Origin of the sequence: Methylomonas koyamae, assembly GCF_001644025.1 — a bacterium.
GTDB classification, from domain to species: Bacteria; Pseudomonadota; Gammaproteobacteria; order Methylococcales; family Methylomonadaceae; genus Methylomonas; species Methylomonas koyamae_A.
The window spans coordinates 111,559-165,171 of the sequence record NZ_LUUK01000177.1; the positions used below are offsets into that span (position 1 = coordinate 111,559).

The 53,613-nt window shown below is 53.1% G+C and carries 54 protein-coding genes (1 of these 54 only partly in view); 14 read left to right on the forward strand and 40 right to left on the reverse strand.

Annotation, left to right across the window (positions count from 1 at the left end; all coding sequences use genetic code 11):
* From A1355_RS14780 to A1355_RS14825, 10 genes are all read right to left on the reverse strand, one after another.
* Positions 1-391: the 5' portion of a TraV family lipoprotein gene (locus A1355_RS14780; protein ID WP_157197902.1), read on the reverse strand. 116 nt of this gene lie to the left of the window's left edge; 391 of the gene's 507 nt are visible here — the first part of the coding sequence; the start codon lies at positions 389-391; its stop codon lies off the left edge, out of view.
* 5 nt (positions 392-396) lie between these two features.
* Entirely contained in the window at positions 397-1,221 is an 825-nt protein-coding gene (locus tag A1355_RS14785) for a DsbC family protein (protein ID WP_064029464.1), read from the reverse strand.
* A 27-nt stretch (positions 1,222-1,248) separates the two neighbouring features.
* Positions 1,249-2,628 (reverse strand): TraB/VirB10 family protein, encoded by a 1,380-nt coding sequence (locus A1355_RS14790; protein ID WP_064029467.1) that lies wholly within the window; start codon positions 2,626-2,628, stop codon positions 1,249-1,251.
* Entirely contained in the window at positions 2,628-3,605 is a 978-nt protein-coding gene (locus A1355_RS14795) for a TraK domain-containing protein (protein ID WP_064029469.1), read from the reverse strand. The genes A1355_RS14790 and A1355_RS14795 overlap by 1 nt, the downstream gene beginning before the upstream one ends.
* The gene (locus A1355_RS14800) at positions 3,602-4,213 is read right to left on the reverse strand and encodes a TraE/TraK family type IV conjugative transfer system protein (protein ID WP_064029471.1); all 612 of its coding nucleotides are present in this window, start codon (positions 4,211-4,213) and stop codon (positions 3,602-3,604) included. The genes A1355_RS14795 and A1355_RS14800 overlap by 4 nt, the downstream gene beginning before the upstream one ends.
* Positions 4,210-4,491 (reverse strand): type IV conjugative transfer system protein TraL, encoded by a 282-nt coding sequence (traL, locus tag A1355_RS14805; protein ID WP_064028648.1) that lies wholly within the window; start codon positions 4,489-4,491, stop codon positions 4,210-4,212. The genes A1355_RS14800 and traL overlap by 4 nt, the downstream gene beginning before the upstream one ends.
* Positions 4,492-4,687: 196 nt before the next feature.
* The gene (locus A1355_RS14810) at positions 4,688-5,161 is read right to left on the reverse strand and encodes a DUF1348 family protein (RefSeq protein WP_064029473.1); all 474 of its coding nucleotides are present in this window, start codon (positions 5,159-5,161) and stop codon (positions 4,688-4,690) included.
* Positions 5,162-5,192: 31 nt separating this feature from the next.
* Positions 5,193-5,798, reverse strand: coding sequence for a glutathione S-transferase family protein (locus tag A1355_RS14815; protein WP_064029475.1), 606 nt, complete (start codon positions 5,796-5,798; stop codon positions 5,193-5,195).
* Between the two features lie 15 nt (positions 5,799-5,813).
* A complete protein-coding gene (locus A1355_RS14820) occupies positions 5,814-7,103 on the reverse strand; it encodes a pyridoxamine 5'-phosphate oxidase family protein (RefSeq protein ID WP_064029477.1) in 1,290 nt (429 codons plus the stop codon).
* A gap of 147 nt (positions 7,104-7,250) precedes the next feature.
* The gene (locus A1355_RS14825) at positions 7,251-7,796 is read right to left on the reverse strand and encodes a carboxymuconolactone decarboxylase family protein (RefSeq protein ID WP_064029480.1); all 546 of its coding nucleotides are present in this window, start codon (positions 7,794-7,796) and stop codon (positions 7,251-7,253) included.
* A 136-nt stretch (positions 7,797-7,932) separates the two neighbouring features.
* On the opposite strand from A1355_RS14825, the gene A1355_RS14830 reads away from it, so the two are divergent.
* The gene (locus A1355_RS14830) at positions 7,933-8,832 is read left to right on the forward strand and encodes a LysR family transcriptional regulator (protein ID WP_064029586.1); all 900 of its coding nucleotides are present in this window, start codon (positions 7,933-7,935) and stop codon (positions 8,830-8,832) included.
* A 10-nt stretch (positions 8,833-8,842) separates the two neighbouring features.
* Here the strand turns inward: A1355_RS14830 and A1355_RS14835 are convergent, their stop codons facing one another.
* The gene (locus tag A1355_RS14835) at positions 8,843-9,718 is read right to left on the reverse strand and encodes a helix-turn-helix transcriptional regulator (RefSeq protein ID WP_064029482.1); all 876 of its coding nucleotides are present in this window, start codon (positions 9,716-9,718) and stop codon (positions 8,843-8,845) included.
* Between the two features lie 138 nt (positions 9,719-9,856).
* On the opposite strand from A1355_RS14835, the gene A1355_RS14840 reads away from it, so the two are divergent.
* A complete protein-coding gene (locus A1355_RS14840) occupies positions 9,857-10,438 on the forward strand; it encodes a carboxymuconolactone decarboxylase family protein (RefSeq protein ID WP_064029484.1) in 582 nt (193 codons plus the stop codon).
* 112 nt (positions 10,439-10,550) lie between these two features.
* Here the strand turns inward: A1355_RS14840 and A1355_RS14845 are convergent, their stop codons facing one another.
* The 10 genes from A1355_RS14845 to A1355_RS14890 are packed head-to-tail and all read right to left on the reverse strand — an operon-like array spanning position 10,551 to position 19,001.
* Positions 10,551-11,177 (reverse strand): TIGR04282 family arsenosugar biosynthesis glycosyltransferase, encoded by a 627-nt coding sequence (locus A1355_RS14845; RefSeq protein WP_064029486.1) that lies wholly within the window; start codon positions 11,175-11,177, stop codon positions 10,551-10,553.
* Positions 11,178-11,180: 3 nt separating this feature from the next.
* On the reverse strand, positions 11,181-11,975 hold the full coding sequence (locus A1355_RS14850; protein WP_419866217.1) for a sterol desaturase family protein: 795 nt from the start codon (positions 11,973-11,975) through the stop codon (positions 11,181-11,183).
* Positions 11,972-12,655 (reverse strand): TIGR04283 family arsenosugar biosynthesis glycosyltransferase, encoded by a 684-nt coding sequence (locus tag A1355_RS14855; protein WP_064029491.1) that lies wholly within the window; start codon positions 12,653-12,655, stop codon positions 11,972-11,974. Before A1355_RS14855 ends, A1355_RS14850 begins: the two co-directional genes overlap by 4 nt.
* 17 nt (positions 12,656-12,672) lie before the next feature.
* Positions 12,673-14,823, reverse strand: a complete 2,151-nt coding sequence (locus A1355_RS14860; RefSeq protein WP_064029493.1) for an FAD-dependent oxidoreductase — start codon at positions 14,821-14,823, stop codon at positions 12,673-12,675.
* Complete coding sequence (arsS, locus tag A1355_RS14865) at positions 14,820-15,794, reverse strand: arsenosugar biosynthesis radical SAM (seleno)protein ArsS (RefSeq protein WP_064029495.1); 975 nt, start codon at positions 15,792-15,794, stop codon at positions 14,820-14,822. The genes A1355_RS14860 and arsS overlap by 4 nt, the downstream gene beginning before the upstream one ends.
* A 1-nt stretch (position 15,795) precedes the next feature.
* Positions 15,796-16,440, reverse strand: a complete 645-nt coding sequence (locus tag A1355_RS14870) for a DUF3047 domain-containing protein (protein ID WP_064029497.1) — start codon at positions 16,438-16,440, stop codon at positions 15,796-15,798.
* Entirely contained in the window at positions 16,437-17,003 is a 567-nt protein-coding gene (locus A1355_RS14875; RefSeq protein WP_082885558.1) for a DoxX family protein, read from the reverse strand. Before A1355_RS14875 ends, A1355_RS14870 begins: the two co-directional genes overlap by 4 nt.
* Before the next feature lie 10 nt (positions 17,004-17,013).
* Positions 17,014-17,781 (reverse strand): DNA-binding domain-containing protein, encoded by a 768-nt coding sequence (locus tag A1355_RS14880; protein ID WP_064029499.1) that lies wholly within the window; start codon positions 17,779-17,781, stop codon positions 17,014-17,016.
* Positions 17,778-18,650 carry a DUF692 domain-containing protein gene (locus A1355_RS14885; RefSeq protein ID WP_064029501.1) on the reverse strand — a complete coding sequence of 291 codons (873 nt, stop codon included), beginning with the start codon at positions 18,648-18,650 and terminating at the stop codon, positions 17,778-17,780. Before A1355_RS14885 ends, A1355_RS14880 begins: the two co-directional genes overlap by 4 nt.
* 18 nt (positions 18,651-18,668) lie before the next feature.
* Positions 18,669-19,001 (reverse strand): hypothetical protein, encoded by a 333-nt coding sequence (locus A1355_RS14890; RefSeq protein ID WP_064029503.1) that lies wholly within the window; start codon positions 18,999-19,001, stop codon positions 18,669-18,671.
* A 221-nt stretch (positions 19,002-19,222) separates the two neighbouring features.
* Here A1355_RS14890 and A1355_RS14895 point away from each other — a divergent pair, with 221 nt between their 5' ends.
* Complete coding sequence (locus A1355_RS14895) at positions 19,223-20,119, forward strand: HD-GYP domain-containing protein (RefSeq protein WP_064029505.1); 897 nt, start codon at positions 19,223-19,225, stop codon at positions 20,117-20,119.
* Position 20,120: 1 nt separating this feature from the next.
* Here A1355_RS14895 and A1355_RS26190 read toward each other — a convergent pair whose 3' ends face one another.
* The 11 genes from A1355_RS26190 to A1355_RS14940 all read right to left on the reverse strand — a co-directional run bounded on the left by A1355_RS26190 (position 20,121) and on the right by A1355_RS14940 (position 29,159).
* Positions 20,121-20,354, reverse strand: coding sequence for a GDCCVxC domain-containing (seleno)protein (locus A1355_RS26190; RefSeq protein WP_082885559.1), 234 nt, complete (start codon positions 20,352-20,354; stop codon positions 20,121-20,123).
* A gap of 8 nt (positions 20,355-20,362) precedes the next feature.
* Positions 20,363-20,563: a zf-HC2 domain-containing protein gene (locus A1355_RS14900; protein WP_064029506.1), complete on the reverse strand. Its 201-nt coding sequence runs from the start codon at positions 20,561-20,563 to the stop codon at positions 20,363-20,365.
* Entirely contained in the window at positions 20,556-21,179 is a 624-nt protein-coding gene (locus A1355_RS14905; RefSeq protein WP_064029508.1) for a sigma-70 family RNA polymerase sigma factor, read from the reverse strand. Before A1355_RS14905 ends, A1355_RS14900 begins: the two co-directional genes overlap by 8 nt.
* Positions 21,170-22,213: a methyltransferase domain-containing protein gene (locus tag A1355_RS14910; protein WP_064029510.1), complete on the reverse strand. Its 1,044-nt coding sequence runs from the start codon at positions 22,211-22,213 to the stop codon at positions 21,170-21,172. Before A1355_RS14910 ends, A1355_RS14905 begins: the two co-directional genes overlap by 10 nt.
* Before the next feature lie 19 nt (positions 22,214-22,232).
* Complete coding sequence (locus A1355_RS14915; protein WP_064029512.1) at positions 22,233-23,354, reverse strand: inorganic phosphate transporter; 1,122 nt, start codon at positions 23,352-23,354, stop codon at positions 22,233-22,235.
* A gap of 190 nt (positions 23,355-23,544) precedes the next feature.
* On the reverse strand, positions 23,545-23,754 hold the full coding sequence (locus tag A1355_RS25285; protein ID WP_157197899.1) for a hypothetical protein: 210 nt from the start codon (positions 23,752-23,754) through the stop codon (positions 23,545-23,547).
* A gap of 18 nt (positions 23,755-23,772) precedes the next feature.
* The gene (locus A1355_RS14920; RefSeq protein WP_064029514.1) at positions 23,773-24,315 is read right to left on the reverse strand and encodes a hypothetical protein; all 543 of its coding nucleotides are present in this window, start codon (positions 24,313-24,315) and stop codon (positions 23,773-23,775) included.
* 30 nt (positions 24,316-24,345) lie between these two features.
* Positions 24,346-24,951 carry a DUF502 domain-containing protein gene (locus A1355_RS14925; RefSeq protein ID WP_064029516.1) on the reverse strand — a complete coding sequence of 202 codons (606 nt, stop codon included), beginning with the start codon at positions 24,949-24,951 and terminating at the stop codon, positions 24,346-24,348.
* 45 nt (positions 24,952-24,996) lie between these two features.
* Entirely contained in the window at positions 24,997-26,439 is a 1,443-nt protein-coding gene (nhaD, locus tag A1355_RS14930; protein WP_064029518.1) for a sodium:proton antiporter NhaD, read from the reverse strand.
* Positions 26,440-26,536: 97 nt separating this feature from the next.
* Positions 26,537-27,745: a cation:proton antiporter gene (locus A1355_RS14935; RefSeq protein WP_064029520.1), complete on the reverse strand. Its 1,209-nt coding sequence runs from the start codon at positions 27,743-27,745 to the stop codon at positions 26,537-26,539.
* 25 nt (positions 27,746-27,770) lie between these two features.
* The gene (locus tag A1355_RS14940; RefSeq protein ID WP_064029522.1) at positions 27,771-29,159 is read right to left on the reverse strand and encodes an OpgC family protein; all 1,389 of its coding nucleotides are present in this window, start codon (positions 29,157-29,159) and stop codon (positions 27,771-27,773) included.
* A gap of 414 nt (positions 29,160-29,573) precedes the next feature.
* Between A1355_RS14940 and A1355_RS14950 the strand changes: the two genes are divergently transcribed.
* The 3 genes from A1355_RS14950 to A1355_RS14960 all read left to right on the forward strand — a co-directional run bounded on the left by A1355_RS14950 (position 29,574) and on the right by A1355_RS14960 (position 33,376).
* Positions 29,574-32,258, forward strand: coding sequence for a cation-transporting P-type ATPase (locus A1355_RS14950; RefSeq protein WP_064029527.1), 2,685 nt, complete (start codon positions 29,574-29,576; stop codon positions 32,256-32,258).
* A 119-nt stretch (positions 32,259-32,377) separates the two neighbouring features.
* Positions 32,378-32,725, forward strand: a complete 348-nt coding sequence (locus A1355_RS14955; protein WP_064029529.1) for a hypothetical protein — start codon at positions 32,378-32,380, stop codon at positions 32,723-32,725.
* 57 nt (positions 32,726-32,782) lie between these two features.
* Positions 32,783-33,376, forward strand: a complete 594-nt coding sequence (locus A1355_RS14960; protein ID WP_064029590.1) for a DedA family protein — start codon at positions 32,783-32,785, stop codon at positions 33,374-33,376.
* Positions 33,377-33,508: 132 nt separating this feature from the next.
* Here A1355_RS14960 and A1355_RS14965 read toward each other — a convergent pair whose 3' ends face one another.
* A complete protein-coding gene (locus tag A1355_RS14965; RefSeq protein ID WP_197471816.1) occupies positions 33,509-34,810 on the reverse strand; it encodes a glycoside hydrolase family 5 protein in 1,302 nt (433 codons plus the stop codon).
* Positions 34,794-34,958, reverse strand: coding sequence for an OpgC domain-containing protein (gene opgC / locus A1355_RS26625; protein WP_157197903.1), 165 nt, complete (start codon positions 34,956-34,958; stop codon positions 34,794-34,796). Before opgC ends, A1355_RS14965 begins: the two co-directional genes overlap by 17 nt.
* Positions 34,959-35,264: 306 nt before the next feature.
* Between opgC and A1355_RS14970 the strand changes: the two genes are divergently transcribed.
* From A1355_RS14970 to A1355_RS14980, 3 genes are all read left to right on the forward strand, one after another.
* A complete protein-coding gene (locus A1355_RS14970; RefSeq protein WP_064029533.1) occupies positions 35,265-35,939 on the forward strand; it encodes a response regulator transcription factor in 675 nt (224 codons plus the stop codon).
* Positions 35,932-37,320: a sensor histidine kinase gene (locus tag A1355_RS14975; RefSeq protein ID WP_064029534.1), complete on the forward strand. Its 1,389-nt coding sequence runs from the start codon at positions 35,932-35,934 to the stop codon at positions 37,318-37,320. The genes A1355_RS14970 and A1355_RS14975 overlap by 8 nt, the downstream gene beginning before the upstream one ends.
* A gap of 283 nt (positions 37,321-37,603) precedes the next feature.
* Complete coding sequence (locus A1355_RS14980) at positions 37,604-38,128, forward strand: DUF2380 domain-containing protein (protein WP_064029592.1); 525 nt, start codon at positions 37,604-37,606, stop codon at positions 38,126-38,128.
* Positions 38,129-38,298: 170 nt separating this feature from the next.
* On the opposite strand, the gene A1355_RS14985 is transcribed toward A1355_RS14980, so the two are convergent.
* From A1355_RS14985 to A1355_RS14995, 3 genes are all read right to left on the reverse strand, one after another.
* On the reverse strand, positions 38,299-39,165 hold the full coding sequence (locus A1355_RS14985; RefSeq protein WP_064029536.1) for a universal stress protein: 867 nt from the start codon (positions 39,163-39,165) through the stop codon (positions 38,299-38,301).
* On the reverse strand, positions 39,165-40,658 hold the full coding sequence (locus A1355_RS14990) for a SulP family inorganic anion transporter (protein ID WP_064029539.1): 1,494 nt from the start codon (positions 40,656-40,658) through the stop codon (positions 39,165-39,167). Before A1355_RS14990 ends, A1355_RS14985 begins: the two co-directional genes overlap by 1 nt.
* A gap of 77 nt (positions 40,659-40,735) precedes the next feature.
* Positions 40,736-41,167 carry a MarR family winged helix-turn-helix transcriptional regulator gene (locus A1355_RS14995; protein WP_064029542.1) on the reverse strand — a complete coding sequence of 144 codons (432 nt, stop codon included), beginning with the start codon at positions 41,165-41,167 and terminating at the stop codon, positions 40,736-40,738.
* A gap of 229 nt (positions 41,168-41,396) precedes the next feature.
* Here A1355_RS14995 and A1355_RS15000 point away from each other — a divergent pair, with 229 nt between their 5' ends.
* From A1355_RS15000 to A1355_RS15020, 5 genes are all read left to right on the forward strand, one after another.
* Complete coding sequence (locus A1355_RS15000; RefSeq protein ID WP_064029545.1) at positions 41,397-42,512, forward strand: efflux RND transporter periplasmic adaptor subunit; 1,116 nt, start codon at positions 41,397-41,399, stop codon at positions 42,510-42,512.
* A 10-nt stretch (positions 42,513-42,522) separates the two neighbouring features.
* Complete coding sequence (locus tag A1355_RS15005; protein WP_064029548.1) at positions 42,523-45,630, forward strand: efflux RND transporter permease subunit; 3,108 nt, start codon at positions 42,523-42,525, stop codon at positions 45,628-45,630.
* Positions 45,627-46,934, forward strand: coding sequence for a TolC family protein (locus A1355_RS15010; protein ID WP_064029550.1), 1,308 nt, complete (start codon positions 45,627-45,629; stop codon positions 46,932-46,934). The genes A1355_RS15005 and A1355_RS15010 overlap by 4 nt, the downstream gene beginning before the upstream one ends.
* 150 nt (positions 46,935-47,084) lie before the next feature.
* Positions 47,085-48,749 (forward strand): flagellar hook-associated protein FlgK, encoded by a 1,665-nt coding sequence (gene flgK, locus A1355_RS15015; RefSeq protein WP_064029553.1) that lies wholly within the window; start codon positions 47,085-47,087, stop codon positions 48,747-48,749.
* A 98-nt stretch (positions 48,750-48,847) separates the two neighbouring features.
* Positions 48,848-49,354, forward strand: coding sequence for a hypothetical protein (locus A1355_RS15020; protein WP_064029555.1), 507 nt, complete (start codon positions 48,848-48,850; stop codon positions 49,352-49,354).
* Between the two features lie 296 nt (positions 49,355-49,650).
* Here the strand turns inward: A1355_RS15020 and A1355_RS15025 are convergent, their stop codons facing one another.
* The 3 genes from A1355_RS15025 to A1355_RS15035 form a co-directional block, all read right to left on the reverse strand.
* Positions 49,651-50,283, reverse strand: coding sequence for a DUF4400 domain-containing protein (locus A1355_RS15025; RefSeq protein WP_064029557.1), 633 nt, complete (start codon positions 50,281-50,283; stop codon positions 49,651-49,653).
* Complete coding sequence (gene traD / locus A1355_RS15030) at positions 50,280-52,112, reverse strand: conjugative transfer system coupling protein TraD (RefSeq protein ID WP_064029559.1); 1,833 nt, start codon at positions 52,110-52,112, stop codon at positions 50,280-50,282. The genes A1355_RS15025 and traD overlap by 4 nt, the downstream gene beginning before the upstream one ends.
* The coding region (locus tag A1355_RS15035; RefSeq protein WP_197471817.1) for a TraI domain-containing protein at positions 52,109-53,613 on the reverse strand (1,505 nt) is incomplete at its 5' end. The genes A1355_RS15035 and traD, both read right to left, overlap by 4 nt.

Sequence of the window (53,613 nt, forward strand, 5' to 3'; positions counted from 1 at the left end):
TTGTCGGTGCCGCCTTGCCGATCATCCAACGCCGGGGTTCCAGTTCGGTGTAGACGTAGTTGGACACCATCAAATCGCCCTCAGCATCTTCCCAAGGCGCGATCCAGATGCGCATCACCTGGGATGGCGTCCGAATCGGCGTGGGATCTTCGATCTTGGGCACGAGTTGTTGTAACGGTGTTGCGAGTGCCGGTTTTGAGATTGGCTCTGATTTCTGGCTATTTTCCGGAGGGGCTTCCGGCAACGCCGTATTGGTCACCTGGTAGGCCTGCGTCGTCGACAGACAGCTGGGTTCGTCCGGCATGCCTTTACAGCCGTAGTCGGTGGTGGCGCAACCGGTGGTTAACACCATCAGCAACAGGCCGATGAAAATCAGGGAATTTGGGTGCATGGGTTTCAAGGCTGTTTCTCCGGTGCATTGGCGTTTTGGGTGTTTGTAGAGGGTGTCGTTGCCAGACTGGGCGACGGTTTCGGTTTATCGGCCAACCAATCGGCTAACACCTCGGGTGCGCCACTGTGCGTGCGGCCGTCAGGAGCAATCAGAAATGGCACACCCTTCAAATCGAACAACTTGGCGGTGACCACGGCCTTTTGCAGTGGCTCTTTGTTGCACTGAACCGGTGGTTCGGTCGGCAAGCCCGCGTAATCCTGTTTCAATAGTCGGTCGCGCACGGTGTCTTTGGCCTTGGTATCGCTGGATCCCAACTGACACGCCAGTTGCACGACGATGTTTTGCGATTCGGGACCGAGGATGGGGACCATCACCAGTTTGAAGGTGTATTGGTCTTCCAAGGCTTGCAGGTCTTTCATGACCTTGCCGCAGTATGGGCAACGCGGATCGATGAATACCAGCACCTGGCCTTTGCCGTGACCAACCGTCACGGCGCCGAGATCGTCAGCCTTGAGTTTCATCCGAGATAGATCGATGCGGTTGGCGATTTTGTCGATATCCGCCAGTTCCTTGATCTCCTGCTGAGTCCAGATGTCCATCAATTTGCCGCCGTAGAAGGCAAAGCGGCCATTGCTGGAAATGAACACCGTCTGTTCGCCGGTTTTGACCATCTTCAGGCCCGAGATCGGCAAGTCCTGCATGCCGTCGATTTTGATCGACAGCAAGCCGGCGGCAATGTCCGAGACCGGCTGCTTTTGCGGATTGGCAGCCATGGCCATGGAGGCACTGAATAGCGTGGCTATCAATAAAGAAATTTGGCGTAGCGTCATAACGACCTTTGGAGTTGGGTTAAAGAATCAGCTCGGCGACTTCAGCTTCAGTGCCGTGCCTTTTTGCACGATGAAGTTGACCTGGCGGGTGGCGTCGACTTCGATGACCGGGTAAATCTCTTCGGCCATGTCCATGTAAAAATGTGACAGGCGTTCCATGGCGTAACCGGCGCCTTTTAACGCACCGCCTTCCATCGACTGCGAGGAAAACGCGCTTTGAAACGGTGTAGTACCGGAAAGCGCCCCCAGACCGCCGGTCATCAATATTGGAATCTGATTGCGGCCGAAGGCATCGGAAAAGCCGCGCAGGAAGCCCGCCATCATGGATTGGGCGAGTAGCGCGCCTTGTTTGGAAACGACGCGGCCACGTACACCGTTTTTACCGTCTTCGCCGGTGGCGTAGGCATTCATCGGGACTTCGATTACGCCACCGTCCTGGCGTACGCAGGAAAAGGTCTCGCCGCGAAAATAGGCGCGCTCGGCACTCAAATCTCCAAAGCCGGCGGCCAGCAGAAAGCACTCGCGCACATCGGCATGGAAACGGTTGGGCAAGATGGCTTCCTTCTTGATCCGGAACAGCACCGGCATGGGTTCTTTCTTGGCTTTGCGGCCGGTCGGGGCATCGAGACCATTCAACAACACACCGGTTAAAATGCTGCCGGCAGGGATGAAGACGTCGCTGTTGGCGTGGCCTTGCTGCGGCCGGGCGTGAGCGTTGGTCGGGGCTGCGTCTTTGTCTTTACCATTGGCGAGGTCGGTACCTTCCTGGATAACCCGAATCTGCATCGCCGCCGGCGCCTGGCTATTGGCTCGTGCTCCTGAGACGCCGGTATTGCTAGCAGTCGGTGCGGGAATAGCGGCTTGCTCGAACACGCGATTGAGATCGTCTTGCCCGTTGTCGAACGGCAACTTGCTCGGGCGGCGGTATGACGGTCTTCCCGGTGCCGTTGGCTCCACGGCAGGTTGATTGGCGTCGCCAGGGTTGCCAGCCACTGCCGTTGTAGACGCTTTGTTCTTCAACGTCTCAACTTCACCGGTGACCGCTTGAAGCTTGGCTTCATAGGCTTCCCGCTCAGCGGTGGTCCATTGTTTGAAACGCGTTTCGTCGGATTGCTGTTCGCGCTTTTGTTGTTCCTCGATAGCCGCCAGACGGCGGGCTTGTTCCTCGTTCTTCTGCAGCAGGTCGCGCAATTGCGCAGAAATGCCGTCGATACCGAGCGAGCGAGGATCGCTATCAGTCAGAATATGTTGGATGGTCGCTTGTTTACTCAGCGGCTTGCTGACTTCCGGAGTGACGGTGGCCAGCGCGATGATGACGGCCAACAGCACGGTACCTATGCCGCCGACAGCTAAATTACGTTTGGCGCTCGGGCTCAAGCGTGTCCACCAGGACTCGACGTTGGCCATTACCGTTGTCCTCCATTTAATAATGAAGGACGCAAACTGACTGACGCCTCAGGTAATTGGCGGACCACGACATACAGTTCAGTGGCTTCCTGCGGTTTCAGCACCACGTTGGGCCAGACCGAGACGGCGAGTACGTCCTGTTGGGTGGTCGCGCAACTGCGTTCGTCGAACTCGAGCATGTCGCCGCCGGTATTTTTGGCTAGTCCCACCAGAATCAGCCTGTCCTGGCTTTCCAGAACTTGTCCGGTTTTAATCTGCACGCGGTCTTGCAGGCAGCGAATTTGCTCCTGGGACTTCGGTTCGCGTAGTGAATAACCGGCCGGGGTCTTTTGCAAACCCAAATCCCGAAACAGCGCTTTCAGTTGGTTGATGTAAGCTTGTTCCTGCTGGTTGGAGGAGCGACTCGCACTATCGGTGCGTTGCCATTGATTCAGCAACTGATAGCTGTCCTTATCCAAATCAAGATGGATTTCCCGTGCGGGGATCCGTTTGGGGATCAGGGTGAGCGACAAGGCAATGTCCTGGTTATCACCTGGCGTGATGTATAACGTGACCGGCGTTTCGTCGGCCGTGGCGACATAGACTATTTTGCCTTTGGTACTGGTGGTGGCTTGGCTGGTGGTCGTGACCACCGGATGTTCGAAGGGCGTGACCAGGCGATTCAAATGGCCGACTGCAATGGGCATCAGTTCGTTGATGCCGGGTTTGACCGCGATGTGCTGGGGACCGATTGAAGTGGCTGATGCTGAGTTTGACGCCGCCGCTTGTTGTTTGGCGGCTTTCAAAACACTGGCATCAACCGGTGGTAACTCGATGCCAAAATCGGGCTGCGACGAGACAGCCGGCTGTGATGGGGATGAGGACGACTCTTCGGCTACGGTGGTGACCGGTGGTAATACGGTTACCGGCAAATCATCGCCGGCCCAAGCGCCGTTGGCGAGCGAAAGTAATAACCAAGGGTGCAACAATCGTTTCATGGTTGAGCCTCATGCGGTTGGCCTTGGCGGGCTTTCAAGCGGGCCAGGGTTCTGGGAGAGTCCGGATACACGTCGATGTATTCCAGCCGTGGCCGATAGTTTTTGATGGCGAAAATGAATTCGTAGGTACGGGGTTTGATGTCGGGTTTGGAACTGGGGCCTTGGCTTTTCAATTCGCCGCTGACGAAGACTTTGTTAGTCTCGGCTTCGTAATCGACATGACGCGGGGTGAAACTGATCGCGACCCGGTCCATTTTGATGGCCTTGATTTGATCGCTCATGGCATCCAAGACACTGCGGTAAATATCCGGCGCCAACAACGGTTCAACCGCGGTTTTCAGAAAGTCGGCATTGGCCGGCGTGGTGTTGCCGAGGAGTTCAGCCAGGAATAAGCCCCAAGACTCTTTGAACTCGCTGGAAGCTTGGCTGCGCGTGACTTCGACTTCCTGCGTCAAGCTCGGTGGCACCAGAATGATGCTGCGTTCGGTGCGCCAGGCAGCCAGCGAGGTGATTACGCAAACGACCAGCAATCCAATAATGATGACGCGGCTAAACCGGTTCTCGGTCTCGTGCCCATCCCAGGTTTGCAGAAAATCCGACCATCTCATGGCAGAAACCGGCGGATGTAGGGATTGGGAATGGTCTGTGCGCGACTGGGCAACAGGCCCAGCCAGTACAGCGCATGCAAGGTGTAGCCATCAGGCCGGTTGTCGCGAAAACGTCGGTAAAACTTGACCGCGATGAAGCCAAGCGCCAAACCGGGAATGAACTGATCGATCAACATACCGGTGAGCATGCTGACCATGAAAGGCACGATCTCGTCCGCGCTCCACAGCAAAATGTGGATCGGATCGTCGATCGATTGGGGAATGGCAACGGGTTCCATAATGACCTCCAGTTGGGATGGTCATTATTGTGAAGGGGAATTTGAGAAGGGCTTTTGCAGCTGACGACGAATTTGCGCTCAGCTTTAAAAATTGACGGCCGGTTGAGAGTTCTAAACTTTATCGCCCCTCAGTTTGATCGCGGATGCAGAACTCTAGGAGGCTAAACTTGCTTCAACCGCACCGTCAATCGGCCATTTACAACCTCAGATCGCTCAAACTGGCATGATCGTCGGGACGGCGGCCCAACTGCCAGTGGAACAAGCGCTGTTCTGCCTTGATCGGCAAATCGTTGATGCTGGCAAAACGGCGCTGCATGAAGCCTTGCGGGTTGAATTCCCAGTTCTCGTTGCCGTAACTGCGGAACCACTGGCCGGAATCGTCGTGCCATTCGTAGGCAAAGCGCACGGCGATGCGGTTGTCGGTAAACGCCCATAATTCCTTGATCAAACGGTAATCCAGTTCCCTGGCCCATTTGCGTTGCAAAAATTCGCGGACTTGTTCGCGGCCCTGCGGAAATTCGGCGCGATTGCGCCAAAGGGTGTCTTCGGTATAGACCAGGGCGACGCGGTCCGGGTCGCGCGAGTTCCAGGCGTCTTCGGCAATGCGGACTTTTTGCGCGGCGGTTTCGGCGGTGAAGGGTGGGACGGGGGCTTTGATTTCTTGGGTCATGATGTTTCTCCGTGATGAAAGGGTGATTGATTTAAGCTTGCCACATGCCCGGCATAGCAACATAACCAGGCAATGCGCGAATGCGTTGGAACCAGGCGATGATGTTGGGGAAGGCACCGATGTCCAAACTGCCTTCCGGCGCCAGCGCCAAATAGGGGTATACAGCAATATCGGCGATGGAAACTGAGTCACCGACCAGCCAGTCTTGATTTTGCAGATGGCGGTCGATAATGCCCAGCACTTTGTCGGTGGTTTGCCCGGCCGCTACCGTATCGATAGGACTACCGAATTTGTGGTGTACCCGCAGTTTGGCAGGACCGTGGAAGATTTCATTGGCGGCGGTCGATAGCCAGGCGGCGATTTGTGCGAGCTGATAGGCATCGTCCGGCCACCATTTTTCGCAACCATAGCGTTTGGCCAGATGCACCAAAATGGCCTGGCTGTCGCGAATGATCAGGCCGTCGTCATCCAGCACCGGCACCTGGGCGAACGGGTTACGTTGTAAATAGTCCGGGCTGCGCTGCTCGCCGCAGCGCAAATCCACGGCTTGGGTTTGGTAGGGCAACCCCAGCAAGCTTAACAATAAGCGGACTTTATGGCAGTTGCCGGATAGAGACATGTCGTACAGGGTGATCATGCTGGACTCCTTCGGTTAAATGAAACTTTCAAATTGCACCCGTTCATCGGCCATACCGAGCTGGCGGGCGGTTTGGCGTACGCTGTCGATCAGGCGGGTTGGGCCACAGACATAGATGACGGTATCGGCCGTTGCCTTACCCAGTAAGCCTGGAACGTCCAACCGGGTCGGGTTTGGCGCTCGGCTGAAATAAAACCGGCAATGCTCGGGAAACTGCCGTTGGAATTCTTTGATAAAAGCCATTTCCTGCGGCGCACGCCCAGTGTAATGCAGTTGAAATGCCGTACCCCGTGCGGCCAAGGTTTCGGCCATGGCTTTGATGGGGGTGATGCCGATGCCGCCGGCGATCAATAGCGCCGGGCGCTCGTCTTCGTGCAGCGGGAAATAATTGTCCGGCCCATCGACGTTGAGGCGGGCGCCGATCTGCCAGCCGCCGTGCAATGCCAATGATCCGCCTTCGCCGTTCTCCACTCGCAGCACCGCTATGCGGTAGCAATCCTGATTGTCCGGTGCGTCGGTCAGTGAATAAGTACGGCTGGTGATCGTGCCGTCGGGCAGCGCGATCGGCACGCGCAAATGTGCGCCGGCTTGGTAAGTGGGCAACCGTTCGCCGTCGGCATGGCGCAATTCGTAAGCGCGAATCCGTGGCGTCAATTGCCGGATCCCTCCGATGGTCAAGGGCAACACACCATTTCCCAAAGCTACGGGTGTTTGCGGTGCTACCGGGGCAGTTTGTTGCTGCTGCCGAGATTGGGCCAATAGCGCTTCGACTTCGTGTTGGCTGTAGCGCGACGTGATGTACTTGGGACAATTCCAGTCGAAGGCTTCGACCCGAATGACGATGCCACGCTCGACTGGGGCGCGAAAGTCGGGCAACTCCAGCTTGGCCAGCAGTTCCGGTTCACTACGTTCGTTCACCACCCGCGCCCGGCCCCAGATTTTCAAGCGTTGTCGGCCTGGATAGTCCATCAACAGTAAGCTGATCCGGTCGTCGCCGCGTAAATTGCCGACCGAAAGGTATTGGCGGTTGCCGCTAAAATCGGCGTATCCGATAGTTTGTTCATCCAACACTTTCAAGAATCCCGCCGGCCCGCCGCGATGCTGCACATAGGGCCAACCGGATTGGCTCACGGTGGCTTGATAAAAGCTGTCGCGTTCGGCGATGAAGGCTTGCTCGAACTCACTCAGCGCGACTGTTTCGATATCGCCGAGTTCGGCCGCCCGGTAAGCCGTGCGACTACCCATTTCGGCTTGTACCGCTTGGACGTCGGGGGTGAAGCTGATCTTGGCAAACGCACGGGCCATGGTCTTTACTCCGGACGGGGTGAAATGTTGACGGCTACTCTGGCACAATCATCCATCGTATTGAATAGTCATTATTGGTAATACCTTATTCCATTTAGCAGAATAAACCGGGCCAAACGCTATCCTTGCACTTTGCCCGGTTAGGATTTAGGCGGCTTGTTTTAACGCGACTTTAGGGAAATCAATGTCAACCCGGCTGGCTTTGCCCAAGATATTGGTCAGGATATTCATGCCGACATGCGTGATCACCTCGACGATGTCAGCCTCGTTAAAGCCGGCTTCATGCATAGCCTGTAATTCGGTATTGGTCACCTCGCCTTTGTGCTCGACCAGGGCGCGGGCGAATTTGACCGCCACCGCCGCCTTGGCATCCTGGCTGGTACCGGCCCGATTGGCCTCGATTTCCGCCCCGTTCAAGCCGGCTTTGCGGCCGATGGCGGTATGGGCCGAAAGGCAGTATTCGCATTGGTTCTGTTGTGCCAGTGCCAGCGCGATGCGCTCACGGGTAGTAGCGTCCAGCGAGCCATGGTTGGCGATGTGATGCAAACCGAGGAAGGCCTTCAAGGCATCCGGCGAGTGGGCGAATACACGTAAGAAGTTAGGCACCATACCCAGTTGGTCCTGGATGGCTTCAAACAGGGCACGTTGTTCGATGTTGGCGGTTTCGTTGCTGACGCTGGTAATACGGCTCATGATATTTCTCCAAAAAATGAAATGGGTTTTCGTTTGCCTGAATGAAATTCAACAGGCGGGTACAGTGTGATCTATTGCGAAAAAATAAAGAATACCTAAAATATTCAATTAACTATTCCGATCAGTGGAATTACAAGTGGACAGATTACATTTGATGAGCGTGTATGTGGCGGTGGTCGAAGCCGAAGGCTTTGCCGGCGGCGCGCGCAAATTACACATGTCGCCTCCGGCCGTAACGCGGGCGGTAGCTGCCTTGGAGGAGCGCCTGGGTGTTAAGTTGCTGAACCGCACCACCCGCTATGTGCGGATGACCGAGGCCGGCCAGAAGTATTACGACGACGCCAAACGTATCATTGCTTTGGCCGATGAAGCCGACGACGCGGCGCTCGGCATCAACGCCGAACCGCGCGGCCAACTCACGGTGACAGCCTCGGTATTGTTCGGGCGCTTGTTCATCATGCCGGGCATTGTCGAGTACTTACGCCGCTACCCGGTGGTGGAAGTCAATGCGTTGTTCGTCGACCGGGTGGTCAACATGTTGGAAGAAGGCGTGGATGCGGCGATTCGCATCGCCGATTTGCCCGATTCGTCGTACCGTTCGCTGCGGGTTGGTTCGGTGCGACGGGTATTGTGTGCCTCGCAGGATTATCTGGCCGAACACGGTATCCCGCAGACACCGGGCGATTTACTAAAGCACCAAATCATCCTCGCCCGCGGCCTGAATCCGAACAATGAAATGCGCTTTCAATACGATGGACAGGTACAGGCGGTCAAATTGCAACCGCTATTGAGCGTCAGCGACAACGACTCGGCGGCCAGCGCCGCCATAGCCGGATTGGGCATCACCCGTCTGCTGAATTATCAAATCGCTGAGCCGCTACGGACCGGCCAACTAAAAATCGTGCTCGGCGAATTCGAAAGCCCGCCGGTCCCTGTGCATATCCTGCACCGCGAAGGCCGTCACTCGTCTGCGAAAATCCGTTCGTTCGTCGATTTAATGGCTGAAAGGCTGCGGGCAGAATTGGCCTTGAATTGACGAACGGTTGTTAACTTTTCCGGAACGTTCCGGGCGATACCCCAAAATGGCGTTTGAAGGCCTTGCTGAACGCCGGCACCGACTCGTAACCGCTTCGTTCCGCTACGCGCTCCACGGTCATATTCGGCTCCATTAACCAGTGAGCAGCGATTTGCAAGCGCCATAGTGTCAGATATTCGATGGGCGAATGGCCGATCAAGGCAGCAAATTTTTCCGACAACACCGACTTGGAAACGCCGGCCTTGGCGCAAAGTTCGCTGAGCGTCCACGCTTGCCATGGGGACTCATGGATCAGGGTCAGAGCATTGGCCAGGCGTTTGTCCTGCATGGCGGCAAACACGCCCTCGCGTACCAAATCTTGCTCGATGCAATGACGAATCGCCAATACGAACAAACTATCGCATAAGCGCTCGATGACCGATTCGCTGCCGAAACGCGGCGCCGAGGTTTCGCCAATCACCAATTCTAGCAATCGCGTCAGGATCGTTCCGGCTTGGCGTTGCCGGATCACAATTTCGGCCGGCAGCGCCTGCCATAACAGGGATTTTGGTGCGGCCAGTTGAATTTCTCCGCAGACGAAACCCACGTCACCTTCAGCCCACGGGGCCATTCGGGTGTCGCAATCGTTATCCGGTAAATCCTCGGCGCTGTACGACAAAAAATGCCGCGCGGCATGCGGCAAAAACAGAATCAAATCGCCGGTATCCAGCGGCAATGGCTCAGGCCAGCGCGGCGAGTGGACAAAGCCGCGTCCCTTGCTGATCAAGTGAAACCAGACCGAGGTTTCCGAATTATGGTCCATCAACCAGCGCCCGCACACCCCACCGGAGTAAACCAATTTGGCGTGCAGATTCAAGCCATTGATCAACGGCGTCAAGGCATCCATCGTTTACTCCCGGAATATCGGACAAGCACGCCGGAAGTGCTCGCATGGGATGAAGCGGTGGTTTTTCTTAACCTATTGCCGTCGAAACGATTTTGCATCGGCAATACACCTCATGTTTTAAATTAAAGGAGAGACAGCATGTCCCAATTCAAAATACATTCTATCCAGACAGCACCTGGCATTGCACAACCACTGCTGGAAGGATCATTAAAAAAATACGGCTTCGTGCCCAATTTGCACGGTGGTTTGGCAGAAGCGCCGGCGGCTCTGAAAGCCTACATCGATTTGACGGCCTTGTTCGATCAGATATCGTTTAGCCCGACCGAACGGCAAGTCATTTTGCTGGCCGTCAGCGTCGAAAATCATTGCACTTACTGTGTCGCCGCGCATTCGATGATTGCCAAACACATGGTCAAGGCCGATCCGGCGATCGTCGAAGCCCTGCGCAACGGCAAACCGCTATCGGATGCCAAAATGGACGCTCTGGCCAGCTTTACCCGCGCGGTGGTGAAAAACCGCGGCGCGGTTTGTGGCCAAACCCTCGACAAATTCATCACGGCAGGCTATAGCCGGGTGCAGGTATTGGAAGTGTTGCTGGGCGTGGCGTTCAAAACCTTGAGCAACTACACCAACCATATTATCGATACCCCGCTGGATACCGCATTCCAGGCCGAAGCATGGGCTGAACCGGCGCAATCCAGCAGCGCAAAATGTGCTTAATGGTTTAATTGCTTCACCGTAGACCAGATGCGCCAGTTCCTTGTAATTGGTGCATTTTGGCTTTTTTGTATGCGTAAACAGCGAAAGAGCGCTTTGGGGCTTACCTTTCGAGTTAGCCGTTTGCCAACTGTAAATGGCGCAGCCAGTCCTGATAGGTATCCACGTCCCATTGACTATCCAGTTCGTAAACCTTCAAGTCCAAGGCGTTGGCTCGGCGGCGGGTGACCGACATAACCTGGTCATGCCCCCAGGTCATGTCGCTAAACAGTCTCGGTTTTAACTCGTTTAAGCCGATCATGACGTAACCGCCATCGTCGGCCGGTGCGATGACTGCGTCATGCTCTGCGTGTAACTTTACCAATGCTTGATATAAATCATCGACGCTAAGACTGGGGCAGTCGCAGCCCATCAACACGGCGTGTTGGTATCGGCCCAAGGCATCATCGAAGGCGTGCTGCATGCGTTCGCCCAAATCGTCGCCCTGCTGTGACTTTAGGGTAAGCGGATAGCGGTGCGCGCAATCCTGAAAAAAGTCATGGCTGGTATCCGGTGCGCAATGCAGTTCGACCGGACACAATGGCTGGCGAAAGGCCCGATCTAGCGTCATAGTGGTTAGCTGCCGATGGGCTTGCGCGGCTTGTTCCGCAGTCAATGCCGGTTGCAACCGGGTTTTGACCTGACCGGGAATCGGCGCTTTGCAAAAAATCAGCAGTACGCTGTCGGCAAATGGATAAACCATGGGTCAGCGCTTGCGCAAGGGTCGAAACGGCATGGCTAATAACTGAAAGAAAGCCAACTCTTGTCGGTCTCGGAACCCGTTCAAGCCAATAGCTATCTCGGTTTGTGGTTGCTGTGATTGATGGCAGTAGGTCTGGAACAGACGATCCCAGCACGATAAAGAGAAACCGTAGTTACTATCCGTTTCTGCCTGCCGGGCGGAATGATGAATCCGGTGCATGTCCGGCGTGACCAATAGATAACGCAGTATCCGTTCCAAAAGCGGCGGCAGGCTGACATTGCCGTGATTGAACAGCGCGCAGCCATTCAGAATGATTTCGAACGCAATCACGGCCGTCGGATCGGCGCCGAGTGCAACCACTAGCAACACTTTGTAAGCCATGGACAGCATGATCTCTAAGGGATGAAAACGCACCGCAGTGGTGGTGTCGAAATCAAGGTCGCTGTGATGCACCTGATGCAGACGCCAGAACCATTGCCAACGATGGGCCGCGACATGCTGTGCGTAAATCGCCAAATCCAATAAAAGCAGGCTGAGCGAAATGTTCAGCCAATCGGCTACGGGCAGGTTGTTGAACAGGCCAAGCTGTTGTTCCACTGCCCAGTTCGCACCCAACCAGGCCGCCGCGCCGATGCTGATGCGCATCACACCGACATTCAATGCCGCCAAACCGAGATTGATAGCCCAGCGCTGGCTGCGCGGGAGGCTCAAATGCCGGGTAGGACTTAGCGCTTCCCAAATCGCCATCAACAACAAAATGCCGATAAACACGCCAAAGCGCAGCATGACTTCCATCATCGTCTCCCGTAATACCGCACGGCCAGATCATCGGGATCGGCACCGAAAAAATACGCCAAGCGTAGCCACCACATCAGCAGGATGGTTTTGCATATGCCGTGTTGTTGCCAGCGTCGTGCCGAAGTCAGCACTTTGGCCTTTAAACAACAGGGTTTACCGTGTTTTTTCAGCTTGCTGCTGATGGCTATATCTTCTATCAACGCAATCGCCGGAAAGCCGCCCACCGCTGCAAATGCCGGTCGGGTCATGAACAACGCTTGGTCACCGGTGGCAATGCCATTCAGCCGCGAGCGCTGATTCATCATAAAGGCTATCAATTTGAAGATGGGCTTGGGATTGTCGAATGCCACATCGAAACGCCCCCAGTGGAAACCTTCGGTTACGGCCTGGCTGATCAAATCAATCACATTATCCGGCAATCGGGTATCGGCATGTAAAAACAGCAGAATCTCCGCATCAGCTTGCAAAGCGCCGGCATTCATTTGTATGGCCCGACCGCGAGCAGCGAGTATGATCTTATCGACCAGAGATTTCGCAATCTCCGGGCTGTCATCATGACTGCCGCCGTCGACTAGCACAAGTTGGCAACGGTCACGAAGTACCTGCAAAGCCCGTAGTTTGCCGGCGAGATGTCCGGCTTCGTTGAGTACCGGGATGATGAGACTAATTTGGTAAGTCATGTTTTGAAACTTATCTCTCAAGCGTTGCGCCGCCAAGCGTGATAACGGCCCAGCCATTCCAGTACGCGCTGGGGCGCGTGATTGCGCTTCCAGACACCCGCTACATATTTATTGGCTTCAGCCAGGGTGGGATAGATGTGAATGGTGCCGAGGATTTTATTCAAGCCGATACCGTGTTTCATCGCCAGCACGAACTCGGCGATTAAGTCGCCGGCATGTTCGCCGGCAATGGTGACGCCCAGAATTTTATCCTTGCCGGGCACGGTCAGCACTTTGACGAAACCGTGTGCCTCGCCGTCGGCAATTGCCCGGTCCAGGTCGTCGATGCCGTAGGTAGAGACTTCGTAAGCGATATTCTGGGCTTGCGCATCCTGTTCGTTGAGGCCTACGCGGGCCACTTCCGGGTCGGTGAAGGTCGACCAGGGAATCACTGAATAATCGGTACGGAATTTCTTGAACTGGCCGAACAAGGCGTTGACCGCCGCATACCAGGCCTGATGCGCGGCGGTGTGGGTAAACTGATAAGGGCCGGCCACGTCGCCCACGGCGAAAATGTTGGGGTAATTGGTTTGCTGAAATGGGTTGGTGTCCAGCGTGATGCGCGGCGACAAGGCAATGCCCAATTCCTCGACACCGTAGCCTTTGATGTTGGCGGCGCGGCCGATGGCCACCAGTACTTTGTCGAAGGCAATTTTGACCGTTTGCCCGTCGTGCTCGGCCAACAAAACCTTTTCGCCGTTTTCGACGATGAATGCCTTGGCGGTATGGTTGACTCGCACGTCCACGCCTTCCCGACGAAACCGCGCTTGTACCAGCCCGGATACCTCACTATCTTCCCGCGCCATGATACGCGGCGCCATTTCCACCTGCGTGACCTGGCTGCCCAGGCGGGCGAAGGTTTGCGTCAATTCGCAACCGATCGGCCCGCCGCCCAGTACCAGCAAGCGTTTGGGCTGTTCGCGCATCTGCCAGACGCTGTCCGAGGTCAGATAGTCGATTTGCTCGATGCCGGGAATCGGTGGCACGAACGGCTGAGCGCCTGCGGCAATCACGATCGATCGCGTGGACAGCGTTTTGACGCCATATTCCGTACTAACTTCGACTTCCCAAGGCGAAACGATTCTGGCGCTGCCCTGGATCACCTCGACGCCCAGTTCCGTGTAACGCTCCACCGAATCGTGTGGTTCAACCGTTTTGATCACTCGCTGCACCCGTTCCATCACCTCGGCAAAATCGAAATCGGCGGACGCTTTGGCAATGCCGAATTCCGGCGCGCGTTGGATGTGCGATAGAAGCTTGGCCGAGCGAATCAAGGCCTTGGACGGCACGCAGCCGGTGTTCAGGCAATCACCGCCCATCTTGTGCTTTTCGATCAACGTGACTTTGGCTTTCACGGCGGCGGCGATATAGGCACTCACCAGACCGCCGGCGCCGGCGCCGATCACGATCAGGTTGTTGTCGAACTGCTTTGGTTTGCGCCAACCCTTATAAACCTTGCGGCCTTGCATGAACGCCAACAGTTTTTTGGCCAACAGCGGAAATACCCCCAGCAAAGCAAACGAAGCCAGCAGCCCCGGCGACAATATCCCGGACAGTGAATCGATTTTGCCGAGTTGGGTGCCGGCATTGACATACACCACGGTGCCGGCCAGCATGCCGATTTGGCTGATCCAATAGAAGGTCCAGGTTTTCATCGGCGTCAATCCCATGGCCAGATTGATTATGAAAAACGGAAACAACGGTACCAAGCGCAGGGTAAACAGATAATAGGCGCCATCGCGCTGCAGACCGGCTTCGATGGCCTGTAATCGCTGGCCGAACCGCGCTCTGACCCAATCGCGCAGTAAAAACCGCGCGGCCAAAAAAGCCAGCGTCGCGCCGATGCTGGAGGCGAACGACACCAACAATGTGCTCCAGAACAAGCCGAAAACCGCCCCGCCCGCCAAGGTCAGTACCGCCGCGCCCGGTAGCGACAAGCCAGTCACCGCGATGTATAGCAAGCCGTACAAGGTATAAGCCAGCAGCGGCTGGTTTTGCCGATACTGCTCGATGGCGGCTTGCTGGGCCTTGAGGCTTTCCAGCGTCAGCAGGTGATGCAGGTCCAGGCTAAAAAACAGGGTAATGCAAAGTGCTAGAGTCGCACCTAAAACCAGCTTACCGCTTTTCATGGTGAGCTTCCCATCAATGCGCCGCCGCAACTGCTGCCCTGGCTGGCCGTGCAGCCGTAACAGTGGGCGGCGGTGGCGATGCGGCCTTGGTGCAAATCGATGCCCGGCAAGTCGCGAATGTGGACTTTCGGCTTCTCGACGGCACCGAGCGGCAGATCCAGCATTTGGTTGAAATCGCAGTCGTAGACGTAGCCTTGCCAGTCGATGCTCAAGGTGGAAAGACACATCAGGTTGTCCAGATTGCCGGGCTGAAAACTGTTTTTCAACAGGGTCATATAGGCTTCGAGGCGTCCCTGGCTCAGCAGCTGGCTGCCGAAGCGCTGGATCGGCATGTTGGCGATGGCATACAGGCGGTTGAAGACGATGCCGTAGTGGCTTTGCAAATGCTGCTTGTACGCGTGCTCCAGTGTTTGCTGGTCGGGCGGCAAACCCGCGTCCTGTGGATTGAACACCAAATGCAGCGCCAAGTCGCTGTCCGCTTGGCCGTAACCCAGCCGGTTCAGGCGTTTCAGCGCCGCCAGACTGTCCCGGAATACGCCTTTGCCGCGCTGTTTGTCGACATTGTCTTCCAGATAACACGGCAGGGAGGCGATGATTTCGACCTGTTGTCCGGCTAAAAATTTGGCCATGTCCTGGTAGCCTTCGGCTTCCAGGATGGTCAGGTTGCAGCGATCGATCACAGTCATACCGCAGTCGCGCGCCGCGCGCACCAAATAACGAAATTCCGGATGCATCTCCGGCGCGCCCCCGGTCAAGTCCAGCGTCTGAACATTGTTCGCATCCGCCAACGCCAGGACTTGTTCGATGACGTCATGGCTCATCAGCTCCGTCCGCTTGGGGCCGGCATTGACATGGCAGTGTACGCAACTCAAGTTGCACAAATAACCCAGGTTGACTTGCAGGGTCTGGAGTGGCTGCCGAACAATTTCGGGAAAGTCGCTGTGCAGTAAAAACGGTTTGCTGTCTCGCATATTAATCCTTGGAAAACCACAGGTCGCCGTAAGCGGCCGAAGCGGTGCGGCCGCTATTATCGGTGTCGGTCATGATGGCGACGGCATCGATAACGGTGATATCTTCGCCAAACAAGCGTTTGAAATCGGCCCGGATGTCGCGTTTTTCATGCTGCCAAGTTTGAAGAGGGGCTTCCGAACCGCGCAAAGCCAGCATCATGGCATGATCACCGGCAAAGGCATTGGGCCAAATCCTGTCCTTTTGACTATTTCCGGCCCAAACGTAATTGATGGCCCTGGTCTGCCAAAATGCCAGACCGCCCTTGACGACGACATAGACGCGGGCAGCGTAATCGTCGCCGGGCTTGCTCTGTTCATTCAAGCCGGTCAACGGCTGCGACACGCGCCAGGACCAATTCAGATAAGGCGTTTGGGTTAAATCGACGCGTTGCTCCTTGAATAAACCGGAACCGGCGGCATGGCTCTCGGCCGTCAATGCCATCAAGCCATCGATGGCTAGTAAACGATAGCGCGTTTCGCCTTTGAAGCTTTTATGCTCCCAACCGTCCAGACAGCCGTGGCTGAAATCGCCTATCGGCAATACCGATTCAGCGAATCCAGGTCGGTGCATCAGTAAAATACCTAAAAACAGCAGTAACTTTTTCACTGTTCCGCCGATACAGGCAATGTGCGCCGTTGCAGCCAGACATCGACACTGAATAGCCCGCTGCCGCTGAGCGTTAGCGAGCCAAGCATAAACAGATACATCAACGGCAATTTGTAGTTGCCGAAGCCCTTGTCGCTGATGCTGTAGCCTTGCCATAGTTCGGTCAAGGTGTGCCATTCGGCAGGCCAATGCGCGGTGGTGATGGCGACGATGGTCAAAACGGCCAGCGCCGCGCTGAAAAACCGGGTCATGAAGCCCACAATCAAGGCGATGGGGGCGATGATTTCCAGCCACAATGCAAGTTGCCAGTTGAATTGGGCCGGCAGCAGGTTGAAGGGGAACGGAAAGCCCATCTCTGCAAACCAATTGTCGCCGCCGAGTTTTTCCCAGCCGGCTTCGCCGAATTCGTAAGCCAACAGCAGCCGCAAAAACAAGGGCGCCAGGGGCTTGGCGCTTTGTTCCAGCCAGCGGTTGATTTTGCCGGGTGCCCAACAGATGACATCGACGCAGCCCGCGATCAGGCAGCCTGGACAAATGTGGTTGGATTCCGATGGTGATGACATGGGTGTCTCCTTAAGATAATGAAAGCGGCCGGCTGTCCACGATGGCGCCGCGCTGATTGAGTTCGGCGAGGGTTTGCAGGCCGAAACGCATGAATTGGCTCAAGGCGGCTGGCGGCAAGTGGCCGCCCATTTCGGTCAGGGCCTGTTCGCCACTAAGCCCGCTGTTTTGCAGGCGTTGCACCAAATGCGCGGTGGCCGTGCTCAAGGCCACGAATTGCACTTGGTCGTGGTGGTCGCGAAAACCCAGGATGTAGGTGATGTCTTCCGGCACCTCGGTCGGCAGATAATCCGGGCCGATATCTTCTACCGACCATTGATAGGTCAGCAGTTGCATGACCGGCACGAACACCGGCACGGCCCGTAACAATTGTTCGGCGGTCAACATATTGTGCGGCAGGTCGACGGCTTCGGCGATCGACAATTGCAGTTCCACCCATTCGAAATGCGCCAGATCGGCCAGGAACGGCAGCTCGGGGTCTTCGGGCCTAGTCTGCCGCAGGTAATGCACGAATTCATCGGGTATCCGCCGGTAATAAGGCGTGCGGCAGGTATGGCCGGCAATGAATTCCAGCAACAGTTCGCGCCAGGCGGGTGGCGTAAGAATGCGGTTGATCACCGGAAAACAGGCGCTCAGGCTTTCGTCGAATTTGTTGTACAGCAGCTCGGCGTAAACGTTCAGACGTTCGGCAGCGAAGCCTTGCGGCGGGCAGGCGTCCACGGGGTTGCGCAAGTAGTTCAAGAACGCGCGTTGCTGGGATTGGAAGGCCTGGTTGGTCATGCGGCGGCTTCCAGGGTTTGCGTTTGCGTCCGTCCAATCCCGTGCAGGGTTTGCAGCGTGGCGATGCGTTCGACTTCGCCCACCAAGGTTTCCAGCGGCGGGATGTTGCTGTCGCGCTCCACCAGCGTCGGGAAAACCCCGAAATGTTGATAGGCTTCATCCAGCAGTGCCCATACCGGCTCGATGGTTTTCTGGCCGTGAGTGTCGATGATCAGGCCGGATGGTTCCATGTCGTGCCCGGCCACATGGCCGTAGACGATGCGTTCGCCCGGCAAGCCGCGTAGAAAGGCCGAGGCGTCATAGCCGTGATTGACGCTGTTCACATAAATGTTGTTGACGTCCAGATGCAGATAGCAATCGGCTTCCTGCAGCACCGCGTTGATAAAGCTCAGCTCGTCCATTTCGGCATGCGGTGGCTGCACATAATAGGAGGCGTTTTCCAAGGCGATGGGCCGATCCAGAATATCCTGGGTCTGGCGGATACGGGCGGCGACATGTTTTACTGCCTGCTCGGTAAACGGGATCGGGTATAAGTCATAAAAGTGCCCTTCGTCGCTGCAAAAACTTAAATGTTCCGTGTACAAGGCAAAATCGTGGTCATCCAGAAAGGCCTTAAGCTCCCTTAAAAATTGCGTATCGAGCGGCACCGGCCCACCCAGGGACAACGCCAACCCGTGCGCCACGAACCGATAACGCTCGGTCAGGGCGCGAAATTGTTTGCCCAGCGCGCCGCCGACGCCTATCCAGTTTTCCGGTGAGACCTCGAAAAAATCGATGCAGTCCGGTTTGTTTACCAGCAAGGCCGGCAGAAGGCTTCTGCGCAAGCCGAGACCGGCACCGTTTAAACCGAAAGGATGTTGAACAGACATCGGCGCCCCTCCGCTGGCTTATTTCGCCGTTTTACCGCTGCAGCCCGCTTCCGGCATTTTGCCGCTACAGCCGCTTTCCGGCATTTTCGCACTGCAACCGCCTTCGGCGCCTTTCATGTCTTTCATGTCTTTCATTTTATTGGCACCGCATTTCCCCTCGCCGCATTTCCCTTCGCGGGTCTTGCCGCTGCAGCCGCCTTCGGCGTTTTTATCGGCCTGCGCCAATTGTTGCGCCGGATTGACGCTGGACATGGCAAACGGATTTTCGCCGGCTTGAATCGCCGGTGCCGCGCTCAACAAGCCGGATGCAATCGCGCCGCCCAAAGCCAAAGTCAGATTTTTTTTGTTCATGGTGTTCTCCAGTGGATTAATGAATAATCAGGACAAGCAACAATGCCTTCCTGCCTTATCAGTCGGAGTCCGTTTGAATTCCTTACAAAATTTTTCGGCCTGTAGCCGCACGAAGTCAGCACTAAAAAATTTCATCCCGTGTTGTAAGGAAAGGCGGTTAAGTTGCGACTTAATCAATGGTCAAGTCCGATCCAGATTGATTCATCGAACAAGGACACGCTATGAAAAATACTCATACGCAGGATTTACTGCATACGCTCTACAGCATGGCCTTTCTGGTCGAAGCCCGCGATCCTTATACCGGCGGGCATTTATGGCGGGTGTCGCAGTATTCGACGCGGCTAGCTTTGGCGTGCGGGTTTGCAAAACAGGACGCTGTGGTTGCCGGGCTAGGCGGCTTTTTACATGACTTGGGCAAGGTCGGCGTGCCGGACAGCATACTTAACAATACCGGTAAGCTTAGCGATGCGGAATATGCTGTTATGAAAACCCACCCAGCCTTGGGCGCACAAGTATTACAAGGGCATCCTTTGGCGCCTTTGGCGATGGATGCGGTGTTAAGTCATCATGAGCGGATTGATGGCTTGGGCTATCCGTTCGGATCAAGAGGCAGAAAGATTGCGGAATCGGCTCGTATCGTCGGCATTGCCGATGCCTTCGATGCGATGACCAGTACCCGACCTTATCGACGAGGAATGCCCCTAGCGATGGCGATTGAACAAATCGAGGTGAATTTGGACAAGCAATTTGATCTGCATTTCGCCCGTCGTTTCATCGAGTTGGCACAATCCAATGAACTGGATGGCATTATGGGCCACAGCGACACCGGCATTCCGATGCGCGAATGCCCAATGTGCGGACCGGTTGTGGTGGTGCATAAACACCAGAAAGCCGGCGACAAGGTCTTCTGCCGGGTGTGTGGCAACGGCTTTGCTTTGGAAAAGCAGCAAGGCAAATTGGCTCTGAAGCCAACCATGCAAAAAGGCAGCGCAGCGGATTTACAAGCCCTGATCGATCATGATTTGCTGGCAAGATTGCTGGAGGAATCGCTGCCGTATTTACCGGTCGGTAGTGGCAACGGCAAAAGCTGGCTGCGGCGGCTGCGGGACAAGTTGTGAATCAGATTTCGCCGCAACACCCGGCCTGTTTGCCGTGTAACTGTATCGGCGGACAGGGCTCGCTACCATAGGAGCAGAACACGCAACAATCGCCGGGCTTGGGTTTTAACAGGGTATGACAGCCCTGACACTCGTAAAACCATTGTCAGGCATCGCTGGGCAGGGTCTCGGTTTCGCGGTGCCCACAGTGTGGACAGGTCAGTGTAGACACCATGGAGACTGCGCTGTTAACCATTACAAAGCCTATGATTTCTTGCCTAAATGGTTTTGCAATTGTTCCGTGTAGCGATGCGCGGCTTTGCGGATGAATTGGGATTGGCTTTGGAAGTTACGGCAGCGGGAACACATCATCACATGCAATCCAATCGCCAGTCGTTCGCTAACGCTGAGTTTCTTGTCCAGGCCCTGAGAGACCAGGGCGGTAATATCGCGACAACTACGCATGACGTTGCTCCTGTTTTGCATTTGATGGATTGAACCAGCGAATTTCCAGGCATTCGCGCAGCCGCAATCGGGCGCGGTGCATGGTGACCCAATAATTGGCGTCGCTGATACCGGTTTCCTGGCAGACTTCCTCGGCTTCCAGGCCCACCAGTTCCCGCAGCATGAATACCTGGGCCATTTTGGCCGGCAGGTTGTTCTGGCAAGTTTCGTAAATGGCCCAGAATTCCTGTTGCTTGAGCGCCGCTTCGGGATCGTTCCAGGTGGTGGGGCCGCCGTTCCAGTGACCATTGCTCATGAAAAACGCGTCTTCGTCTGCTTCGTCCTCGCCGTTATCGATTTGATCGAAGTCAGAGGTGACAACTTCACGGGCGCTACGCCGCCAGTGGTCGGCAATTTTGTGTTTCAAAATACCGATTAGCCAGGTGCGTAACCCAGCCTTGCCTTCGAAGTTTGCCGAGGATTGCCAAGCGGCCAGTAAGGTCTCCTGCACTGCGTCGTCGGCGAGTTCGTTATCCTTCAGTTGCAGCAAGGCATAGCGAAACAGCACCGGCCGGTGTTCGGCCAGCACGGCCTCGTTTAAAGTGGATGCCTTGGCGGGCACGCTTTTCAACAACATGCGCCGTCCGCTTGGGTGATGGTGCTGCGCGGCCCCAGCACGCAATCGAACAAACCAAAGTGTGTGGATTTATCGCCCAGCACTTGAAAATGCCGGCCATAACGACTGCCGGACAGCATATCGGCGGTGTTGCCGCAAACCCTGAGCGGACGGCCGGTTTCGAAATGATGGTGATCGTCCAGCTCGAAGCTGTGCGGGTGTTGCTCGATGCTGCCTAAATAGACCGCGACTTGGCCAAAGTCTTCGCAGCGATCCTCCAGCGGCATTTTAAAAGCGCGCACAGTTACCGAATCGAATTTGACCATGCCGATTTTGCCGAATACCTCGGGGTCGTCGAGGCTGATCGTGTTTTGTTTGACCTTGCGGACATCGGGACAACCCAAGTCTTGCAAGATGCGCCGAAAGTCCTCCCAGTACAAGGCGCCGCCCAGGCATTCCCCAAGTAGAACCGGGTCTTGGCGCAATTCGCTGGGAATGCGGCGGTCGGCAAACACGTCGGAGAAATACAGTTCGCCGCCCGGCTTCAGTACGCGGAAGATTTCCGCCAGCACTTTGGGTTTTTCCGGGGACAGGTTGATTACGCAGTTTGAAACCACGACGTCGATGCTGTTATCGGCAATGCCGATGGTGTGCAGGTTTTCGATATGGCCGTTCAGAAATTCCACGTTGGCAAAACCAAAGCGTTCGGCATGCCATTCGCGATGCCGCACAGCAACTTCCAGTTGCTCCGGTGTCATATCGACGCCGATCACCCGGCCTGTCGGTCCGACCAATTTTGACAACAAATAACAGTCGCGCCCGGTGCCGCAGCCCATATCCAATACCGACATGCCTGCCAATGCGGGCGGCAACGGCGAACCGCAGCCGTAAAAGCGTTCCAGCACTTCCGGATGCAAGCCGGCCAGCAAGGCTTTTAGATAAGTCGGCATGGCGTCGATACTACAGCAGGCGCTGGTTTTCAGGTCGCTACTGGACTGCAACACCTGCCCGTAATAGTGCTGGACAGATTCGCTGATTTCGAGGGTGGTGGTCATGGCTGATCCTAAATAAAAATTATTGAAATTGGCTGGCTGTGTAATACACCGCAGCGGCACAGATGGCCGCACAGGGCAGCGTCAATAGCCACGATAAGGCAATGGCTGCAATCATAGACCTATTGGCCTGGCCGTTCACCAGGCCAATGCCGAATAGCGAGCCAACCGATACATGGGTGGTGGAAACCGGCATGCCCAGTTTGCTGGCAAAAATAACCAGTAATGCCGTCACCAGATTGGCGGAAAGCCCCTGGTCGTGGCTGATGGTCGTGATTTTGTGACTCATGGTCTCCGCAACGCGTCGCGCATTGAATATCCCGCCCAACACCATCGCAATGGCGACCGCGATAATGATTCCGTGTAGATCGAAACCCGGCGCCAATAACAACAACGCGGCAATTTTTGGCGTATCGTTCAGGCCGCGGGCAAAGCAAACCGCGCCGGCGCTGCAAACATGCAGGCCGTCGCGCAGGCGTTCAAAATTGAAACCCCAAATCTGGCTTGCTTGGCGCTCGGCGCAAGCCTCTTGACGATCGAGGCTTGGCGACGGAATCAATGTCGAATCGAGCGCCATGTCCATACTGACGTTACCGGCCAGCGCCAGACTGTCCGGCCTTTCAACGCATAAACACCAGTCGTTATGGCTTGCCCGACCGCCAAGCCACAGCTTAAAACCTCGATGTAGGAGCCCGGCCGATAATAACGCCACGAGCGGACTGAGTAGCAACGGCAGCATAAAATTGCTCAGCAAAGGCGCCAGACTGATGTTGCCGGAGGTCGCCAACAAGGTGCTGCCGGCCATGGCGCCCAATAAGGCATGGGTCGTGGAAATCGGAAAACCGAAACGGGTAGCCAGAATCACCGTCATTCCCGCGCCGCCCGCAACGGCAATCATGAACGGCAGCGTGTGGATCAAATCGTCGGGTGCCAGACCTTTGCCGGAAAATTTGACCAGTAAGGTCTGGGCTAGAAACAGCGCCGCCATCGAGCCCGCCAAGGTCGTCAGCGTGGCCCAGGCCAACGCCTGTCGAAAACTGACGGTGCCGCTGCCGTATAAGCTGGCCACCCCTTTGAAGTTGTCGTTGGCGCCGTTGGCATAGGCCAGAAAGCAAACGCCGAGGAATAGCAAACTTGTCAACATCGGTAACGCTCCTATGATGAAATCGACTCTATGGTCATGAGTCGTCTGGGGAGCGTGAAACCTTACAAAAAATTTATTTGTTGCTTATTCGCGACCAAAAGCCGCAACCCAATCGGGACGAAGTGAAAAGTCCAAAAAATGCACGGTCGAAACATATTCCTATGGGTAAGACCAGGGCGGAAACAATAGCTCAAAACCATTTCCTGACCCAAAACCGGCGGCCCCAATACAAAAACAACGGAAACAACCCCCACCATAGAAAATGTTCAACTGGGCCGGTGGATTCTCCAGCAAAAGGGACGAGATAAAATGGCACCACCGTTACCCACAATATTGAAATAGCGACGGCAATGCGGTTTTTATTATCTAACTGACCCAACCAATTAAATATGCCTTTCATAAAATGGTCTCCTTTGATCTAGTCATCTTCGGGACGAAACCAGAATGCACGCATAAAAGACGCGATGACGATAACAATGGCGAGGACTACGCTGGCCCATATAAAAGCAGGGATGTAGCCGATGATGATCGCGCAACTCACCAGGAAAAAGCCCAGCAGACTAAACTCCCAGCCGACATGATAACCGTTGAGCATGGCTGACAACCCTAATACCAATAAAATGACCAAATCAGCCGCGACCCCTGATAGTTGACCAGATTTATTCAGAAATAACGCAGCAGCTACGACAATAATGGTATGCAGCCAGTGCATAGCTTGAGCCTTAAGAATCTCGCCAAAATTCGCCTCGCTGCTTTTTGACTGTAGCCAAGCTACGAACACCGATAACAGTCCAAACACAAAAACCATCAATAACCAATAACCATAGCCGTCGTCGGGATTGAAGTTGGTGATGTAAATACCAGCCAGAGACAACACAATCAATAGGATGAACACGACTTGTTCGATCACAAAATGTCGCTTGCCGGGATTGGCTTCAGTCATGATTTCATCGTCGTACATGCGTTGGGTTCCTTATTGAAGAGTGAATGATTATTGAGGCTGTTGCGAAATTAACTTGGTGGCCGCATCGTCGACTTTGGAAAAGTCAACACCCACACTGATGACGAAGCTGGAGGCTTCCTCGAATGTCATGGTGGATTTGACGATCTTGGAGCGATGTACCATGACGGTAAACCCGGAGGTGGGGTTGGGAGATGTCGGCACATACAGCACGTATAGATCGCCCATTTGGTTGGTGACATAGGCTGGTACCCATACGCCATCCTTTGGATATTCCACATAAACCACTTCCCGAGGGGCGTTTTGCCCATCCCCGGAAAAAATGCCGATCAATTTTTTGCTGACGCGGTAAACCGTGCTCAGAATTGGCAGTTTTTCCAGATAGGCTTCCAGCAAACTCAGCATGTAAGTCTTGCCGTTGCGGATGCGATAGCCTAAGAAACCTAAGGCCAAAATGGTGATGGCAAACAACAAGGCGGTGATCCAGTAGTTCTCGTAATAACCGTGAACACCGCGAAAAACGTCGCGCAATAGTCGCTCAATAAGCACTACGATCTGTACTACGACCAGAATGGGCAAAACCGATAGCGTGCCCAACAGGAAATAATCGAAAAATCTTCGCATGGTTTCTTTCATGGTTAAGCCCTCATCAAGTTGAATCAGTTATTATTTGCTCGACAGTTAAAATAGTCCGCCGTTCATCAGGAAATGCACACCAATACTGCTCAAATACCCTAAAGCAATCACCGGAGCCCACTTCAGATGCGTCATAAAGGTGTAAATGCCCTTGGCCTGACCCATTAACGCCACACCCGCGGCAGAACCAACAGATAGCAAGCTGCCGCCCACGCCGGCGGTCAAGGTCACCAACAGCCATTGGCCTTCGGACATTTCTGGATGCATGGCCAGGATCGCGAACATGACCGGGATGTTGTCGATCAAGGCAGAAATGACACCCACCAAAACATTGGCCGGTGTGGCACCGAGTTCACCGTAAAGGAAACCGGATAAATGATGCAGATAGCCGATGAAATTGATACCGCCCACGCACAGTACCACGCCGTAGAAAAACAGCAAGGTATCCCATTCCATACGGGCTAAATGATGAAAAATGTCAAAGCGCAAACTACCGCTATCGTCCGGCTCGGCATTATCGTCGCCATATAAAGGATCGACGCCCAGTTCCGGTTCGTCCTGGTGGGTGATATGCAGGAAATAACCGAACATTTGCAGGTAAGTCAGACCGGCCATCATCCCTACCGCGGCGGGTAGCTGAAGATTGTTTTGGAATAAAACCGCTGTCAGCACCGTCATCAGAAATAAAACGACGATGCGTTTTGCACCGCGGCGCGTGGCAGTTCTGGCGCGAATCGACGCCGGTTGTTCCTTGGGAACGGCAAAATGCATCAGAGCCGCCGGAATCAGGAAGTTCACCACCGAGGGCACGAACAGTTTGAAAAACGTCCAAAACTCGATGACGCCTTTTTGCCAGACCATCAATGTGGTGATGTCGCCGAACGGACAAAACGCGCCGCCCGCGTTGGCCGCTACCACCGTATTGACGCAGGACACGCCAACAAATTTTGCATTGTCTTTACCGACTGCCATCACTACCGCGCACATCAGCATAGCGGTGGTCATGTTGTTGGATACCGAAGATATGAAAAAGGCCAGGATGCCAGTTACCCAGAACAATTGACGATAACTCAAGCCTTTATTCACCAACCAGGCGCGTAAACTGTCGAACACGCGCCGCTCTTCCATAGCATTGATGTAAGCGATCGAAACGATCAGGAACAACAACAGTTCGCCATAGTCCAGAACATCATGCCGAATCGCAGCCTGCGCCACCGATGACAGCCCTCGATCCTTATAGACCAAGGCTATCGCCACCCAAATCAGCGCGGCCGCGACCATCATCGGCTTGGATTTGCGCAGTTCGAGCACTTCCTCCAAAACTACGAATACATAGGCGACGGTAAATAAGCCTAAGGCCAAAAATCCAACCCAATGCCCGCTTAAATCCATGGATTGCGCTACACTTTCGGCTAGGACAAGGCTTGGAAATAAAAACAGCCCCGCACCTGTTAATGAGCCGAGCAAAATCGTTGTTAAATGTTTCATACAGTCATCCATCTCAGTAATACCGGACATACCGGTTGATCACATATTCCAAAAAAGCCTTGGGTTTTCAAGTCAATGGCAACCCTGTAGGCTGGTTTCAAACGATATGCAGGCAACGGTAATATCCTTTCAATAGAATTGGCGCAAGCAGCGTGGTCATCGCGATGACGATAATCAGCGCCGCATAAATTTCGTTATTTAAAATGCCCGAAGTGCGGCCCAGTTCTGCAAAGATCAGACCGACCTCGCCTCGTGGAATCATGGCAATACCGATCGCCAAGCGTTCCTTCCACGGGTCATGCAGCAATAATGCACCTAACAGTTTGCCTAATACCGCGACTGCGAAAAGGCTGGCGGAAAATCCCCAAATGAATGGAGAAGTCCAATCGATTGCGCGTAAATTCAGAGAAAGCCCGACCGTCACAAAAAAAATCGGCACGAACAGTTGAACGATAGGCAGCATTTGGGCTTCGATGCGGCCGGTAAAATCGGAGTCCTCATGCAAGGCCAAACCGAACGGCAGAAAGAAGCGTCTGGAGAGCGCGAGCCCAGCAGCAAACCCACCCAATAATTCCGGCGCCCCCATTTCGTGGGCCAACCAAGCGAAATACAGCACCAACGAAACGATCAACGTCGGAATCAGGCCTTCGGTCTGGCTGATTTTGGCGAATTTTCGAATCATCAGCGAAATGACTTTGGCAAACAGCGGTGCCAAAACAAAGAACATCGCGATGAAACCGATGACCCGAACGGCGTTGGACGGATCGATTTGACCAACCTTGGAAAAATCGTAAAGAACGGCCAGCAATACCACGCCCAAAATATCGTCGATGACTGCTGCGCCCAACACTACTTGCGCTTCGTGACTGTGATGCCGCTTCAGGTCGGTGAGAACACGAACGGTAATGCCGATACTGGTGGCGGTCAGCGTGCCGCCGATGAATAGCGACTCCAGCAGACTACGTCCGAACAAGAAATGACTGATCGAAAAGCCCAGTGCAAATGGCCAAACAAAGCCGCTGACCGCGACGAACAGTGCCTTCAAACCAGTTTTAGCCAATTGGCGAATATCGGTATCCAGACCCACCTCGAACAGCAGCAGGATGATGCCGATTTCCGCCAACAATTTGATGACCTGACTCGGCTCCAGCCACGCCAATAAACTGGGTCCCAGGATCACCCCTGCCAGTAATTCGCCCACCACGGCTGGACTTTGCAAGCGTGCAAACAATTCGCCAAACAGTCGCGCGGTCAGCAAAATGACCATCAACTGAAAGAAAAATTGATGAACGGCTTGGGTTTCCATAGCGTTATTTTTCGAATCAAGCCGACTAAAACGGCTGCTGATGTTCCAGCGCCCAATTCGGATCGTCAGCTGGCACAACGGCATTGACTTTTTGGAAGTCATCGCCAGCTGGCGATTGGGCGATCACGCCTGCTGAACTTGGGTCGACAGGTGCTTCGGTGGGAACCATCAGCAACGGCAATACGGCCAAACCGATCAATAACGGCAACAGCAAAGCTTGTTTGCCCCAGGTGCTAGACACGCTGTTGATCGTAACAAGCGAACTTTCGAATGAAGATGCGTTGGCGATGTTATGGTTGGCCGGCAATTTCCAGGGTTTGCTATCCAGCCAGGCCAATACTTGAGCCATGATCAACATCAGCCCCAGTCCCGCCAGATTAACCAAGGCGGCACTGGCAGCGTCGCGTCCACACCAATCCAAAGCGATGCCGCCGATATAGGAGAGCCCCATGCAGCACAGAAAAATCGGTAAAGATTGCTGTCCCATTTTGATGATCAAACGTGGCAAGCCCTTTGTTAGCCACTGTGGTTTCCATTTGCATAATTGATTCATCAGATAAGCCAGTGCTAACAAGTGAGCCCAGCGCAACAATCCCAGATGGCTTTTGTCGAGTAGTGGTTCCAATGGCGTGCGCAATGCGGCCCAGAATGCCACCTGACGATAGGTCGCTTCATGTCCCAGCGGGATGGATACCAGCACAAACAATGCGCATACCAACAATAGCAACCAATGCCTGCCGGGTATTCGTAGCCAGCCGGCACCCAAGCCAAAGCCGGTAAAGAACATCAACTGCCAATTAAACGGGTTGAAATACCAAGGGCGGCCCGTCGTCGGGTCTGCCGTCAATTCCCAACCGTAATACCAAGCCGCACCATAAATCAAAACCGAAAAGCTGATTGCCAGAGCGCTATGAAACTGAGTCAATACCCATACCACGGGAACCCACATGATCAACACCAGATACATCGGCAGGATGTCGAAATAATTGGGGACATAGGCCAGACTGAATAAATCAAGCACAGCCTGTTGCGTGTTGTCGAAGAAATAGCCAATGTTGAGGCGTTGAATATCGTCTGTCTCGGGTATCCAGCGGTTACCAACTACGCAGATCATGGTCATCAACAAAAACGAGGCCAAGTGAGCGACGTAGATTTGTCCGCAGCGATGCATGATGCGGACACTGCCTAACCACAATCCGGCACGTTCGAAACAACGCCCATAAGCTAAGGCAGAGGCAAATCCGGACAGGAATACAAAAATTTCCGCTGCGTCGCTTAATCCGAAACGTGACGGTGTGTACCAGAACCAAGGATTGGCTGGCATATGATTGATAAAGATAACCATCAAGGCAAAGCCACGAAAAAAATCCAGTTGCGGGTTACGTACTGGCACTGGATTGAGTTGTGATCCCATGATATGTCCTGTGGCAAATGAGGCGGATGTGCGTCCGCTACGTTGTAATTATTCTGAATAAGTCTATGGTGTTGGTCATCATGTCACCCCAAATGCGGATAACATGCCTCACCATGACGACTCCAGTGCTGGCCTTATGCTTTTATGCCTGGATTTTTAACAAACCTGATAATGATAGCGATGCAACCTTTCATCAACCTTTCAACACGGTAAATCAGACCGTGCCGGTTCATTAAGATAAGATCACCCAGTCGACAATGAATATTGAAGAAGTGTCGAGTTTTGTGATGAGCGCCTGTGTCGATTATGCTAAGCCTGATCATGTAGAAACTTTGTATTAAGGATTTCAACTTTTTATTGATCCGAAACACTTTTCAAGAGAATTCTTCTAATCGTAACTGCTTGGAGTGCGTAGTGAATCCCCCCAAAACAGCCTGGCACCATTTTTCACCTGAAGCCTTGCAGACACACCTGAATGTGGCTATTCAGCAAGGTTTGAAGGAAACTGAAGCACAGCGGCGTCTTGACCAATACGGTCCCAATCGTCTGACTCCGCGACGCGGAAAAAGCCCGTTGCGCTTGCTGATTGAGCAATTTCATCAACCGCTGGTTTATATCCTCCTGGTTGCCGCAGCCGTCACTGCTTTTTTGCAGGAATGGGTCGATAGCAGCGTGATATTTGGCGTGGTCCTGGTCAATGCCATCATCGGCTTTATTCAGGAAGCCAACGCCTTGAAAGCGATTGATGCGTTGAGCCGAATGTTAACGATTACATCCACGGTGTTGCGCGACGGTCAACGCCGCGCCATTTCCGCTGATGAACTGGTGCCCGGTGATGTCGTGTTGCTGCAATCAGGCGACAAGGTGCCCGCCGACTTGCGTTTATTGCAAATCCGCGAACTACAAATCGACGAATCGGCACTTACCGGTGAATCGGTGCCGGTGGAAAAGCGTCTGGCTACGCTCGACGCGACCACGGTGTTAGCCGATCGCTGCAACATGGCATATTCCTCGACACTGGTGACGTATGGCAGCGGCCTGGGCGTGGTGGTGGAAAGTGGCGACCGCACCGAGATCGGTCTGATCAATCGCATGATCGCCAGCGCCACCGATCTGGAAACACCGCTGACCCAAAAAATAAACCAGTTCAGTCGATTGTTGTTGTGGGTCATTATTGGTCTAGCTGTTGTAACTTTTGCTGTGGGAGTTTGGCGCGGTCATGCCATGCTGGACATGTTCATGGCCGCTGTAGCGTTGGCGGTTGGTGCAATTCCCGAAGGTTTGCCCGCCGCTTTGACAATTACCTTGGCGATCGGAGTCTCCCGGATGGCGAAGCGCAATGCCATTATTCGCAAACTGCCGGCAGTGGAAACCCTGGGCAGCACCACCGTGATCTGTTCAGACAAAACCGGCACGCTGACACAAAATCAGATGACTGTGCAAGCGCTGTTTGCGGGCGGCGAATTGTTTGAAGTCACTGGCAGCGGTTACACGCCCGAGGGCGAAATATGCCGCAACGGGACGCCAATTGTTTCCCAACAGCATCCCGCCGTGCTGGAATGTCTGAAAGCCGGGTTGCTATGCAACGACGCTCGCCTGCTTGCCGAAGCCGACGGTTGGCGCATTGAGGGCGACCCCACGGAAGGCGCATTGCTAGTCGCTGCGCACAAGGCTGGATTGCACCATACCAGCGTCAGCGTTGACCATCCCCGCCTGGATGCTATTCCGTTCGAATCACAGCATCAATTTATGGCCACGCTGCATCACAATCGGACAATCGATGCCCGCCACGTGTATCTGAAAGGTTCCCTGGAAAGTCTGCTAGCGCGTTGTGATAAGGTTTTTGATAGTAATATGCAGCCGGTGACAATCGATAAAACATTGTTGCAACGCCACGCGGAGAACATGGCCGCCCAGGGATTACGAGTGTTGGCGTTTGCCCGTGCCGATCACCACTATGACGCCGTGCAGCATGACGAAGTGACGAGTGGTCTGACTTTTCTGGGCTTCCAAGCCATGATCGATCCGCCGCGCCCCGAAGCCGCTGCCTCAATCGCAGCCTGTTACCAAGCCGGGATTCAAGTCAAGATGATTACCGGCGACCACCCTATCACCGCGCAGGCGATTGCCAGGCAATTGGGCATGCAAGGCACAGAGCAAGTCATCAGTGGCGCCGAATTGCAGAATATTAACGAATGCCTGCTTCCCGAGCGGGTGGAAAATTGTGCCGTTTACGCTCGCATCGCCCCGGAACAAAAACTGCAATTGGTAAGGGTATTGCAGGCTCAAGGTCATGTGGTTGCGATGACCGGCGACGGGGTCAACGACGCTCCGGCGCTGCGTCAAGCCAATATTGGCGTGGCAATGGGTTTGAATGGCACTGAAGTCGCCAAAGAGGCAGCTGCCATGCTGCTCACCGACGATAATTTCGCCACCATCGAAGCTGCCGTGGAAGAAGGCCGCGGTGTGTTCGATAATCTGGTGAAATTTATCGTCTGGACCTTGCCGACTAATCTTGGCGAAGGCTTGGTCATCTCTGTCGCCATATTCGCCAATGTGTCGTTGCCGATTACCCCGGTGCAAATTCTCTGGGTCAACATGTCCACAGCAGTGCTGCTGGGATTGATGCTGGCCTTTGAAGCAAAGGAATCCGGCTTAATGAAACGCAAACCGCGAGAACCCGAGCAGCCGATTTTGACTAAACACCTAGTGTTTCGTATCTGCTTGGTTGCCACCCTGATGTTGATCGGCGCGTATGGTTTGTTCCAATGGGAGTTGTCGCATGGTGAATCACTGGAGAAAGCCCGCACTGTTGCGGTCAATGTGTTTGTCTTTGGCGAGCTATTTTACTTGTTCAACTGCCGTTCGCTTCGCTATTCGATGTTCCACGTCGGGGTATTTTCCAATTGGTGGGTGATATTCGGTGTATGCTGCATGACCCTGCTGCAATTGCTATTTACCTACTGGCCGCCCATGCAGCAATTATTCGGTACTGCGGCCATTGGTTATGACGAGTGGCTGCTGATTATTGGTATTGGTATCGTGATCTATACAACAGTCGGTGTGGAAAAACTCCTGGTACGACACTGGCGAGGCTAGCAAATTCTTTGGCTGTCATCCTCCAAGGCGATAGGTCAAGCACAGATATTCATTTAATGGGTCGATGCAGGATTTGAACGGCACCAGTTCTTTTACCGAATTAATGGGGGATTTGTTTTATGAAAATATTCTGGGTGGTATTTGCTATAGGCTTAACTGGCCTGTATTTCGTTAACATGGCCATGTTGAAAATGCCGTTTTTGAGTTGGGAATGGGGAAAACATGCGGCGATTCGGTTTTTTCTCGGCTTTTTTATTTTAGGTGTCAACGCCTTTTATGCACACAAGTTAAAATTCACGAGCGCGCTTAAAGTAATATTAGCCATAGCTTTTTTGGATTATTTGTACGATTACTTTATAGAAACCTATAGGCTTAATTTCGAAATCATTTTGCACGGCTTGTACATGCTGGTATGGGGCTCAATCATGGGTTATCTCGCATGCAAGGACTTCAACAATAAAGAATAATAAAATCGTTGCGCAATGTCATTCAATTTCAAGCAATGTTGACGGCGGGTCATGCCAATGACGGATATTATTGCCTTGATAGAAAACCATATTGAATATGCTCCCTGGATAATATTTGGTTTATTATTGCTTGCTGGTTTTAATGTTCCTATTTCGGAAGATGGCATGCTGTTCGTGGCGGCAACCTTCGCGGCAAGAAACTCAGAACATTTGCCGTATTTTTTGGGTTCAGTTTATGCCGGGGCTTACGGTTCTGATCTGATTTGCTACGGTTTGGGGAGAATTTTGGGGGCACGCCTGAGTCATTGGCGTTTGTTTTCGAAGTTAATGGATAAGGAGAAAATCGACAAGGTATCCGAATATTATCGAAACTATGGCCTATTGACACTGGTATTTGGGCGATTCGTGCCGTTCGGTGTCCGCAACCTGTTGTTTTTGACTGCGGGGCTTGGTCGAATGAATGCGGTTAAATTTGCGACAGCCGATTTTTTGGCCTGCTCGGTGTCTGTAATAGTGTATTTCAGTGTTTATTATCACTATGGACAAAAAATCGTATTGATTATCCAGGAAGTGAATATCGCAATTTTTATTTTGGCGATGTTGATCGGCGCTTACCTTTGCTTTAAAAAAGCGAGAGCGAATAACTCGTAAGGTAGAATCCACTAGCAATTCTGCCGTATGACCACTACTGACTTGGTGAGCGTTGTTGGCACGACATAAATGCTGGAGAAATGAAGTCTTTTAGGAAAGTTTTTCAACCACTGTGCATTTTTCAACAAACTGTTAATTTGTCGTGCCAACAATTTTTTGTTCCGCCTGTTTTTCTAATGTAGCGGTAAAGGGTTGAGTCGGCCGTTTCAGGTTTCGGCCTTTAGTTGCTTTTTTCATGGCGTTGATGACTATAGGATTAGGTGAAAAAATTTCTGGCGTATTCCACTGACTCCATTTGTATTTGATAGTGTTTAAATCGTCCGTATCAATATTGACAACATTGCCGTTTTGTATAGATGTGTTGTACATGCCCCAGTTATTCTGGCCCAACACCTTATAAGACCAAGTTGTCCAGTGGCTTCCAGATTCTGTGAATTTCTGAAGTCCGTAATTCCAGGATTCGGCATTTCCGAACAGCGTGAACTCTCCGACAAAATGCGGTACGTTATATTTTGTACCCCATATTTTAGCGTCCCTTATCCAACCATCCACTGCTTTTTTCATCACCGCGAAGTCTTCATTGTTTTGCCATTGATAATAATGCAGAGAGTAGACGACGTTGTGCCAATGTTTCTCTCGGGGATTCGGAAGCGTATTCCACCACCAAATAGCTTCCATTATGATGATATGGTCGGGATCTATCTTGCGGATAGCGTGATACAGTCGGTCGTAAATGTTGACCACCTCAGAGCCCATGGGACCCGGAAAGGTCTCCGAGGGTTCATTCAGCAGGTCATAACCGGCGACTGCGGCATTGCCTTTGAAACGCCTGGCCAGGGTTTCCCAAAATTCTACCAGTTGATTCTGATAGAGAGGACTGGAATAAAGCAGAGAGCCGTTTTGTCGGCCTGAATGATGGGTTCCATTCTGTGAGCCAGGTGCGCCATGCAGATCAAGTATAGTGTAGAGTCCATATTCCAGCGCTTTGTTTACGGTCCATTCGATGCGGGATAAATCAATGGCGCCGGTATCGTCCAGCCTCCAGTTACCTTCATCATCCATATGGTTAAGCGCATATATCGGCAAGCGAATACAGTTGAGACCGGCATCGGCGATGTTCTTGAAATCGATTTCCGTGATCCAGGAATCCCAGTAAGTGTTGTACAGATCCCAGACAGCCTCTTTACCAAAACGGTCATTAAGAATATTTCGCGCATCCCACTCGTTTGACGCCCCGGTTAATGGCGACATCCAGGGTTCATGCATCTTCCAACCGCCCAGATTTGTGCCGTAAAGATGAACCTTTTTACCCTTGCCATAATTATCCCTGATATCTTTTCCATTCACTTTAAGAAAATCTGAAGCGGAATAACATAAAGGAGACGATAGTATCAGCGTCCAGAGTAACACCTGTATTCTAGCTAGCGTCGTCATAAGATTTCCTCGCACTGCCCAGCCAAAGACTGGTGCGTTCCAAACAGCGTCCATCGGCGATTGCCCAGGTAAATCCAGACAGGAAAACACAAACCTCCGTCGCGTCGCTTAATCCGAACCACAGCCGCTTTGTGTGGAAACTGGGGATTGACCGGCATGTGGTTGATGAAGATGGTCATCAAGGCAAAACCGCAGCAAGAATCCCGTTGCGGATTACCTGCTGATACTGGATAGGGTAGTGATACCATTATGAATCTTGTGTGAAAGGGGTGAGCTGGCTTCCGCTATGGTAATTGTTCCGAATAAGTCCATGGTGAGACTCTTGATGTCATCCTAAAATGCAGACGACATGGCATGCCATGATCCCAGTTTTTATCGTATTTTTTATTAGCAGACTAAGAGCAATAATAGCGGTGCAACCTTTCATAAACCTTTCAACAAGACAAACGTTTCGATGAGAATTTTATTGGTCGAAGACGATGCCGTATTAGGCGACGGTCTTTCCCGAAGTCTCGGCGACTGGGGGTTCGATGTCACATTGGCGGTGACTGGCAGCTACGCTGACAGCGCCTTATGCACACAGCCCTACGACATGGTTATCCTCGATCTGGGGCTGCCGGACATGGATGGGCGTGATGTATTACGGCAATTACGATCCCGAAAATCGGCCATTCCGGTATTGATACTCACTGCCCGCGATGGACTGAATGATCGGGTTGGAGGCCTGGAGCTGGGAGCTGACGATTATATGACCAAGCCCTTTGAGCTACGGGAACTGGAGGCTCGCGTGAGAGCTTTACTGCGTCGCAGTCATGGCGGTTTTAGCCACGACATTACGTTTGGCCGATTGCGGCTGGATACCCGTAGTCAGCAGATTATGGTCGATGCTATACCGATGGTATTGCCGCCGCGTGAATATGGCGTGCTGGAGGCCTTGTTGTTGCAACAAGGGCGAGTAGTCAGCAAGGATAGTCTTGCCCAGCGTCTTGCCGCTCGATCGGAAGAACTGGCGGACAATGTCATCGAAGTCTATGTGCATCGACTTCGCAAACGCCTGGAACCACTGGGTATCGGTATCAGAACGATGCGGGGGCTCGGTTATCTGCTGGAGCAAATCCCCGATGCGTAAACCCCAAAGCCTTCGGGCACAGCTTTTGTCACGCTTGACCTTGCCCTTGCTTATCGTGGTAGTTCTCGATGCCTCGGTGTCATATTACGTCGCCCTGCATTATGCCGATCAGGCTTACGATAGCTGGCTGCTGGATTCGGCAAAATCACTGGCGCAAGAGGTCAAGGCGCAAAAGGACAAAGTGACCTTCGAACTGCCGCCCATCGCGGTCGAGGTGTTCCGCTGGGATGCCATGGATAAGACCTTTTTCAAGGTGGAGTCCCTATCCGCAGGGATTATCGCCGGCGACAAGGGGCTTCCGAGCCCCTCCATTACGGCGATAGGCCGGGACGAAGCGATCTATTCCGATGGTGAAATCCAAGGCCAAAAAGTTCGCATCGTTTCGGTGCTGACCACGCCCACTGCTGACGATACTGACGATGTGCTGATTTCGGTCGCCGAAACCCTCCACAAGCGACGCAGCATGATGAATGAAATTCTGCTTGCGGTGGTGTTGCCTCAGCTTTTGCTGGTGTTGATTACCGGTTTTCACATCTGGACCGGTATCAATCGCGGTCTCAGTCCGCTGAACGATTTGGCAAAACTTATTGCTCAACGTTCCGCGCGAGACTTGAATCCCATTGCGGATACCGGCGTTCCCCTCGAAGTCCGTGCGCTGACCCACACCATCAATGCTTTACTGCACCGGCTTGGCTCCAATCTCAAGACTCAACAGCGATTCATCGAAAACGCGGCGCATCAACTCCGCACGCCTTTGGCAGGGTTGAAAGTACAGGCTGAGCGGGCGTTACTGGCGGATAAGCTTGAGACCATGAAACCGGCCTTGGCGCACATGAAAAATTCGGCAGATCGCGTCGCCCATCTCAGCACGCAATTGCTGGTACTGGCCAAGTCAGAATCCCTATCACAAAGCGCCAGGGAGTTTAGCGCGATAGATTTGGTTAGCCTCGCTCGCGATTGTTGTATGGACTGGGTGCCGAAAGCATTGGAACGTAACATCGAAGTAGGATTCGATGCGCCGAAAGCACCGGTTCTAGTCATTGGCGATGAAACTCTGCTGCGAGAACTGCTCAGTAATCTACTGGACAATGCAATTTGTTACGGCAATCCGGAGGGGCATATCAGCGTAAAAATCGAGGCCACCCCAGAACCGAATCTGATCGTTGAAGACGATGGCCCCGGTATCCAGGTAAATGAGGCCGACAAGATTTTCGAGCGCTTTTACCGTATTCCGGGCAGTCGCGGAGAGGGGTGTGGATTGGGGTTGGCCATTGTTAAGGAAATTGCCGATCTGCATGCGGCTCGGATTATCATTGGCCCTGGCTATGCCGGTTGCGGCACCCGGATTGATGTTGTCTTTGAATCTCGATTCGCGACTTAAAACCGCACATGGTTTCGAGCCGCTGAAAGGTTAGTGAAAGGTTATTTGTTTATGATGCAGTCTTCTCAGACAAAAACATGAAAATTAATATTTTCACCGAACTGAAATGCACGTTATTCAATTAATATGTCTCGTTACCGTCATGTTGGCATCAGGTTGTGCGCGGCATAATCCGGAGCCTGTTGAGCAATCACTGCCCGATGTAGCATCAATGCCCTCAATTGAATTAGCCGAAAGCTACCAGGACGCCTCTGTACAATACTGAAGTGATATGGGTCTAATAATGAGATTTTTAACGTTGCTTTTGTGTGTCTTAAGCTTTCAAGCAGTAGCCGATACTCGTGTCGCTATCCTCGATTTTGAATTGAAAGATATGACGCTAGCACCAGGCATTCCTGCAGAAATTAAACGCACCGCCTCTATTAAGCCCTTGCTAGAAGGTGAATTGCGTTCGGCTGGTTATCACATCGTTGATATTCCATTGCAAGCGCAACATGCCGCCAACAGCGGAGTTGGCTACCTATTCGATCATGCCGATGTTGCTGCACAACTTGGTAAAAATTTCGGTGCCGACTATGTTGTGGTAGGAAGATTGCATAAACCCAGTTTTTTGTTTGCTTATGTTATGGGAAATCTGGTTAATGTTAGCGACGGACGATGGATGGACAAATTTATCACCGAATCGAAAGGCCCAAACAGTGAGCTTACCATCAAGGCAGTGGAAGGCTTGGCCGTCAAAATTGATAACAGACTTGATCACCGTTATACCCCACCTCCACCAGTTAAACAGGGGTCTCAACAGCCATAGAGAGATGGCCCCAAAAAATTGAACAGTCCATTAAGTGAAAGATCCTGTACTACCTGCCCAAACCGATTTCAGAGCGGGAACTCGACATCATGAAGCGATTGGACCAATTGCACTTGAAACATCCATTCATGGGCGCCCGCATGTTGCGATGATGTAGCGCTTTTTCAGCCTCAACGCAGCAACAACAAGGGCTTGCGGCTTTGTGTCAGCATCTTCACCGTAAAACTCCCCAACAACCAGTCGTGAATGCGGGCATGGCCGAAGGCGCCCATCACGGTCATGTCTATCGCTTTTTGATCTTGATACTCGGCTAAAACCAGCTCGGGTTTGCCGACCAGTTTTTTGGCAATCACTTCAATGTCGCCCGCCAACTGCAGTTTGTTGGCGGCCACGTCCAGCAGTTGGCCTTTGCCTTCATCCTGGCTGACGCACACCAGATGGCACACCAAGCCTTTGTAAAGAGGGCTGGTGGTGACCATATCCAGCGCCTTTTCGGCGGCGGGGCTGCCGTCGTAGGCCAGCATGATGCGCTCGGGCGCCTTGAATTCGGCGTTCACCACCAAAATCGGTTTGTGCAGTGAGCGAATGATGGATTCCAGCTTGGCGCCGATTTTGTCCGGCTGGTTTTCGTGCACCTTGCCGCGCACGCCGATTACCAATACCCGAATGGCGTTTTCCAGCTCGATCAGCGATTCGACTAGACTGCCGTGGCGTTGATTGGTAATCGGGTCAGGAACGCCGCTTTGCAGTACTCGTTCACGGGCAGCCTGCAGCAGTTGCTTGCCTTGTTGCAAGCGCAATTTGCTGCGTTGCTGTTCCAATTGCGTCAGTTCGTCCAGCAGATGGTCGCGGCTGTCGACGCCGATGTTGCCGGTGAGGTCGGTCGAATGAGCATGTTCCGGGTGGTGGTCTATGGTATGCAGCAGCTTCAGCGGTGCATCGACTTTTTGCGCGATCCAGGCCGCATAGTCGCAGACGGCGTTGGTTAACGACGAGCCGTCGATGCCGGCCAGTACCAGGTTTTGGAGCGTATTCATCAATGGCCTCCCAGGACTTTTTCGATTTCTTCGGGCTTATCGTGAACGCCGAAGCGGTCCACAATCGTGGCGGTGGCTGTGTTCATGCCGATAACATTAACCTCGGCGCCTTCGCGGCGAAACTTGATCACGACTTTATCCAACGCGCCGACCGAAGTGAGAACCCAAAAATGCGCACGGGTCAGGTCGATCACCACGTTCTCCAGTGCCTCCTTGAAATCAAAGCTGGCGACGAATTTGTCCGCCGAATTGAAGAACACTTGACCGACGACCTTGTAGGTTCGTCTGCTGCCGCCTTCTGCCAATCCGGATTCCACGTACATGAAATGGCTAATTTTGTTGGCAAAAAATAATGAGGCCAGTAACACGCCGACCAATACACCCAGCGCCAGATTATGCGTCCACACCACCACGACCACGGTGGCAAGCATGACGATGTTGGTCGAAAGCGGATGGTGCTTGAGATTAATGATCGAGCGCCAGCTAAAGGTGCCGATCGAAACCATGATCATCACCGCCACCAGGGCCGCCATAGGAATTTTGGAAATCCACTGATCCAGAAAAACCACCATGATTAATAAAAACGTGCCGGCCACCAAAGTAGACAAGCGGCCGCGACCGCCGGATTTGACGTTGATCACCGACTGGCCGATCATCGCGCAACCGGCCATGCCGCCCAGCAAACCGGCGCCGATGTTGGCCAGACCCTGGCCCTTGCATTCGCGGTTTTTATCGCTGCTGGTGTCGGTCAATTCGTCGACGATGGTGGCGGTCATCAAGGACTCCAGCAGGCCCACCACGGCCAATGGCAGCGAATACGGCAGAACGATTTTCAATGTTTCCAGGGTGAGCGGGACGTCCGGCCATAAAAACACCGGCAAGGTATCCGGCAGCTGTCCCATGTCGCCGATGGTGCGGATGTCGATTTGCCAATAAATGGCGGCAGCGGTCATGCTGACGATGCACACCAAGGGCGATGGCAGCGATTTACCGATCACGGGTAGATAGGGAAACAGATAAATGATAGCCAGTCCGCCCGCCGTCATCGCGTACACATGCCAGGAGACGTTAGTCAATTCCGGCAATTGCGCCATGAAAATCAGGATGGCCAGAGCGTTGACGAAGCCGGTCACCACCGAGCGTGACACGAAACTCATCAGGCTGCCCAGTTTCAGATAACCGGCGATGATCTGAAGAACACCGGTCAGTAAAGTGGCGGCTAACAGATACTGCAAGCCGTGGTCTTTGACCAAGGTTACCATCAGCAAGGCCATCGCCCCGGTGGCCGCCGAGATCATGCCGGGTCGACCGCCGACGAAGGCGGTCATCACCGCAATACAAAACGAGGCATACAAACCCACTTTGGGATCGACGCCGGCAATGATGGAAAAGGCAATGGCTTCCGGAATCAGAGCCAGCGCCACCACAGTACCGGCCAATAGGTCGTCGCGGATATTGCCTAGCCAATCTTGTTTTTTCGATAAAAAAATCATGTTTAAGCGAGTAAAAAAAAGGCTATGCAGGGCATAGCCAAAGGTAGGAGCGGGTTAAAAGATCGATGAGGGAGACGTTAAGGTGGGCTGCCGCAGGTCGCGATACTGCTTTTGACTCGATCCAGCAAGGCGGTCATCAGGCGTCTTTCCTCCTCGCTCAATGTCGCCAGGACCTCGCTTTCGACGGCGTCGGCGATTTTCCAGAGTTCTTGAATGATCGCGACGGCTTTGTCGGTAATAGATAAACGATAGGCGCGCCGGTCGTCCGTGTCTTTGTTACGCACAACCATGCCGGACTCTTCAAGTAAATCGATCTGCTTGACCAAGGTAATCGGTTTAATTTCTAGTATCTCGGCCAGATCGATTTGCCGGCAATTTTGATTTTCAGACAAATGTACCAAAGCCCGCCATTGGGCATGGGTAAGGCCGATGGGTTCTGCCGCCTTGTTAAAACGCTGGCGGATGATATGGCTGATTTCGTAGCTGAGGAAACCGAATTTAGAATGCACGGAAAGGATGGCTTAATTATAATAAGTTAAGGGTATTATATTGAGTTGACACTTGTCCGGCAATGGATGAATTCATACTTCACCTTCTAAAGTCGACCGCACGGCTTGACGATATCCAACGCCAGCGATTTTGCAGCAAAGCTGAAAGGTAGATGAAAGGTTGAATCGGTAGGATGGCAATCCTACCCGAGTACTCCTTAAAACCTGTAGAGCTTTCAGCAACTTTGCCATGCGATTTATCCATTTGTTATGTCTTGTCGGGTTCCTGTCGGCATCCGCTTGCGATCAGCACGACTCAGAGCCTTCGGCTCAACCCAAATCCCAGGAACCGGCTTCGACCATCGCCAAACACAGCGTTTCGCTACGCCCGGATTCATTGCCCTATGTCACGATTAAGGAAATCCAACCGGAGGCTTTCGCGGGCACGATTTCCGCGCCTGCCCGAGTCGATTTTCGCTCGCAGGCAATCTCGACGGCGGGCACCGTGGTTGCTGGACGAGTCACCAAGGTCTACGTTCAGATCGGCGACAGAGTCAAGGCTGGTGCACCGCTGGCGACCCTGACCAGTGCCGAAGCGGCGCAAATGCGTTCGGACTATGCGCGGGCTGCCGCCGAAGTCGGTCGCGCCGAGGATCGTCGGCGGCGGCAACTGGAAATGCAGCGAACCGGCGTCGGCCTGGAAATCGAACGTGTGGAAGCCGAAACCCAACTCAAGCAAGCCCGCACGGAATTGGAACGTAGTCTGGATTTCCTGCGTTTATTAGGTGATGGTGCTGCCGGTGAAGTGATTATCCGGGCACCGATGGACAGCATGGTTCTGAAAGCACATGTTTCGACTGGAGCGGCTGTGGAACCTGGTTCACCGTTATTCGATTTAGGTGAGCCCTCCGCCGCCTGGATCATCGCGGATGTGTTCGAAAAAGATTTGCTGCTGGTGGAAAAAGGCGCCAAAGTCGTCATCGAACTGGCCTCGTTGCCGGAACCCATTCAAGGGCATGTGGTTGGCGAGAGCGCGGCGATTCAGACCGATTTGCGGCGCGCATCGGTATTTATCGAAGCCGACGATCCGAAAATTCCGTTACGGCCTGGCATGTACGCCAGGGTTTCCATCGAAGCTTCCACCCCCAATCGAATCATCCTGCCCACGGCGGCCATCCTGATCAAGGATGGCCGGGAAACCGTGGTTTACGTTGAAACTGCTCCCAATACGTTCGAATCGCGTCCTGTGCAAGTTGGTCAGGCGCGTAGCGGCATGACGCCGGTATTAAAAGGCCTGTCCGGCGGCGAACGGGTTGTGGTCGGCGGCGCTTTGCTGCTGGACGGCGAAGCCTCTCTACTACTATAGGCGGCGTCCGATGTTAAAAATGTTGATCGAATACTGCGTCCATCGCCGTGTCGCTGCCATGGTGTTGACTGGCGTCATTGCCCTGTTCGGCGTTCATGCCTATCTGGAAACGCCGATAGAAGCCTATCCCGATGTCACCAACACCCAGGTTACCGTCATCAGCCTGATGCCAGGCTATGCGCCGGAAGAAGTCGAACGTCAGGTCACCGTGCCGCTCGAACGGGTGCTGAACGGTACGCCGGGTATGTTGAAAATGCGTAGTCAAAGCTTGTTCGGTTTATCGCTAGTCACCATTACCTTTAACGACAATGTCGATAGCTTTCACTCCCGCACCCTGATTACCGAACGCATGACCGGGGCCGAGCTTCCGGAAACGGTAAAACCGGTGTTGGCGCCTGATTACACCCCGTTGGGGGAGATTTATAAGTTTGTGGTGGTCAGCGATCGCCATTCCTTATATGAACTGCGTTCCGAAATGGAATGGACCGTATCGAGGGTGATGCGCCAGGTGCAGGGCGTAGCCGACGTGCTGACCTTCGGCGGCTATTACAAGGAAATTTACATCGAGATCGACCCGGTTCGGCTGGATTCTTTCGGTTTAACTCTGGATGAAGTCAACCAAGCCATCGCCAGCGCCAACCGCAACGTCGGCGCCGGTTTCCTGCGCCACGGCGATCAGCAAATGGTGATTCGCGGTGTCGGTTACCTGGGTTCCGCCGAGGACATCAAGCAGATTGTGCTGAAAAGCGAAGGCGGAACGCCGGTCACCGTTGGCGATGTGGCCCGCTTGGTGCAGGCTTATACGCCACGCCAGGGTGCCGTTGGCATGGATGACCAGAAAGAAGTCGTGGAAGGGATTGTGCTATTGCGCCGTGGCGAAAATCCTTCTCGCGTGCTGGCAGCGGTGCATGAAAAAGTCGAGGAACTGAATAGCCGCATCCTGCCGGCGGGGATGAAGTTGGTGCCGTTCCTGGATCGTACCGAACTGGTCGATAAAACCTTGCATACCGTTTACGACAATCTGCTGCACGGCTTTTTGCTGGTGGTCGGCGTGGTATGGTTGTTTCTACGCAGTATCCGCGGTTCGCTGATTGTGGCCTGTGTGATACCGCTGTCGCTGCTGGTGGCGTTTTTTGGACTCTACCAATTGGGCCTGCCGGCCAATCTGATCTCGATGGGTGCCATCGACTTCGGCATCATCCTGGACGGTGCCGTAGTACTGGTGGAAAATGTCATTCACCAAGCCAACCACCAACGCCCCCAAAATCATCGGGACATGGTGCACCTGATCGTCAATGCCGCTTTCGACGTTGCCAAGCCGACCTTTTATGCGATGCTGATCATCATTGCCGCGCTAATTCCAGTGTTCACGCTGGAACAAGTTGAGGGCCGCATTTTCCGCCCATTGGCCTTGACCTACAGTTTTGCCTTGGTCGGCGGCTTGGTTTTCGCGTTGACTTTAGTGCCGGCGCTGTGTGCCGCACTGATTCAACCCAAGCACGCGATGATAGAAGAGCCGCGATTTTTGCTGCGTCTGCGAGAAATTTACCGACGCATTTTGGGCGTGGCGCTCGCTAGACGGTCCGCCACCTTGGCGGCTGCCGGCGGATTATTGCTGGCCGGCGCTCTCGCCGCAAAAGGTTTGGGCACGGAGTTTTTGCCGGAACTGGACGAAGGCGACGTGCATGTGTTCGTGGAAATGCCGGCCAGCATTGCGCTGGGCAAAGGCCAAGATGTACTACTGGATATGCGTCAGCGTTTGTTGGCATTCCCTGAGGTCAAGGGCATTCTCAGTCAACAAGGGCGTTCGGAGGATGGTACCGACAACGAAGGTGTCAACATGAGCGAAACCTTTGTGCATCTTAAACCGCATGAGCAGTGGCGACCCGGCTGGCACAAAGAGAAACTGGTGGAAGCCATGCGTGAGTCTTTGGCTGCCATTCCCGGCGTGCGGTTCAATTTCTCCCAGCCCATCAAGGACAATGTCGAGGAAGCGGTTAGCGGGGTGCGCGGCAAGGTGGTATTGAAAATCTATGGCACCGATCTGGAAAAAATGCGCGCGGTTCTGGATCAGGCAAAAGTCAAGCTGAAAGTCATTCCCGGCGTCATCGATCTGGATTTGTACCGTGAATCCATCGTCCCACAATTACAAATCAAACTGAACCGTGCCGCGCTGGCACGGCAAGGCATCACCGTCGATGCTGCCCAGGATACCATCGAAACTGGCCTGGCCGGCAAGGTGGTTACCGAACTCTGGCAGGATGAACGGCCGGTACCGTTGCGGGTCACCCTGCCGAGTATTGAGCACAGCGATACCGAACAAATTGCCAATCTGATGCTGCCGACCCCGGCTGGAGCGCGTATTCCCTTGCGAGAAGTGGCAACGCTGCCGACCGAACGCGGCAGAACCTCGATTGAACGCGAGGCCAACCGCCGTTTTCTGGCGCTTAAATTTAATGTGGAGGATCGTGACCTGGGTTCTGTAGTGCATGATGCGATGGACGCGGTTGAAGGCAAAATCGAACTGCCCGATGGCCATTTTTTAGTGTGGGGCGGCGAGTTCGAGAACCAGCAACGGGCAATGGCCCGGCTCGGCGTGGTGGTGCCCATCGCGGTATTGATCGTACTGGGTTTGTTGTACGGCGCCTTGCAGTCGGCGCGTAGTGCGCTGGCGATTTTATTGTGCGCACCGTTTGCGATGACGGGCGGTTTATTCGTGTTGCTGCTGTCCGGCATTCCCTTATCGGTCAGCGCGGCCATTGGCTTTATCGCCCTATTGGGGCAAGTATCCTTGATGGGACTGCTGGTTCTCAGCGCGACCGAAGAACGTAGGCATCAGGGAATGTCCGTCATGGATGCGATTCTGAACGGTGCCACCGATCGCTTGCGGCCGGTACTCATGGCCTCGATGCTGGCGTTACTGGGCTTGTTGCCGATGGCTGTCTCGACAGGCATTGGCAGCGAAACCCAACAACCCTTTGCCGTGGTCATTGTCGGCGGCATGTTTACTACGTTTTTGATCGCGATGCTGGTGTTGCCGGTCATTTATTCTTACATCACCCCCGAACGGCTGATTACTCCGGAAGAAGCGGACGAACTCACGGAGGAAACGGTATGAAAAACACAGATGGGAAAAATCGCCTTGTCCTACCAATAATCTATTTTTGCTTTGTGAGTGGTGTTTCGAGTTCTTCAATCGTGCTTGCCGAGGATTCGACGTTGCTTCCTGAGACAGTCACTATCCAGCAGTTGATGGAGATTACCCGGGAAAAAAGCCCCCGCTTTGCCACCTTGAGGCAACGTATCGAATCCGCCAATGCCGAAGTGGTGGCGGCTGGAGTGTTGCCCAACCCCAGAATCAGCTACGGCCGATACGACTTGTTGACGCAACAGAACACCATGTACGACGGCAATGTTCAGCAACAAGTCACCTTGGAGGTGCCGGTTTTGATAGCGGGCCAGCACGGTGCCCGCGTCGATGCTGCGGAAAAGAGTCGTGAAGTGACTGCCGCTGACATTGACGCCGAGTTTGCCGATTTGATTTATCAGGAATGGAGCTTGTTCGTCAAACAACTTGCGTATAAGCAACGGATTGCTGTGCTTCAGGAAACTGCTCGCTATATGGGGCATCTGGCTGAAATCATCTCGGGACGTGCTCGGGCCGGAAGCGCCAGTCGCTACGATCTACTGCGCATCGAAATCGAAACCAAGGCAGTGCAAACCCGGCTCGAAACAGTCAGCAATGATCTCTCGTCAACCGCTGGCGACTTAGGCATTTTGCTGGGCTTATCCGGCTGGAAACCACAAGCGGCGGGTAAATTGGATTACCTCAATGTACCGACCGATATTGAAAAATTGTGGATGGATGCCATCAGTCTGAATCCCGAGCTTGAGGCAGCAAGGCGAGGCGAAATAGCGGCAGATGCGGGGCTGGAACGTGCCGAGCGAGAACGTTGGCCAATTCCGTCGCTGCAAGTCGGTTCGGTTTTCACCGACAAACCCTACGGCAACACCAGTTTTGCCGGCGTATCCGTCGATCTGCCGATTTTCGATAGAGGCCAAGGTGGCGTGGCTCGCGCGAATGCCGAAAAACAAGCGGCTATCCTAGCTCGAGGCCTGGCGAATGCCAGAACTCGTAGCGCCTTGGAACGTGCAGTGGATCAATTGAGCAAACGTCGAGCTACACGCATCAAATTTGAACAGGAGGTGATGGGAAAACTGGTTGATCTTAAAGAGATGGGGGAAGCTAGCTATCAACTTGGTAAAGGTAGTTTGCTGGAACTTCTCGATGCCTCACGTTCTAGGACCGAAACTGAATTGACACATTTGGATTTGATGCAGGCGGAAATTGAGGCTGAACTGGACATTCTGAAAGTAGCCGGTTTGCTGACAAACACTGTCGACTCTGGGGCAACCCAATAACGTTAGGTGCAATTTTTGCTTTCCAAGCTAATGAAAGATTTGATTATTGGGGAAGATGCTTATTTGAGCAAGAAATTTACCCTTGTGGGCATTTTCGGCGGCAAAGGTTTGCCGCCTGTTGATAACTACCTCTATTAGCGGAAGATCGTAATGACTATGGATATTATGAACTCGGCATTATCGGGACTGGCAACCTCTCGACGGGCGCTTGAAACAACCAGCAATAACATCAGCAATGTCAACACGGAAGGATATAGCCGCCAGCGAATAGAGTTAGCGACTCGATCGGAACAATACACCGGTTCCGGATATATAGGTAGCGGGGTTGATGCCGTCAATATCGTTCGTAGCTACGATCAGTTTTTAACCGATCAGTTACGTTTCAGCACCTCTGCTTTTGCAGCTGCAGATACTTATCAGAAATTGAGTTCGCAAGTCGACAATTTATTGGCTAATGAAGCCACAGGATTATCGCCTGTTATCAAATCGTTCTTCAACGCGGTTAACAACGTTGCAAATGATCCTAGCTCAGTGCCTGCCAGACAAGTGATGTTGGCTGAAGCCGGTTCCATGGCGAAACAATTTAACAATTTGGGTTCCCGTTTTAATGAAATGGGTAAACAGGTCAATAGTCAACTCGATACTATCGTGGGTGATCTAAACAACTTTGCCAATGCTCTTGCCAAGTTGAATGACAAAATTGTGAGCGATATGGGGCGTTCAGCCGGCAAGCAAATGCCGAATGAATTGCTGGATCAACGCGATTGGCTATTAAGCAATATTGCCCAGAAAGTCGATGTATCGGTCGTTAATCAGGCGGATGGAGCCGTCAGTGTTTTTATTGGTCAAGGCCAGCCACTGGTATTGGGTGGTTATGCTTCCAGTCTTTCGGTGCAATCGTCTAAAACGGATACTACACAAAAATCAATTTTGCTTAACGGGCAAGATATATCACCGCAAATAACCAGTGGTGAGCTCTATGGCAATCTGCATTTTCGCGATCAGGTACTGGATGTTGCTCAACAGCAATTAGGTTCTCTGGCGATGGGAATAGCTATCGAATTTAATGCTATTCATCAGAGCGGTTTCGACCTGAACGGTAACCCTGGGCTAGCGCTGTTTGATTTGGGCTCACCTAGCATAGGCGTCAAAAGTGTTGCGAAGGATTCAAACCTGAGGGTTACAGCGAGTTTTTCAGCCCCGCCGTCAGCGGCAAATATTGCATCCTATCGTTTAGATGTATCTGCCACGGTTCCCGATGTCACATACAATTTGACCAATCTATTCGATGGCACTTCGATCAATGATTTGAATAACACCACATTGGCAAATGCGACCGCAGCTGCCGGATTTAGTATTAGCTTTCCAAGTGGCGTGTTAAATGTTGGGGATAGTTTTAAGATCGACCCAGCTATCGATGCAGCCCGCACACTTCGTATCAATAATGCCATTACCAGTCCGAAACAAGTCGCAGCGGCTGATATGCTGGGGTTTTCAGGGGATAATAGAAATGCCCTGAAATTAGCAAAGCTTGAGACACAGTCAATCATGCAAAATGGCAAGGCGACGTTTACTCAGCTATACGGTCAATTGGTTGCGGATATTGGTACAACAACGCATTCGGCCCAATTAAACCGCGATGCTCAACATGTCTTGTTTCAGAGAGCGAAAGGCGCTCGAGAAAGTGCGTCAGGCGTGAATTTGGACGAAGAGGCTGCAGACCTCATTAAGTATCAGCATTCCTACCAGGCTGCAGCTCATGTGGTTTCGATTGCTAAAAGTCTTTTTGATACTTTAATACAAGCGGTTCGGTAGTTTAAAAAATTGCTTCAAACTCGGGATTCAGCAAATCCTGAGGGTTTGTTTGAAAAATTATTGCCTAGCCGAATTTTTAAAAAACAGAGGATAATGTTATGAAAGTTAATTTATTGATTTTCTCAATTTTGTTAGGCGTTTTTGCTAGTAATAATGTTCTGGCTAAGCCTTATTCGTCGATATTGCCGGCGCAGTTTCCAGTCAAGAAAATTTTAATAACAGTTTCTAGTCAATCTACTAGTGGAAATGCAGATATCTATCATGTCTCATTAAAGGCAAATGGAAACAGTTTTTTAGCTAAAAACAATGAAAAGCAACCATTAAAAATTTCAACCGATACTTTGATTGAACTGCTAAATGACTTCTATTCGGTGCATTTTTTTGAGATTCCTGATACTTTTCATATTAAAAAAAAGGCAGTACTCAAGGATAATGGAATTGTAACTACTATTGTCAATAAAGAGCTTGCTGCTACAGATAGTAAAAAGGTTTGTGTGCAACTACGTGAATATAAGAAGTGCGTTTCAGTTATTGATAATCAACCTGCGGGTATTTCACAAATAGTGAATAAAATTGAAACCTTAATTGAATCAGCGGGGCGTTAACAGATTTTTAATTGTTTTTTGTGGGTTTGCCTTTAATTGTAAGGTTCCCTGTCTTGTCTTCTCGGATTAAAACTCCCTGGGAAATTGCACTGCCAGACTAAATTTGTGCATCATTAGTTTTCTACTGGATGCCGGGAAGTTGATGCCTGTATTAGACGTTGCACCTTCTTGGTCACATGTTGAAAAGTTGTGTAGATAATAACTGATAACAGCATTCGAGTCCGTTTTAACAATTGCGCTTTGAGAGCTTGTCACGGGGCTTAGATGAAGCGGTTTTGAATGTCAGTTTGGCATGGCTAAACCCGCTTTTGCGTATTGGCCAACAGCACATTAACGGCGTAGGCCACGACAAAGACACACATCGGCAGAGCTTGCGGTGGAATTGGAAACGGTAAGGTCAAACTGACCAGTAGCAGATACAGCGCGCCCAGAATCAGGTAAAGGCTATAGCGATGCGCCATGGGGCTGGGGTAATCGAAATTGGTCTGGCTGATCTTGCGCCGCACCAGTCCGTCGACGACAAACGGCAACAAGGCGGCTGCCAGGTACGGCAACCAGATGCAGGCCGTGGTCAGGCGCTTGATCATTTGAAAGATCGTGTCCCACAGCACGTTGAGCCGGCTTTCGATGAAGGGAAACAAATCGTTGCGCCCCACATCCTCGAAGCCTTTTGACATCTGCCGTTCACGTTCGGTTGGGATGAAATAGCGGAACACGCTGTCTCGGATGCCGGTGGTGACGAACAGGCGATCAAACCAGCGCTGTGCGGTATGGCTGATCTGTGATTCTTTATCGGCGCCAAAATAGCCGATCATCATTTGATCTTCGGCGCGTTGCAGCTCGCGCGTCCAGCGATCGGACACGAAACTGGCCACCAGGATCACTTCCAGTAGCCACAGCATCAGGCTGAACAACAGATTGCGCGTCATGAGCTCGCGCCTCGACGATCTTGTGCCGATTGCAGTATCGGCAACCGGCCTTTGACAATCCGTCCGCCGGATAACTTGGCGATGTAATGCAGGTCCGGCAGTTGTCCGAGTAACTGAGGCGCAAACAAATCACCTTCTTCTTCCATCAGGCGTTCACCGACATTGCCGGAGAACACCGTGGGATTAGTCGCGCTAGTCGCCACACCCTGGGTGCGCATGATGTATTTCAATCGCGTCTTCGGCAGATTATCGGTGATGTACTGCTGCGTTTCGCTGTCCATGATCCGTAGCGCGATCAGGTTGTTGACATTGCCCAGTACTTGTCGGGCTTTATCCTGGGAACCGGTACGGGCGGCAAAATCGGCAAAAGTTTGCGTGGCGATGAACAGCCGAATCTTGGCGCCGCGGCCTTTGTTCAACACCTGGATGAAAGGATCGTTGATGACTTCCGCCGCCTCGTCGACGAACACATTCACCGGCCTGTCTGAGACACCGTAGTTGTAACGGTCGCCGGCAACCGCCGCCAAATCCGCTAACAAAATCGAGCCAATCGCGCTACCCACCATGCCATCCGATAACGAGTCCAGGCCGATGTAGGCGACCTGGGCTTTTTCGATGATGTGACCGGTATTGGTAATCGGCCGCAGATCGTCCACATCGTGCGGATTCGGCGACAGCAAAGGTCCCAATGAACCCGAAGTAAGCATGTTCATGATAGGAATCAAGGACGCCACCATCTTGCTGAAATGCGCCCGGTCATGTTCGAACAAGGACAACAAGCCTTCCAAATCCAAATTGGGCAATTGGTACTGCACGACCTCTCGATAAAACCGTACTAGGCCCATCGCTTTGGAATCAATGTCCTTCGCGTTTTTCAAGTAAGGCCGCGCCTCTTGCCGCCAATGACCCAGGTTGTTGTCGAAATAGCGTTCCAGGGCCTGGATCACCAACGTCGAAGGGCCACCTTCGAGGTAACGGCGCAGCTTCACCAGGGTTGGCCTTTCCTCGATCACCATCAAACCCTGAATGACGTTATCCAGCGACTTTTGCCCAAAGGCTTTGAAGGGATCGTTACTGCTTTCGCTGGGAGAAATAGCGCTGATACGGCTGGCGATTTCCGAAGGCCGGTTGAAATTGTGCAAGGGATCGAGTCGGACGCTGTCTTCTGGAAACGCCGGGTGGAAATACACGAAGCGATCCGGACGCTTGGCCAAGGCGCAGGCACGTTTGGCGCAGGCCATCAAATCCTTATCGCCTTTGGGATCGATGATGATCACCGCTTCGCCGCGCAAGACGGCTTGGGTAACGAGCACGTCAAAGGCACGCGTTTTCCCGGCACCGGTGGTACCGACCAAAAGCGTATGGCCGGCGGTATGCTGCAAGGGCTGACGAATATCACTTTCGGACACTTCCAGTCCATGTATCCAGGCCGAGCCCATGCGTTGATGATCGCTGGGAATCAAGGTCGAGACATCGCGTTTTAAAATCTCATAGGCCAACTGGGCATGCTTTTGCACCCAATCGAATCCCCAACCAAACCACAAGGCCTCGGGATGCTGTTTCACCATCGAAACCATCTTCTCGGCGTCCAGGTATTGGAAACGAAACTGACGCAACCGACGTTTGCGGTACCAAAGACTCAGTGCCGGTGACAATCGCCAACACGCCATCACGCCACACGCCGTCATTAACCAGTCGAAGGGTTCGCGCGGCAAGCCCGACCAACGACTGGTGAAATGCGCCAATCCGGCGCCACCCAACCAACCCGAGATGGCATACACCTCGAAGATGGGCCGCCAGGGAAACTGGTAGTCGTAATCGGATTTCATGGGCGTAACCTAACCTGAATGCCTTCGGTGGCGCTGACTGAACGGCAATTTGGGTGATTGGCGATATCGAGCATCAGGCGAGTGCGCTTGATTGTCGGATGTTGCGTTAGAAATTGCTCCAGTTCGGTATTGGACACTGTGTGCCAGTTGCCGTCTGGCGATGATTCATCGGGCGGAATGTTTTGTTGCCGTACATACGTGATCAGCAAGTCGATTGTTCCGGGTTTTGCCGGTGGGTTAGTTAAGGTTGTATTTGCTTTATCAGGCTCGGAATTGACCGAACTGTCTGATATGTTGCTGCTTATGGGTTTTTGCGTGCCGGTCGTGTTTGATTTGGAACGGACAGGCTTAGATTTGCGAAAGGCCTCGTCTTGAGGCTGAGAAGACTTAACTGGATCTCCGGTCTTGATAGTATTGCTGCTTGGAGATTGCACGGATGACGCTGTCAGCGTGGCTTTGTCTGGGGATTTCAATAATGCTTTCAAAGCCGAGCTCGGTTCCAATGCCAGCAGGACGCCGCGGACCGATTGGATGGTTTGTACCTTGCGCATCGGCGACAGGACGTCGGTCACCAGCCAACCTCTGTCCTCCAGGGTTTTAATGAACTGGGGCGGATCGACGGCGAGTTTTTCAGCAGTCGCCGGAAACGGGAGCAAGTATTTATCTTGGACTTCCAACATATCTCTGCCTAACTGCCATTGGCCTTGATTGAGCATGCTGGTGATGTCCATTAACCATTGGCCGGCATCGCCGTGGTTTTCCAACCAGCACTTGGCGCTGTCGGCAGGATTAGCGATGCTTTTCGTATCAGTAGAGGAAGAATCACTCTTTGCCACTGAATCTGTTTTTTCTGTGTTGGTCGGTTTGGCTGGCGTTTCGTTTTTCGGTTGTTTTGTCTGACACAACGAAGGGGCGCCATCGGTTGATGTGGATTCCGACAGACCTTGATCGGGATCTGGTGGCAAGGTATTCATATCCTTCGCGCCTTGCGAATTTGAAATGCCAGGTGCCGATTCAGTTAACAGCGGGTCGGGTAGGGCACTTGGGTCATGTGCCGGTTCTGGTGGGTTTGCTTCTGGCACAACTGACGCCGGATTATCTGCGCGTTGGGGTTGCTTCATAACAGCGACGTTCTTGGCTTTTGCCGGCTTGCTGATTTTCGGTGCCGGATTGGTAACGGGTTCGGGGTTTACCGCAGTTGCATCCAGTTCGTTGATTTCGCGCGCTGCAACCACGAGCGGCGGCTCGCCGCTGAAAATGAGTTCCGCGGATTTCAGGCGTAACAGATACAGCGGATTGTCCAAGCCTTCTGGCTGCATTTGCCAATAACGGTATTGCCGACCATTCGGCCAGGACTTAGGGATTGCCAAGCCGCGTTCGATCAGGATGTCGGCCAAGGTGTCTTCGTCGCGCGGAATGCCGGGTACTTTGTCCTTGGCCAACAGGGAGACGATGTCTTGCGCACCGGCACGCCAGACGATATGCAGGCCATCCTCAAAAC

What these genes read in the sequence shown, in the direction of transcription:
- A1355_RS14800 (WP_064029471.1), bottom strand. Translation starts at nt 4,213, where the DNA reads ATGAGATGGTCGGATTTTCTGCAAACCTGGGATGGGCACGAGACCGAG.
- A1355_RS14905 (WP_064029508.1), bottom strand. Translation starts at nt 21,179, where the DNA reads ATGTTGTTGAAAAGCGTGCCCGCCAAGGCATCCACTTTAAACGAGGCC.
- A1355_RS15000 (WP_064029545.1), top strand. Translation starts at nt 41,397, where the DNA reads ATGCGATTTATCCATTTGTTATGTCTTGTCGGGTTCCTGTCGGCATCC.
- A1355_RS14900 (WP_064029506.1), bottom strand. Translation starts at nt 20,563, where the DNA reads ATGCGTAGTTGTCGCGATATTACCGCCCTGGTCTCTCAGGGCCTGGAC.
- A1355_RS14940 (WP_064029522.1), bottom strand. Translation starts at nt 29,159, where the DNA reads ATGGGATCACAACTCAATCCAGTGCCAGTACGTAACCCGCAACTGGAT.
- A1355_RS15005 (WP_064029548.1), top strand. Translation starts at nt 42,523, where the DNA reads ATGTTAAAAATGTTGATCGAATACTGCGTCCATCGCCGTGTCGCTGCC.
- A1355_RS14860 (WP_064029493.1), bottom strand. Translation starts at nt 14,823, where the DNA reads ATGAAAAGCGGTAAGCTGGTTTTAGGTGCGACTCTAGCACTTTGCATT.
- A1355_RS14970 (WP_064029533.1), top strand. Translation starts at nt 35,265, where the DNA reads ATGAGAATTTTATTGGTCGAAGACGATGCCGTATTAGGCGACGGTCTT.
- A1355_RS14980 (WP_064029592.1), top strand. Translation starts at nt 37,604, where the DNA reads ATGAGATTTTTAACGTTGCTTTTGTGTGTCTTAAGCTTTCAAGCAGTA.
- A1355_RS14975 (WP_064029534.1), top strand. Translation starts at nt 35,932, where the DNA reads ATGCGTAAACCCCAAAGCCTTCGGGCACAGCTTTTGTCACGCTTGACC.
- A1355_RS14955 (WP_064029529.1), top strand. Translation starts at nt 32,378, where the DNA reads ATGAAAATATTCTGGGTGGTATTTGCTATAGGCTTAACTGGCCTGTAT.
- A1355_RS14810 (WP_064029473.1), bottom strand. Translation starts at nt 5,161, where the DNA reads ATGACCCAAGAAATCAAAGCCCCCGTCCCACCCTTCACCGCCGAAACC.
- nhaD (WP_064029518.1), bottom strand. Translation starts at nt 26,439, where the DNA reads ATGAAACATTTAACAACGATTTTGCTCGGCTCATTAACAGGTGCGGGG.
- A1355_RS14820 (WP_064029477.1), bottom strand. Translation starts at nt 7,103, where the DNA reads ATGGCCCGTGCGTTTGCCAAGATCAGCTTCACCCCCGACGTCCAAGCG.
- A1355_RS14875 (WP_082885558.1), bottom strand. Translation starts at nt 17,003, where the DNA reads ATGTCATCACCATCGGAATCCAACCACATTTGTCCAGGCTGCCTGATC.
- A1355_RS14920 (WP_064029514.1), bottom strand. Translation starts at nt 24,315, where the DNA reads ATGTACGACGATGAAATCATGACTGAAGCCAATCCCGGCAAGCGACAT.
- A1355_RS15020 (WP_064029555.1), top strand. Translation starts at nt 48,848, where the DNA reads ATGAAAGTTAATTTATTGATTTTCTCAATTTTGTTAGGCGTTTTTGCT.
- A1355_RS14925 (WP_064029516.1), bottom strand. Translation starts at nt 24,951, where the DNA reads ATGAAAGAAACCATGCGAAGATTTTTCGATTATTTCCTGTTGGGCACG.
- A1355_RS14910 (WP_064029510.1), bottom strand. Translation starts at nt 22,213, where the DNA reads ATGACCACCACCCTCGAAATCAGCGAATCTGTCCAGCACTATTACGGG.
- A1355_RS14845 (WP_064029486.1), bottom strand. Translation starts at nt 11,177, where the DNA reads ATGGTTTATCCATTTGCCGACAGCGTACTGCTGATTTTTTGCAAAGCG.
- A1355_RS15025 (WP_064029557.1), bottom strand. Translation starts at nt 50,283, where the DNA reads ATGACGCGCAATCTGTTGTTCAGCCTGATGCTGTGGCTACTGGAAGTG.
- A1355_RS25285 (WP_157197899.1), bottom strand. Translation starts at nt 23,754, where the DNA reads ATGAAAGGCATATTTAATTGGTTGGGTCAGTTAGATAATAAAAACCGC.
- traL (WP_064028648.1), bottom strand. Translation starts at nt 4,491, where the DNA reads ATGGAACCCGTTGCCATTCCCCAATCGATCGACGATCCGATCCACATT.
- A1355_RS14990 (WP_064029539.1), bottom strand. Translation starts at nt 40,658, where the DNA reads ATGATTTTTTTATCGAAAAAACAAGATTGGCTAGGCAATATCCGCGAC.
- A1355_RS14825 (WP_064029480.1), bottom strand. Translation starts at nt 7,796, where the DNA reads ATGAGCCGTATTACCAGCGTCAGCAACGAAACCGCCAACATCGAACAA.
- A1355_RS14885 (WP_064029501.1), bottom strand. Translation starts at nt 18,650, where the DNA reads ATGTCTGTTCAACATCCTTTCGGTTTAAACGGTGCCGGTCTCGGCTTG.
- A1355_RS14960 (WP_064029590.1), top strand. Translation starts at nt 32,783, where the DNA reads ATGACGGATATTATTGCCTTGATAGAAAACCATATTGAATATGCTCCC.
- A1355_RS14840 (WP_064029484.1), top strand. Translation starts at nt 9,857, where the DNA reads ATGTCCCAATTCAAAATACATTCTATCCAGACAGCACCTGGCATTGCA.
- A1355_RS14795 (WP_064029469.1), bottom strand. Translation starts at nt 3,605, where the DNA reads ATGAAACGATTGTTGCACCCTTGGTTATTACTTTCGCTCGCCAACGGC.
- A1355_RS14785 (WP_064029464.1), bottom strand. Translation starts at nt 1,221, where the DNA reads ATGACGCTACGCCAAATTTCTTTATTGATAGCCACGCTATTCAGTGCC.
- A1355_RS14855 (WP_064029491.1), bottom strand. Translation starts at nt 12,655, where the DNA reads ATGACTTACCAAATTAGTCTCATCATCCCGGTACTCAACGAAGCCGGA.
- A1355_RS15010 (WP_064029550.1), top strand. Translation starts at nt 45,627, where the DNA reads ATGAAAAACACAGATGGGAAAAATCGCCTTGTCCTACCAATAATCTAT.
- A1355_RS14850 (WP_419866217.1), bottom strand. Translation starts at nt 11,975, where the DNA reads ATGATGGAAGTCATGCTGCGCTTTGGCGTGTTTATCGGCATTTTGTTG.
- A1355_RS14890 (WP_064029503.1), bottom strand. Translation starts at nt 19,001, where the DNA reads ATGAACAAAAAAAATCTGACTTTGGCTTTGGGCGGCGCGATTGCATCC.
- A1355_RS14880 (WP_064029499.1), bottom strand. Translation starts at nt 17,781, where the DNA reads ATGACCAACCAGGCCTTCCAATCCCAGCAACGCGCGTTCTTGAACTAC.
- A1355_RS14915 (WP_064029512.1), bottom strand. Translation starts at nt 23,354, where the DNA reads ATGTTGACAAGTTTGCTATTCCTCGGCGTTTGCTTTCTGGCCTATGCC.
- A1355_RS14935 (WP_064029520.1), bottom strand. Translation starts at nt 27,745, where the DNA reads ATGGAAACCCAAGCCGTTCATCAATTTTTCTTTCAGTTGATGGTCATT.
- A1355_RS14835 (WP_064029482.1), bottom strand. Translation starts at nt 9,718, where the DNA reads ATGGATGCCTTGACGCCGTTGATCAATGGCTTGAATCTGCACGCCAAA.
- arsS (WP_064029495.1), bottom strand. Translation starts at nt 15,794, where the DNA reads ATGCGAGACAGCAAACCGTTTTTACTGCACAGCGACTTTCCCGAAATT.
- A1355_RS14815 (WP_064029475.1), bottom strand. Translation starts at nt 5,798, where the DNA reads ATGATCACCCTGTACGACATGTCTCTATCCGGCAACTGCCATAAAGTC.
- flgK (WP_064029553.1), top strand. Translation starts at nt 47,085, where the DNA reads ATGACTATGGATATTATGAACTCGGCATTATCGGGACTGGCAACCTCT.
- traD (WP_064029559.1), bottom strand. Translation starts at nt 52,112, where the DNA reads ATGAAATCCGATTACGACTACCAGTTTCCCTGGCGGCCCATCTTCGAG.
- A1355_RS14895 (WP_064029505.1), top strand. Translation starts at nt 19,223, where the DNA reads ATGAAAAATACTCATACGCAGGATTTACTGCATACGCTCTACAGCATG.
- A1355_RS14985 (WP_064029536.1), bottom strand. Translation starts at nt 39,165, where the DNA reads ATGAATACGCTCCAAAACCTGGTACTGGCCGGCATCGACGGCTCGTCG.
- A1355_RS14965 (WP_197471816.1), bottom strand. Translation starts at nt 34,810, where the DNA reads ATGACGACGCTAGCTAGAATACAGGTGTTACTCTGGACGCTGATACTA.
- A1355_RS14790 (WP_064029467.1), bottom strand. Translation starts at nt 2,628, where the DNA reads ATGGCCAACGTCGAGTCCTGGTGGACACGCTTGAGCCCGAGCGCCAAA.